The organism is Vibrio sp. ABH4_348 (assembly GCF_056159765.1).
Genome location: NZ_JBSWVW010000001.1, coordinates 690,699 through 748,369 on the forward strand (window position 1 = coordinate 690,699; position 57,671 = coordinate 748,369).

Consider the following 57,671-nt stretch of genomic DNA (forward strand, 5'->3'; position numbering starts at 1 on the left):
TGTGCTTTACCATTTTCTGCACTGGTTACTGCTTTACTCAACGAATCGGAAGCCGAGTTTGCGCTGTCTTTTACGGTGGTAACAGACAATTTGGATTCCTCACCAAATGAGACAGCTTGTTTTATCTCGACTCTCTGAGTGTCGACTTTGTGATTCAATGACTCGCTATAACCTTGCAGTAGATTGGCCACGTTGTTGACAGACTTGGCACTGGCTTGAATTGGAGTCAGTGTATTATCCAATTTCTCTATAAAGGCATTGATGTGCTGTACCAATTCCCCAAGCTCATTTTTGGACCTAAATTCCAATCGCGTCTTAAGGTCACATTCTCCTGAGCCCAAGTCGTAACAGAGTTTTTTTACATAAACTAAAGGCTTGAATAAAACCTTGTTTAGAATTAGCCAAAGCAAAAATCCCGATACGACTACTGCTGTCAGTACCAATAGTATGGCTTTGTATGCTAACTGGCTGCTGAGCTTAACAAGGTCTAGGTAAGCCCAATGGAAAACGGCATAACCAACCAGAGTCTGCTTTTTTCCTGCCAGTAGAGGAGCGATGGTGGTGACACCATTAATAGTATCATCTTGGACTAATACCTCAGATTCACTTGGCATTGAGGGTAGTGGAGCGGGCGAATTATCAGAACTAAACAGAACCTTCTTATCTGGCGTGTAAATTGCGACAGACTTTAAATTGCCACCGTTACTCTCGATTGATGCTGTAACGTCTTCGGTAATGTTATCGACTTTTTTGAAACGCGTCGCGGTTGCAACTTCGGATGCCAATTGTTGACTGGTTTGGACAAATGCATTTCGACTTAGGTCATGGAGGGCGGTGGTACTGCTGAACCAAGATAACCACGAGCTTAAAATTACTGCTGCTACCGTTATCGCTGATGATACTAAAATGACAAGTAATCTAAGTGATATGTTCATTCGCCCTCCAGGAGTGATCGTTTATAAACCGTCTACATTGACACCCACCGTAATCGCACCAATGGCTTTACCGCTTTCATCAACCACGGTATAACTCACTTGGGACTGAAACATCTGCGTTGATTCGTCTTCTTCAATTTCACTAATGTGCACAGCATTAGCACCCATTGAATAGGTCTTCTGCCATTTGGCTTCATCACCTTGCCAGTAATCTGACGTTACCGCGCTTTGTCCAACATTCAGGCCTTTATTGTCCATAACGAAAATTTCAGTAATGGTGCCTTCATGCATCGCCTGCTTTTCTGCAAGCATCTGTGAAAGCTCATTGGATGTGACTTTGTTGATCAGTGGTGCGGAGTTTTGGCCCACCTCGCTTCGCCATTGCATATCTAGCGCTTTGATTTGATCGAGGCTCAAACCATCGTGCATGGTATTTTGCTTTTTGACGGCAGAAATAACAGCTGGAAGAGATGCAATTTCTTTGACTTGAGTGTCAGCAAACTCTTGCAGTTCAGCTTCGAACTCATTTGCCAGTGTAGGGAACGCTACAGTAACAAGCGCCGCGAGGATTAAAACGAGTGGTGTTTTCATTTTATTACCTTTGATATGTCGTTGTACTTAGTGCATGTCTCTTAAGATCTTAGTAGAGCTATAATCTTATGCAAATGTGTGCTTATTTAAATCCTAAATCGGTTTCTCAGACCAAGGCCAATTAAAAACAAAGCTCCAAAAGCCATAACACTAAATAGAAAACTGACCGCGCCAAAGTGGGCGGGCAATTGCTCTGAGATCGCAATATAGGCCTCTCTTCCTTCTTCTCTCACACCGCCAATGAAAGGAAGGGTACGGCTAACTGCGAGCTCAAAACTGGCAATCCACTGTGGGTCAAGGTCTTGCCACCATTGAGCAACGGCTGTTGCGTTTGCTGCAGGAAAAGGTGCGCCAACAGCGTATAGCGTCAATAGAAATATGGCGGAAAACAACAAGGCAAAAGGTCTAACGATGCTTTGTCCATAATCACTGGTGATGTCGAAGGCGAGGTCAAGAATACTGGCGAGAGTAGGTGTGGAATGCCAACGTCGGGCTCGCATTTCTTCGGCATGAAATCTAAGCGCTGATTGATGGTCTTTGTTGTACTCGGAAAGCTCCATTAGTCTTCCAAGTCGTTCCGCATCGTTTGGATCTAAGCACCGTTTGATTAAAAATCCACTGGTTCGTTTTGTCGTGCAGTAAAGGCGATTGAGTGAAACATGGTGGCTGGTTTTGGTACCGACTAAGTCAGGCACAAAATTGACCATCTCCGGAAAGTACAAGGTGAGTGGTCCGTTAAAGCTGGAGTGTTTGAATGAAAAGCTCTGGCAGGTTTCGGATAAGTGAATGTTCTCAAAATATGCACCGCGGAAGGTGGCGTTGGAAAAATTAACGTTTTCCCCTGAAAAAACGCAGTCATCAAAGTAAAGAGTGCTGTCTCCAAACCACGCAAATGAAAAATCGACATCCCCCGAGCCAAATTGAACGGTTGAGAAAGTGACTTCGCCTTCACCAAATACCGCACCAGTAAACTCGATGTCACCTTCACCAAATTCTGCTCGGGAAAAGTTAACGTCACCTTCGGAGAACTGGGTTTTGGCGAAGCTCGCTTGTCCATCGCCAAATTTGGTCCCGGAAAAATAGACGTAGCCTTTGCCAAACTCACAGCTAGAAAACTCGATTTTTCCTTCACCAAATTCTGAGAGTGAAAAATCCACATAGCCATCACCAAACTTAGTTCCGGAGAAATCAACACCACCGTCACCAAGCTTAGCGCCAAAAAAGTCAATACTACCTGAGCCAAACTCGCACAGTGAAAAGTCGATCAGCCCATGGCCAAACTGAGACTCAGAAAAATCAACATTGCCCTCGCCAAATTGCGTATTAGAAAAATCGACATCGCCATTGCCAAAGTTGGCCGCGACAAAATCAATATTTCCCCGTCCAAACTGACAGTTGGAAAAATCAACGCCGTTGCCTGAAAACAAAGCGCCAAAAAAACTGATGTTGCCATTTGGAAATTGATATTCTTCAAATGATATGGGCTGCCCATTACTCGCGTGAAATTCGATACCTTCAAAACTAACGTGAGCTTCAGGGTTCAGCTGCACCCATTGATTCCACGCCGTCTTTCCTTTGGACCATAAAGTCAGGGCTTGCTCTCCTTCTAGTACTGTCTCGTTACTTGTGTCATGGGAACTTCGGTCAGTCAGTGCTGGGTTTTCAGTAAACGCAATTGTCGTGTCAATTTGATCCATACGGTGTGTGGCTCTCTGTAATCGAAACCCATGGTTTCTCGTGGATTAATTTCAAATACAAATGAGGATTTACCTTTTCTGAATGTAGGAAAAAAAGAGTAGGTGTGATGTTGTATATGTGAGATCTCGAGAATAACGCTGAATTATGTTTCAGAGGTGATTGAGGTCTAGCCCGCAAACAGGCAAACTATCGCCAAAACGTACTCAAGTGATTTCGTAAATACTTGGGACAATATAATGAGATTGTTATTGCGTAAGTGTATGCTTTCGCCAAGTTTTAAGGTTAGGTATGTCGAATCAACAAATCCCTTCTGTCTTAGTAGTCTGCATGGGCAATATTTGTCGCTCACCAACGGGAGAGGCAGTTTTGAAAGCGCGTGCGAAGGCGTTAGGAATCGATGTTGATATTGATTCAGCAGGTACGATTAACTATCACCAAGGCAAAGGTCCTGATTCCCGTTCGGTTTCTGCCGGCGAGAAGCGTGGCTATTCATTTTCAGGGATTAAATCTCGCCAGATTACGGAACAAGATTTCGTAAAATTTGACTATGTACTTGCTGCCGATCGCGCCAATATGGCAGATATGCTAGACATTTGCCCGCGCGAACATGCTCACAAAATCAGCCTGTTTCTTTCTCACTCCGATAGCGACTATCAAGAAATTCCCGACCCTTATTACGGGGGCAGCAAAGGTTTTGAATTGGTGTTGGATCTCATAGAAGAAGCAAGCGACCAGTTTTTACAAAAGATCTCTGCTTAAGGACAAAAAGCTGGCGAGCCAGCTTTTTTAGTGAAATAGCTAGGACAATTTGCCGTCACTATGCGGCCATGACTCGTCCACTAAAATAATCGTTCGATACTATATATTCGGTATTTCGGATCAACTCGTCTTGCAGTTCAGACCAGCTCGGTGAATCGTCGTCATCGGTAGATGGAATTACCGCACCGACTCGTATTCTAAAAGGTGTGAGTTCTTTGGCCCAAGATTGCGTCATCCCTGTGATGACGGAGGCCGTATTTTCAAAGCCTTTCGTGGTTCGTCTGCCTTCTTGCCAAACTACATTAACAATTACCCCTTGTTTATTTTCTTCTTTTAAACGGCATGCAGTCGCATGACAAAAGCTAAATAGGCTAGCGGTAAAGTCAGATAAACTGGCGCTGAATGAATCGGCTCCGGTGCTATCTAGTAGGGAAGGCATTGATACCGGAACTAGTGCGTTGATCAGCACATCAGGATACTGGCCCAATTCGCTTTTTATATAAGTAAACAAGCTTTCTACTGAATCATTACTGTAATCCTGAATTGGATATTGGTGAACTGATTGTGTCACCTTCTGGCAGCAAAGATAGGTTTGGTTTAGTTGATCATTGTTTTTATCACACAACACGACGATGGCACCGAGTTGAGCAAAATGCATTGCGAGCGTATTACCCAAATGTGTGCCTGCAGAAGTGACCAATACAACTGCGTTTTTTACTTCCATTTCGAAGCTCCGTCTCTGTGTGTTTTAGCGGTCTCGAAAGAATGGTTGATGACTTGTGATTTAGGTGTGAATAAGATCAAACTGTACTGGCTGAGCAAAGGTCAAGATCGATTATTTTGCACTTGTTCACACTTCTTTAACACATACGCTGAAATCTATGAAAACACTAAGCGAGTGCTTGAATTTTCTGGCCAGTTTGTAGCTCGATTTGATCGAGTCTTCTTGAGCTAACTAGTTGCTGTAAAAGGTGATTATAGTGAATGGGCTCAAGATCTTTGTCTTGCAATTGTCGACGCGTGTGGCCAGATAAATTGTGATAAAGATCTTCTGGTAAGTTGTGGGTATCCTGAGGGCGATAAGTGAGTGAGTCTTGTATAAGTTGTTGAGCAAATCTCACACTAGTCATGCCGCTCTTGTGGAAAAGATCATTGTGCATTTTGGCGACATCGTAGCTTTGAAAATCCGAGTTGAGTGCTTGAGGTTGTGGTACACCCAATTGAGTTCGCAGCTGTTGGTCATTGATATCACTGTTGGGCACTAATTCGGTGGGAGCAGATTCACGCATGTCATCGGAGAAAAAGGACACAAGAAAAGCAAAGTCGGCCCGCCTGCCATCTTGAACAGCATGGGAAAGACTCTGTCCAACGTTCAGTTCATTGACTAAGTGCGCTTTGTCTAATGCATGAATTTCCACGTATAGCCCTTGGTAATTTATTTCTGCTAACCAATAAATGAAACAACCCAGTAGTTATTCGATTTCTGTTCGAATAGAACGGTTCTGTTCAATGTTTATAGCGGCAAACGTTTGAAATTCTTTAGAGTTAGATGCTGATATGAAAAAGGCCCGCCATTGGCGAGCCTTGAAAATAGTAGGTAGTTCTTACTTAGCTAGGTTTTCAGCTACGAAGTCCCAGTTTACTAGTGCCCAGAAACCGTTCATGTAGTCTGGACGCACGTTGCGGTAATCGATGTAGTAAGCGTGTTCCCACAAGTCAACAGTAAGTAGAGGCGTTACACCTTCATCTGTTAGTGGTGTTGCAGCGTTTGAAGTATTTACGATTTCTACTGAACCGTCTGCTTTTTTCACCAACCAAGTCCAAGAAGCACCGAAGTTGTTGATTGCTGATTCAGTGAACTTAGCTTTGAATTCTTCGAATGAACCAAATGCTGCATTGATTGCGTCTGCAACAGCGCCTGTTGGCTCACCACCACCGTTTGGTGATAGACAGTGCCAGTAGAACGTGTGGTTCCAAATTTGAGCCGCGTTGTTGAAGATGCCGCCAGTTGAAGTCTTGATTACTTCTTCTAGAGACTTACCTTCAAACTCAGTACCAGGTACAAGACCATTTAGCTTAACAACGTAAGTGTTATGGTGTTTGCCGTGGTGAAAATCTAGTGTTTCCGCTGAGATATGTGGTTCTAGCGCATCTTTCGCGTACGGTAGAGCTGGTAGTTCAAATGCCATTGCTCAATTCTCCATTGTATTTGAAAAAGGTTTCCCTTTTTCCATTGCTTCCAGTGTTTATAATTTTTGTAATAACGTTGAGTTACCCAACGCAATCATAGTGCATCGCTGAGCGATTGTTCACTATTAGGTCATTACAGCTGACTTGAACGATATTCTAAAGTGATTTTCCCTAAAGAAAAAGGCACAATTTTTGTGGCTAAACCCTTTAAAAACCGATTGTTGACGACAAATTGACGTGCTACTAAGACTTAGCTTGCTCTAAAGCCTAAAACGTTTAGCAGTCTTTTTAAGCCGCGATATGCGATAGCACATAGCTTATGCCAGTAAGATATAAAACATCCCGAATGTCCCTAGCGTTTCTACGCTGTTATTTTTGAAACGATCGTTTAGAATGTCGGCATGATATCGAAACCTCCATCAAGAGGATGCAATGGAAACTATCGAAAAAATCAAACAGCAGATTGCTGAAAACTCAATCCTTTTATACATGAAGGGTTCTCCAAAACTGCCTAGCTGTGGTTTCTCATCTCAAGCTTCTCAAGCTCTTATGGCTTGTGGCGAAAAGTTTGCTTATGTGGATATTCTGCAAAACCCAGACATTCGCGCTGAGCTTCCAATATACGCACAATGGCCTACTTTCCCACAACTTTGGGTAGAGGGTGAATTGATTGGCGGTTGTGACATCATTTTGGAAATGTTCCAAAAGGGTGAGCTTCAGCCTCTGGTTAAAGAAGCGGCTGCAAAAGTTCAAGACAGCAGCGAAGACGCAGAATAAGTTATTAACTGTTTATCTATACAGTGATATGCTAAAGCCACCTTTTGGTGGCTTTTTTGTTTTATGTCTCGTCTAATCATTGCTGAAAAACCCAGTCTGGCCCGTGCTATTGCAGCGGTATTACCCAAACCGCACAAAAAAGGTGATGGATTTATCCAGTGTGCCAACGGCGATACGGTTACTTGGTGCATTGGTCACTTACTCGAGCAAGTCGAGCCTGATGCCTATGACGAAAAGTACAAAAAATGGCATTTAGACCATCTCCCCATCGTACCCGAATCGTGGCAACTTAGACCCAGAAAATCCGCCAGTAAACAGCTAACTGTGGTACGAAAACTATTAAAGTCTAGTAACCAGATCGTTCATGCCGGAGACCCAGATCGAGAGGGACAATTACTGGTTGATGAAGTCATTGATTACTGCAAAGTTAGCAAGAGTAAAAAAGACCAAGCGCAGCGTTTATTAGTCAGCGATTTGAACCCGAGCGCGGTGAAAAAAGCCCTGTCGAGATTACGCAGCAATCGAGATTTCATTCCACTTTCTGTATCCGCTTTAGCTCGTTCTCGCGCGGATTGGCTTTATGGAATGAATATGTCTCGCGCTTATACTTTGTTGGGCCAGAAAGCGGGATATCAGGGTGTACTTTCAGTTGGGCGCGTCCAAACTCCTGTTCTCGGGTTGGTAGTTAGGCGCGATGAAGAAATAGAGAACTTTGTCCCTAAAGACTATTTTACCCTGCACGCGCTTATTCCGTATTCCGATGGCACCTCCCAACCTTTTGATATTCGCGCAAAGTGGCAGCCGAGTGAGGCCTGCAAACCTTGGCAGGATGAAGAGGGAAGAGTATTAAATCGCGCTTTGGTAGAAAATGTCGCGGCGCGGATTAAAAACCAACCAGCAACGGTCACCAACTCTGAACACAAGCAATCCAAACAAGCACCACCGCTACCTTACTCTTTGTCGGCGCTGCAGATTGATGCGGCTAAACGATTCAACCTTAGCGCTCAGAAGGTGCTGGATATTTGTCAAAGCCTTTATGAAAAGCACACTTTAATCACTTATCCGAGGTCCGATTCTCGGCACTTGCCATTGGAGCACTTTAAGCAAGCAAAACAAGTGTTAGGGGCAATCCAAAGCAACGCTTTATCACTGCATGATGCAGTGAATAACGCGGATCCCAGTTTGAAGTCCAAAGCTTGGAATGACAGTAAGGTTGATGCTCACCATGCGATTATTCCAACGCCAAAAAACGCGAACGGCAAGGTTCTCTCCGGTGACGAAGAGAAAATCTACACCCTCATCGCTCGCCAATACGTTATGCAGTTTTATCCAGCCGCGATTTATGCCGATGCCAAATTAGTGTTTGATATTGCTGGTGGCACTTTCGTTGCAAAAGGTCGCCAGCTAATTTCATCGGGGTGGCGTGAATTGCTAGGCAAATCTGTCCAACAGAGCAAGGGTGATGAAGAGGCAGACAAAGTCCCTCCTCTCGCTAAAGGCACACAATTAACCTGTCGCGAAGGTGAAATTAATCAAAGAAAAACTGAGCCTCCCAAAGCGTTTACTGAGGCTACTTTATTACAGGCAATGACGGGTATTGCTCGTTTTGTCGAAGATAAAGAGCTGAAAAAGATCCTACGTGACACTGACGGTATTGGCACCGAAGCGACCCGAGCCGGAATTTTAGATACCTTGTTCAAACGCCATCTGTTAAAACGGCTAGGTAAAAGCATCCATGCAACCCCAGCAGGTAGAGGCTTAATTCACGCACTGCCAAAGGAGTCCACCTACCCAGATATGACCGCGCATTGGGAGCACCAACTGCAAGGTATGGCCGAGAAAGGACAGGCATATCAGCCGTTTATGTTAAGCCTACAGCAGCAGTTGGATAAATTGATGAATAAGGTGAAAACTGGGCCGATTCCAGACTCACTCCGTTCACTACCAGCCGTTGAACGACCGGCATATAAAAAACGGCGATTCAGTAAAAAGGCCAGCACGAGCAAGACTAAAAGTAACAAAACTGGTTCTACAAGCCGAAAAAACAGCAGGACGAAAAAGCCTCAGTAATCCACTACCAAGGTATGTGTGAACCGTCGTAGTTAATAAATGAGCCGGATTGACTAACGTCTGCGCTCTCTATCACTTGATATAACCCTGACGCTGAAGTTTGTGTCGAAATTAGCGCGTTAGGCCCGCCCATTTCAGTTTGTACCCAACCCGGGTGCAGCGCGAGTACCGCAAACCCTTGAGCCGTGAGATCGTTCGAAAGGCTTTTCACAACAGAGTTTAACGCCGCTTTAGAAGAACGATATAGATAGCCACCACCCGAGGTGTTCTCGGTTATGCTGCCGACTTTAGAGGACAAACACGCTATTTTACGCAACTTACCTTTTTCCAAGTTGGGTAGCAGCGCCTCAACCAATTTGAGCGGAGCTATAGTGTTTATTTCAAATACACGTCGCCACTCGTCAACATCCACGTTACCTAAACCGTAACCTTTTGGGCCATAGTATCCTGCGTTGTTAATTAGCAAGTCTAAAGCTGGTAACCAGTTAGAGACAGTCGCGAGCTTTGAATAATCAACCACGTCTAGCTGAATCACCTGCAGGTGTTGATTGTCTTGCGCCAGCTGAAGAAGTTCTTCAGAACCGTCTTTGTTTCGGTAACTTGCATAAACTAGCCAGTTTTGCTTGAGGTAATGCTTGGTGAGTTGAAGTCCAATACCTCGGTTGGCACCGGTGATAAAAACGCTGGGTTGTTGCATGGGAATTCTCGTTAGTTTTTTCTGACTTTATCAGACCCTAACCAAGTACGGTAATGTTTAACACAAACCAGCTGGACACTAACATGGCAGAGAACAACCCAACTGCGCCAAGCGCTCCGGTTAATACTCCTAGACTGATAAAAATAATTCGGCTCATAGTTATTATTTAAAAATGATAATTATTATCATTAAAGTGGAATTGCTGTTCAATTGCAAGCTGTTAGAATCAAGCCCAGTAAGCGAGCACAGTTAAGTTTTTAGATACTAAGAAGCCAATCATTATGATTCCTTTGATCTACCATGCCATTTATTCCGACTTTCCTTTGCCTGAAGGGCATCGCTACCCCAAAAATAAGTATCGTTACTTATATGAGCTTGTCGTTCAGCAGCAAGCGTTGAGCGAGACATGGAAAGAGAGGTTTCAGATATTTGAGCCTGTGCCGGTGACTCGAGCAGAAGTAGTCCAAAGTCATGACGAAACCTACGTTGATCATCTGTTGGAAGGCACTATGCCGGCAGCCAAAATGCGCCGAATAGGTTTCCCATGGAGTGAGCGCTTAATGGAAAGGACGTTAACCAGCTCAGGTGGTACCTGCTTAACTGCCGAGCTGGCAGTCAAACACGGTGTGGCGATACATTTGAGTGGTGGTTATCACCATGCACACAAAGACTTTGGTAGCGGTTTTTGTATGTTTAATGATTTGTTTCTCGCCGCTCAGCGTGCCATAAGCCAATTACCCAATATTGAGAAAGTCCTAATTGTCGATGCGGATGTTCATCATGGTGATGGCACGGCGACCATGGCGAACAACCGCGATGACATCATTACTCTGTCGTTCCACTGCGATAAAAATTTCCCCGCTCGCAAACCTGATTCTCACCTCGATGTCCCGCTTGCCAGAGAAACCGGTGACGAAGAGTTTTTACAAAGCTTCCGAGAGGTTGTGGATTTGGCGATAAACCTGCACCAACCCGATATGGTTATTTACGATGCGGGAGTCGATATTCATATTGACGATGAACTTGGTTATTTCAATGTAACAACGCAAGGTATTTATCAGCGTGACGAGTATCTGCTTACCCAATGTCGTGATTTTCAAATCCCCGTCGCATGTGTAGTGGGTGGGGGATATCGTTCTGAGCATCGAGACCTCGTGCCGATTCACCGCCAATTACTAGAATCAGCATTGCACGTTTTTGAGTCAAATAGGGAGGCGGTTTAAATGGAGCATCGAATTCGCGCCGCAGGGATTTTGTTGGAACAGAACAAACTTTTGCTGTTAAAAGTGAAGGATAAATTTGGGGAGTATTACATTCCACCAGGTGGAGGACTTGAAACGGGCGATATTAGTACGGTTGATTGTTTGCAACGTGAGTTCTACGAAGAGACCAACTTGAAAGTAGACATAGGGCCACTGATTTGTGTGCGAGAGTTTGTGGAGCAAGAGCCCAATCGATATCACGCCGAGTTCTTTTATCAGATTGTTGCGCATCAAGGTGAAACCTCTACGTCGAATCTAGACGGATTAAATGACCAAGACTACATCCAGCAAATTTGTTGGGTGCCGATTGAGCAATTGTCTAAACTGAAAACTTTTCCGGCGGATCTACATCAAACGGTTATCCCACTTATTCAAAAGCAGTGTTTTTCGCATCACCTTGGTAGTTATTTACAAGGCGAGAATGATCACGTGAACCAACTGCGTAAAGCCCGCGAAAGGGGCATTGTCAAAAATATACAATCTAACCTTTGTTAGCTGGATATAAAGTAGAGATGGAAAAACTGTTTTATTGAAGAAGGGTAAGGAATGAAAACAATTGGCATTATTGGTGGTATGAGTTGGGAATCCACAGAAAGCTATTATCGACTACTCAATGAGGGCGTAAAGCAAAGACTTGGTGGACTGCATTCAGCGAAAGTCCTATTACATAGCGTTGATTTTGCTGAAATAGAACAGCTACAACATCGCGGCGAATGGCTGGAAATGGCGACTCAGTTAGCTTCGGCAGCGGCAGGACTTGAGAAAGCGGGCGCTGATTTCGTCTTGATTGCTACTAACACCATGCATAAAGTCGCCCCTGAAGTTGAGCAGGCTTTAACGGTTCCGCTACTTCACATTGTTGATGCCACAGCCAAGCAACTTAAACAAGACGGCGTGACCACAGTGGGGTTGCTGGGTACGGCTTTTACGATGGAGCAAGAGTTTTATCGACAGCGTTTAGAGCAGAATCACGGCATTCAGGTGTTGATACCCAATCAAACGCAGCGAGAAGAAATACATCGAGTCATTTACCAAGAGCTTTGCAAGGGTCAAATCATTGATGAATCCCGACAATACTATCTAAACGTTATTAACGACTTGGCAGGTCAGGGTGCACAGGGCGTGATTCTAGGTTGTACTGAAATTGGATTGTTAGTCAAACCGAAGGATACAGAGCCCCGCCTCTATGACACGACAGAATTACATGCGAACTATGCGTTAGATCATGCGCTAAGTGACTCAAAGAATGATGCATAAAGCGATGCAAACGTTTGCGTCTTGTAACACAAAAAACTGGAATCGTTCTCAAAAAACGCGACCTTATCGTCATAAAGTGGTATAACCGTGTTCGAATGTAAGGCTTATTGATATTTGTATAGGTTAAATCCTTGGTTGGATGACCTCATCAAAGGCTAAGGTTACACCAGTAATTAGGACGCGCTTGGGATGAGCTCAGGACCTGCAGAGTTAAGAATCCAACTGTATAAGGCAATTGCCCAAAAAGAACATTGGCACGATGTTTTGCGATCTCTGACTGAGTATACGGGCTGCTCCCGAAGTTTGATTCTGCTTAGAGAGCGTAAAACCGCAGAATTAGCGGTGCCGGAATGGCTTAATAGTCTGAAGTCGCCTCTGATTTATGGTTTTAGCTGTGAGGAAATTCATGACTATGTCAAGCAGTACCAGTCTGATGATCCATGGAGAGAAGTAGAAAAACGATTCCATCCTAATTTGCCTTATGCCATGTCTTCTTATCTCCCCGTCCATCTTCTTCAACAAACCCATTTTTGGAATTGGTTAGAGCCCATGCAGGTCAGTGATGGCGTTGTGTTGGATATAGGCTCCGGAGATGATTATTGGGTATCACTGAACTTGTTCTTTAGAGCTGAAGACTCAAGCACGCGTAACAAAACCCTACAAGTCTTAACTGAACTGCAAGACTGCATTCAAGAAGCCTGGGCGCTAACACATTCCAATTACAAACAATCCCTGTTGCCTTCGAGCGTTCGCTTTTTCCTTGAGCAACAGCCATATCCAAGCTTTTTAGTAGAGCGCTGCGGAAATGTAGTGTTAATGAATGAGCAAGCAGAGCAGGTAATAGAATCGTCGGACAACCGTTTTTACATAAAACAGGGGCAGATTCGACATTTAGAGCCCAAGACTCACAAACAGGTTCGTAGCGCGATATTAGAGTCGCAAAACGCCACACAAGCGGGTCAAACAACAGCGGAAATGCAGCTTAAGTGCTTTTTTGCCACTGTTACCTTAATCCCCGAAGAGCGCGATTTGGTGGGTAGGGATACGGCCCTGCGATTATTAACCTTAAAGCCTTGCGAACTCGATTTTCAACACCCCGAATTTCCGGTGTGGGAAAACCCTTGTTTAACAAAGCGTGAACAGCAGCTAGTGCAAATACTTGCTGAAGGCGGAAAAGTGGTTGATTTTCAAGAGCAATATGGCGTTGCCAAAAGTACCGCCCATAGCCATTGGGGTAATGTAAAACGCAAATTAGACGTGAAAGACAAAGCCGAACTGTTTGCGGTACACAAATTATTTTTAGAAAAATGCGAAAACCAGTAACTAGTTACTATTTATTCCAACCGTATCACCCATTACGATTAGTTTTGTCAGTATCACTTGCCGATGCTTCTGGGCCTCTTCCCCTATCATAGTCAAAATGGAGAGGACCGTACTGGTCTTTATGGCATGTTAAAGAGCAGTATGCATCGGTCTTGTGTTCACTAACAACGAGTTGGCGAACTCAAATCAGGCTAAAAATTAGGCCAGTGATAGTGATATCACTGGCCTTTTTGATCGCCATCTTAAAATCCATATTTCTCCTCAATAAAACGCCAAAAAGCGTGAGCAAATCAGACGACATCACCCGGTGCATTCTGTACCTTAGGGTTAAATTAGTTGCATAAATGATTAAAATAGTTAATGGGTTTCGACTAAGGAATAGCCTATTAGTAACTAAATTCAAATAAATAAGGACATAGTCTTATTGACGAGGGAGTTTTGATGACTAAACAGGTTAAAAAAATTACTGATGTCATACAGAAAACACTCGATGATCCGACTAAATGGGGCGTGGTTTTAGACCTCTTAATTGAAGCGACTCAATGTTCGAAAGGCACTATATTACAGCGGGAAATCAAATCCGGTTTAGTCCATCTCCCGAAGCACATTCCCCCTTATTTAAGTCAGCCGCTATTGAGAGGGTTTACTGAAGACCAGTTGATCGATTATGAAGACAACTATGCTGAGAACGACCCTTGGACGGAAATAGAATTCAGGTATCCATCTGTTGAACCTTATGCCCTGTCTAGCTACCTCCCTTACGATGAATTGAAACAGCACGATTTTTATCATTGGTTAGCGCCCACGGGTGTAACCGATACTGTAGTAATGGATATCTACCGAGACAGTGATTACCTTATCGCCATCAACCTCTTTTTTGATATCGGTGATACTGAGACTCGCGATAAGTGCATAGACGTCTTGCAAGCGTGTAAAAACGCAATTCGCATAACCTGGCGCGCGATTCAAAAGCGTTATTTGGACACCAGTATCTATCAGCCGATGGCGATGCTAATGAACCGCAACAAACACGCGGAACTGCTGATCAATGCAAATGGAACAGTATTTGTTGCCAATGAAGAGGCCAAAAAAGCGTTTGATGACAGCAACTTTCCTATTGTGATCAAGTCTGAGCGATTGTTTATTCGCAACCAAGTTCTGCGTAACGCGTTTTGGCAAGGTTTACAGCTTGCGTTTGACCAACCTGAGAAACAAAGCTCGTTTCGTTTTAACAACTGTTTGTATAAGGTGACGCCGTTAGATGAAACTTACGATTTAGTGGGGATTGATCGCGGAATCAAATTACTGAGTTTTGACAGACAGCAAAGTGAGTTAAGCACTGAGCGCCCTATCTGGACGAGTGATATTTTGACTCGTCGAGAAAGAGATTTGGTCAAGGTTCTCAGCCACGGTGGGCGAGTTGTAGACTTCCAACGAGAACACGATTTAGCAAAAAGCACCGCTCATAATTGTTGGTCTAACGTCAAAAAGAAACTGAATATCAGTGACCGAAGTGAACTGGTGGCGCTGTACTCTATTCGTAGTACTAATCCTAAAAATGAGCTCAACGAGTAACTAGTTACTGTATTCATGTCTCGCCTTGTTCTTGTACTCTTTAGTTTGGTTAGAGGGAATACTCGCTAAATTAGCCTGTATGGTTGAAAGAAGTGCAGTGATCCGTTGTCCAATTGAAGCGGCCGCATTATCCGATTTTTTAAACATCAATTCAGGTGCTTATGTTGTTTAGAATTGAAACCGAAGTTTAAGCCTTTGCTAATTTTTATATTGGCTCACCACTTCCAGCAGATTAACGGAAGTGGTGTTTTATTTTGGGTTACAAAATATCGTCTAATTAGACATAAATAGTTACATTCGCCGTTCAAAGCCAAAGCATTAGACAAAAGTCTAATCGATCTACCTCTAGTTATTGGTGCAACAAAACCTCTTTGCACTGCAATTTGTTACTCTTTGTCGCGATAAAAAATAATTAACATATTTATAACGTGACCAAAACGTCTACACGGAGAGTAACATGAAAATAAAAAAACTCGCGTCAGCCCTCGCTATTGCAGCGGCTACTTTTTCTTTTAGCGCTCAGACTGTTGCCGAAGACCGTAGCTACATCCTAGCTACCGCGTCAACGGGTGGTACCTATTACCCTGTAGGTGTTGCGCTAGCAACACTTAGCAAGGTAAAACTCACGCCTAAGCACAAATTCTCATTGTCCGCGATTAGCTCAGCTGGATCGGGTGAAAACGTCAAGCTTCTGAATGAAAATGAAGCACAGTTTGCGATTCTACAAGGTCTTTATGGGGCATGGGCAGCAACCGGTGACGGCCCGTATAAAGGTGAGAAGCAAGAGAAACTGCGTGCTGTTTCTATGTTGTGGCAAAACGTAGAGCACATGGTTATTCGCTCAGATTACGCGAAAACGGGAACGGTTGAAGATTTAACCAATCTGTACGGCAAAAAGTTTTCAATAGGCAAGAAAAACTCAGGTACGGAAAACTCGGGCAAGCAAATCTTATCTGGTGTCGGTATCGATGTTGATAAGTTCAGCCTAGCGCACATGGGGTACGGCGGTAGCGCGAGCGCGTTGCAAAACGGTACGATTGACGGTATGAACACGCCAGCTGGTGTACCGGTTGGTGCGGTAACTCAAGCCTTTGCTGCAATGGGTAAAGATCTACAGCTACTGTCGTTTACTGATGAGCAAATTAAACAAGCGAATGGTGATTACAACCTTTGGACGAAATACGAGATTCCAGCGAACACGTATCCAAACCAAGACAAAGCGGTGACGACGATTGCTCAGCCAAACTTCTTAGCCGTTCGTTATGATGTCACGGAAGACGATGTGTACCAGTTAACTAAAGCGATTTATGAAAACCTACCTTTCTTGCAAGGTATTCATAAAGCAACTAAAGCAATGGCATTAGAAAAAGCGATTGCCGGTCTACCAGTTCCATTGCATCCAGGTGCGGCGAAATTCTACAAAGAGCAGGGCATAAATATCCCAGCCGAGTTAATCGCAAACTAACCACTTAGAGAGCCACCTCGAGTGGCTCTTTTTCTTTTTGCCCAATCTCAAACCCCTCTAAGACGTAATGGAGTAGTTCATGAGTGACTCTATACAACAAGAATTACAAAAATTTGAGTTGCCAACTCGCACGGATTTTCCTTGGCTTAATACCTTAATTACTGCGGTATGTGTCGTGCTTGCGGTTGCCCACATCTGGTTCAATACCCTATCTACGTGGAATGAGTTGTGGATTTCCGCCGTTCACTTCGCGGGCTTTTCCGTTATTTGTGCTCTCTGGTATCCACCCCATATTTCACTAAAAAACAGTAAGGCAGCGCTGTATATCGATATTGCGCTCGCGGCGGCGGCCATTGCTTGTTTAATTTATATCCCTCTTGCCGAAGATGCGCTTTACGAACGCGGCGTAAAGTTTGTCACTTCTGACTGGATTTTCGCGATCATGGCGATAGTGGTCGTGATTGAAATGATTCGCCGAACCATGGGATGGTTTATCCCGATTTTAATCATCATATGTTTGAGCTACGTAGTGCTGTGGGGGAAATGGGCGACCGGAATTTTCCACTTTCCCGGTTTGAGTATGGAAACGCTTCTGTATCGCAGCTTTTATTCATCTGAAGGTATGTTTGGTCCAATTGCACGCATCAGTTGGAGCTTCGTCTTTATGTTTATCCTTTTTGGGGCATTTTTGGTTCGTTCTGGTGTTGGGGATTACATCATCAATGTATCGCGCGCAGCGGCAGGAAAAATCATCGGCGGCCCGGGGTTTATTGCGGTTCTGGGCTCTGGCTTGATGGGGTCGGTATCGGGTTCAAGTGTCGCCAATACGGTTTCGACCGGTGTCATTAGTATTCCGCTGATGAAAAAAGCGGGCTTTCCACCTCGTTTTGCTGCGGGTGTTGAAGCGGCTTCTTCTACTGGTGGGCAGCTAATGCCACCGGTGATGGGGGCGGGCGCTTTTATTATGGCGTCTTACACGCAAATTCCTTATGTGGAAATCATCGCAGTATCGTTTGTTCCTGCCTTGGTTTATTTCTTGTCTGTGGCGTTTTTTGTCCGAATTGAAGCAAAGCGCAGTGGCGTGCAAAAAATCACTACTAGTGAAGTCTCTCTATTGAAAGTGGTCATATCTGGTTGGCACAACCTGATTCCTTTGGTGGTGTTGGTTAGCTTACTGATTAGTGGTTTTACACCGACTTATGCCGCTGGGCTTTCAATATTGTCGGTGATTGCGGCAAGCTGGCTATCCAAAGATTACAAAATGGGGCCAAAAGCCATTTTTGAAGCCATGACTCAAGGCGCTAAAAATATGGCGACAACCGCGGTATTGCTGGTAGGTATTGGCTTAGTAGTCAACGTGATCAGTACTACGGGTATCGGCAACACCTTCTCGCTTATGATTGACGGCTGGGCAAATGGTGACCTGCTGATCATGATTCTGCTGATTGCACTTGCCTCACTCATTTTGGGTATGGGACTACCGGTAACCGCTGCGTATATCGTGTTAGGTACTTTGTCGGCTCCGGCTTTATACAAGCTACTGGCTGAAAGCCAATTGGTCGACCTGTTAGTGAACGGCCAATTACCTGAGCAGGCTAAAGCAATCTTTATGTTGGCAGCACCTGAGCGCTTAGATTTACTGAATGCACCGATGAGCCTGCAAACTGCACAAGAGTTACTTGCCTTAGTGCCCGGTGATTTTATGGGGACGTTACTTGAGCAAAGTTTGGGCTTAGAAACCATCACTCTTGCTTTGCTGAGTGCGCATTTGATTATCTTTTGGCTTTCCCAAGATAGTAACGTTACACCACCGGTTTGTTTGACGGCATTTGCGGCGGCGACAATTGCCAAAACACCGCCGATGAGAACCGGTTTTATGGCATGGAAAATTGCCAAGGGCTTGTACTTAGTACCACTGTTAATTGCGTATTCTGGCTTGGTGAGTTGGAACGTGGTGGATGTGCTAATCGTTGGCGGCTTTGCCATTATTGGCACCTACGCACTGATTGCGGCCATTGAGGGCTATTTGGAAGGGCCACTGAATTGGGCATTAAGAGTCGTGATGGCGATCGTCGGTGTCGCCCTGGTATGGCAAGACATCGATATTTGGATTCGTCTAATTGCAACCGGTGTATTCTTTGCGGTCTTTGTGTATAGCTTAAAGCTATATCAAGTGAATCAAAGCAAAACATCGACGGTGGAGGCTACCGGTGGTTAAAAATAATAGTTTTGATTATGTAGTCATTGGCGGTGGTATCGTTGGGGTGTCCACTGCTTGGCAACTGCAACAGAAGTTTCCCGAGCAAAAAGTATTGCTGATAGACAAAGAATCTCAGTTAGCTAAACACCAAACCGGGCATAACAGCGGGGTGATTCACGCGGGAGTGTATTACGCTCCCGGCAGTTTAAAAGCCGATTTTTGTCGGCGTGGTGTGGATGCCACCATTGAGCTTTGTGAAAAACACGGCGTTCCCTATGAGAACTGCGGAAAGTTAATTGTGGCGACCAGCAAGTTGGAATACGACCGCATGTTATCGCTGTACGACAGATGCCACACCAATGGACTCGATGTTGAGTTACTCGACCAAGATGCTCTTAAGCTGCGCGAACCTAATATTGTTGGATTAGGAGCGATATACGTTTCGACTACCAGCATTGTCAATTATCAGCAAGTGACTGAAGTTGTGGTGAAAGAGTTCGCCATTTCAGGAGGGGAGCTTCGCTTAAACACCCAGCTCAAAACGATTGATGAAACTGGAGAGGGCGTCTCGCTCCATTGTGTCGATAGCAAAACTCAACGAGCTCTTGAATTTGAAGCTGACTATGTGGTGGCTTGCACAGGATTAATGGCAGATCGAGTGGCTGGATTATTTGGTATTGATGTGGACTTTCAAATCGTTCCTTACCGCGGCGAATACTATCGATTGAGCGCTAAGCACAATCAAGTGGTGAACCACTTGATCTATCCCGTTCCTGATCCTGAACTTCCGTTTCTTGGGGTACACCTTACTCGAATGATCGATGGTACGGTAACGGTTGGTCCGAATGCGGTGCAAGGTTTCAAACGCGAAGGTTATGGGCGTTGGAATGTGAATTTCCAAGATATCTGGGAAATGGTGACTTTCCCCGGTTTTTGGAAGGTCAGCGCCAAACATTGGCGGACCGGGCTAGTGGAGCTGAAAAACTCCAAATTCCGCTCGGGGTATTTGAAGTTGGTTAATAAGTACTGTCCTAGCATTGAGCTAGAGGATTTAGAACCATACCCAGCAGGAATTCGAGCTCAAGCGGTATTAAAAGACGGCACCTTAGTTCACGATTTCTTGTTCAAACAAACCGCTCGCAGTCTGCACGTTTGCAATGCTCCCTCACCAGCAGCAACCTCAGCCATTCCAATTGGTGAGTATATCTGCCAGCAAGTGGAGCAGGCGAGGAGCGTGAGTTAGAAGTACTTACCAAGGGCCATTAAACTGACTTTGCATGGCCCGACTGACCGGCAAGCTGTGCCCATGACTTTTCACCAACATCTTGCCCGTTAGCTCCTTTTTGACACCTTGAATGTGCTGCACATTCACGACTGTTGAGCGGTGAATTTGCCAGAACTTTTCGGGATCGAGTTGTGATAATAATTCCTTGATGGAAGTACGCAGCAAAAACTCTTCTAATCTACCGTTGTCCACTTTGTAGAGTGAGACGTATTTGTCTTCCGCCTTAAAGTAAGCAATATCAGCAACCGATATCAGTTGAATCTCTTCACCTTTCGGTGCCTTTATCCAGTTAAGAAATGAAGGCTTTTGCACGGGTGCGGTATCCAGTGCTGAGACAAGTTTTGCTAGCATGTCTGGGCTGACTTGAGGCTCAATATTTGAGGGCTTGAGCTTAGCGATACACTTATCTAACCTTTCCTCTGAAATGGGCTTAAGCAAGTAATCACAGGCTTGGTGCTCGAAAGCCTCAATGGCGTATTGATCATAGGCTGTGATAAACACAACTTTTGGCGCCTGCTCGCGTTTGCTGAGCTCTTTGGCGACTTGCATACCATTCATCACTGGCATTTGAATATCTAGGAATACGATATCTGGGTTGTGTTGCTCTATCGCCTCTAGCGCCTGTTTGCCATTTTCACACTGCGCCAAGATTTCTAGTTCAGGCCATGCATCTGCTAAGACCTTATCTAGGTGAAATCGCAATAAAGGTTCGTCGTCGACAAGAATTGCAGTACGTTTAGACATGAGATACTTCCTGATTCTCCATGTTAGTTTTTATGGCCTCTAAACTGCTTAATGGTAGTGTTATCTGGGCTTTGACCCCGCCAGAAACCAGTTCAACAATTTTTAATCCACCGTCATTATCAGTCAATTTGGCCAAGCGCTCTCTGATGTTGCTCAAGGCAATACCATTACCTTTGGTGCTGATACCAGAGTGTTCAGTTTCAGCGGATAATCCTACTCCATTATCCACCACACTTAAGTGCAGTTGGTCATTGTTGATTTCAGCGGTTACTTTTATCTGTCCCTGTTCCCCTTTCGGCTCAATGCCATGTTTCACCGCGTTTTCAACTAAGGGTTGCAATAACATAGGCGGAATAAGATGCTGCGCAATGTCTTGGTCATAGTCCAGCTGAAATTCAAGGCGATCACCCAATCGTATTTTCTGGATGGACAAAAAAGCATCTATTAGGCTTAATTCCTGCTCTATTGTAGCGACTTGCTGACGGCTGATATTAAGAGAACTGCGTAGCAATTGGGTCAGTTTGGCCAACATTTGCTGAGCACGTTTTGGGTCGTGTTCGATCAGTACATTGAGGTTAGCGAGCGTGTTGAACAAAAAGTGTGGTTCGATTTGGCTTTGTAGACGGTTTAACTGGCTGAGCACTAGAGCTTTTTCTTTTTCCGACTTCTCTCGGCGCTCGCGCTCTATTTTGGCCGTCATAATCAATTTTTGTTCGTGAGCATAGAAGTACAAAAACGCACCTGCGGTAAACATGATCCCAAGGCCCAATGTCGGGAGTATGCTCGGTCCCATGACCTCCTCAAAAATGGCATTGTTAATAAGAGCCGCGTTAATAATTCCGATCGAAACTCCTGAGATCATGCTGATAATGTTGATTTTGACTCGTCCCAACGAACGAGCAAAACGGTGAAGAATGTATTCTGTTGCCACTGAGCCATAGCCAAAACCAAGGCTTACCAATACATGTAAGTAAAAAGGTCCGCTCCAAATTAAAAACGTGACGGCACTGACGCCTAAACAGATAGCTGTTGTGTGGATAATTGTTCTTAAGGTTTGAAACTCAAGTTTTTCGGAACCACTAACCATTAAAACTTCCCTTTAAGATTGAGCACCCATTGCTGCTGATTGGTCAACTGATCGTAGATAGATTCATTTTTTCCACCTGAATAGCGGCCTGCTAGTTCTAGGTAAACGGCGCTCTCACCTGAATCAAATAGGGTGTACTCTAGCCATTGCGTCGCGATCACACCAGCATCGACTGGTGAAACCATTAGGTCTGTCCGAATTTCAGTATCATTTACCCAGTTCGGGCAAGAAAAATCTTTGCTTTGACACCAATGGCTTAGGTTAAGGTTCCAATGCACCATAACGTTGTGTTCGGTTCGATTTGGATTGAGGAAGCCCAACTGGTAGCTGGCTGCCAAGGGGGCAGTTTGAGGAGTTAGGCTTGCTTGTTTCGCAAATTCAATGGCTTGATTCCACTGCGATTTTGACCAAGCGCGAGAGTCATAACCGTATTCGACAATCCATTGATGGCCAGAGTACGAGGTATAATTGAAACCCAACATTGCGAATACGGCCTTGCGGTCTTCTTTTAGCTCGGGAGCAGCGAGTGTATTTGGCGCTTGGTAGTGCCAATATTTTGCTTGATAACGAGCGGAGGTATGCAGAGATAACACATCATTTACTTGATACAGAGCGCCAGCGGCTAAGATTGTCTCTCTTTGTTGGTCGTAATAGCTTGTCCACTGCCACTCGATTTGGTCTGAAAAAACGAAACGTCTAATACCAACGCCTTTTGCTTGTTCTTTTTCGACCAAGGCGTTGGAGTCTTGCACTTGCCAATCGGTGTCGGCGGCAATCAGAGTCCAGTCGCCAACGTCATCAAATACAGAGAATGATAACGCCCCCACACCCTCTTCAAGAGATACGCCTACTGGATTAGGTGAGCGAGAATCCAAAATATCTAAAGGGCGAAATCCGTATCCAAGACCCCAATCCACTCTGAGTTTTCCAATCGAGTAGTCGATGTCGTTGTCTGCTATTGTCATTGTGTCTTGCCAAACCCATTCTCTGGCTAACCATTGATGATGGTCATCGTCTTGAGTTTCCGAACTAGCAAGGTTTTGTCCGTAGTAGGTCAACAATGCTGAAAAGTTTCCGGCATTGATCGATGCATCTAAGTAGCCGTGCAAACGGGTCTGTGTGTCTTGGTTACCACTGTCAAAGACCGTGTTTGATGGGCGAACTTGTTCGCTAGTGAGTGCCCAATCCCAATCCGGTGCGATTCGATAAACTGACGCATTGGCAACCGTCGCTGATAGAGATATTGCTAAAAACAGCGTCAATTTTGCAGCTGTGAGGCTAGCTTTGGATGACAACCCTATACGTGATTTATCCTTGATTGAAACTCTTGAGAACATAACGACTCCTAAACAATGTTCGCCAAATTTATTAAAGTGACAGTTCGCTATTTCGAACCAAGAACGATGGGTTGTAATACTTGTCAGCAATGGATTTTTCGATACTTTCTACATACTCGATATGAGTTTCTTTCCATGGTTGTAGACTGTCTTTAAGTTTCATCGTGCCTACCACAGTCTTTCCATCTCGCTGGTCGGCGACAAATTCTGCCTGTTTAGCAAGTTTGCCTGAACGCAAATACATGTCTGCTTTGATTGGGAATTGGTCTTCGGTAGACAGCCACAGGGTAATGTTTTGGTAGCTTGCCCCTTTGGTTTTAGCTGTAAGTAACAACTTAGCCGTTTCAATGTTTTGCCCGTCGACTGTTACGTCTTGGTATTCTGACCAGGTAATAGCGTAATCTTGGCTCCAAGTTAGGCTTGAGATATCGCCGATAGAAGCATCTCCCATGAGCTTTTGCACGGGTGTAATGCGAATTGGACGGCGGCTTTTTGGCATCACCAACCAGTAGTTATCACCGAGCATTAGCATTTTTTGTCCCGCTTCAACTTTAGATTTGAATAAGACCAGAGACTCGCGATTGGTTCGAGTAAACACATGGTACAAACGGGTTTGGTCTAGCTCACCATTTTTAAAGCTGCTGACTTTTGAAACAACTCTCATGTCCTTTTCTTGAACTCGGTAACTGTCGGCGGTTTTTACCCATTCAACGGCGAGTTGGTCGTTATCAGCCCACGCGGTAGGGGCTGAGAGCCCCAAAGCAACAGTAAACAAAGTGCCAAGAAACGATTTTTTAGATAGATAATTAAACATGTGCCAAAGCCTCGGTAATAGGTTGATTAACGCCTTTGCGCGCAGCAAGCCAAGCACTGAATACGCAGATGGATAGAACAATAAAACTCGTGGTTAGCCAAAGCAGCGGTGAAAAGTACACGTACAATGGGTAGCCTTCTGTACCGCCTGGAGGTGGTGGCATTTGCACTTCGGCAAAGAACAGCACCAGGCTAGTGGTGACTGTCAATAATCCGGAAAGCAAACCGCCAATGATGCCAATCAGTGATGCTTCAAGTAAGAAACCGCGAACAATCTCATGGCTGTATGCGCCAATCGCAGACAAGGTGCCAATTTCTCGGGTACGTTCGGTAACCGACATGGTTAAAGTGCTAAAGATAGATACAAAAATCACCAGCCCAAGGACGATACCTAACATTCCAAAAATTCGGTCGTAGAGGTTTTTCACATTCTCAAAGTAGAATGCGCGCTCTTGCCATGGGGTGTAGTCCAAGTCTTGATCTTGTGAGTACTTGGCTAAGTTGTCGTTGAGCCATTGTTCAATTGCCGGTTGGCCTTTGTGATCGTTCAAGTAAATTGAAACTAAGCTTACTTTTTCTGACACTAAGAGATTTTTCGCTTCAGAAATGTGCACAAATAATTGGCGTTTATCGACCTCAGGGACACCAGTTTCGAAAATGCCGCGAACTCGGTAATCCAGAGCATTGAGTACGCCATCGGTCGTGGTGGACAAAATCGTTAACCAATCTCCAGTTCTAACATTAAGGTTTTGCGCTAAGCCTTTGCCGAGCATCACTTCCGGTGTAGTAGCGTCGTATCGAGGTGAATTGATATCGGAAAGCGAACGACCATCAACGATTTTCAAAAATGGACCTTTAACATCAAATTCTTGATGGGATACGCCGATTCCCATAAAAATGGTTGAAGTTTGGCCATTAGATAGGAGGCCTGTAAATTCAATTCTTGGAAGTGCTGCGCGTACTTCTGATTTGGCATTAAGTTTGTTGATGACTTGCTCTGGCCATTCAATACCGTTCGCGAGCGGTACTTCCTCTGATAGGTCAAAATATCCGGGTTTAGTGAGAGTGAAATGCCCAACATCCCTGGCAGATGATTCTTCAAGTGACTCGTAGGTATACAAACCAAAGCCACCTGCACTATTTACGGCGTAAAGTGCAATCGCCACTATTGCCACGGACATAATAGTACGTCGACGGTTTCTCAGAAGATTGAGATATGCCATCTTGAGGTTAGATAAGATTAGCTGGCCCATGCTAGTGTCTCCTGCTGTGTGTATCCGTCTTTCATCCAAATTGTGCGTTGGCAACTGTTGGCCATTACGGGGTCGTGGGTTGCGACGATGAATGATGTGCCCATCTCTTTGCCAAGTTTTTTCATTAACTCAATCACTTGCAGGGAAGTTTCACTATCCAAACTTGCGGTCGGCTCATCAGCAATGACGATTTTTGGCTTGTGTACCAAAGCCCGCGCTATGGCAACGCGCTGCTGCTGCCCACCGGATAGCCGATCAGGACGATGGTTTTCAAATCCTTTCAGCCCAACAGCGGCCAACATTTCGGTTGCCATCGAGATTCTTTGCTTGGTTGGGAGACCCTGTAACATCAGTGGATAGGCAACGTTTTCTAACGCTGTCATAACAGGGACTAGATTGAATTTCTGAAAGACAAAGCCAAACTCAAATCGACGTAACTTAGCCGCTTGATGTCGATCACCTGGGTAATTGACATCGTTCAATAGAATTTCACCGCTGTATTGGGTATCAAGCAAGCCAAGCATGTTGAGCAAGGTGCTTTTTCCTGAGCCAGACGGCCCACAAAGGGCAACCATTTCGCCTTGTTCAATCTCTCCGCTAGCTTGTTGAACGGCTTTCACGTTTTGCTCACCAATCGTGAAGGTGCGCTGTAAGTTTGAGAAACGCAACATGCTTACACTCCTTGAATCGTTTTGGGCTTATAACTATTTGGCTTCAGCAATTAACTGAGAGGCTGCTAGTGTCAGTGGGTGGTTTTGCTCTTGAGCTTGCATTATTTGCAGCCACTCATTGGCACGGGTGTCGTCTTCGGCGCGAATTGCAGCTTGGATACCGTAGAAGTAAACCCAAGAGCTTGCTTCAAATGATGAAACGGCTAATTGCTCGTTAGACATGATTTCAATAAACAAGTCGTAGCCGCGATCGAAGTGGTTGAACATGTCTGGAAGTGATGTGTAAGTGCTAGCTGCAATGGATTGGCTGAGTAAGTTTACCGGCAAGCCTTGGCGAACTTCTGTCTCATTTGGGTCAATGAGCGATAAGCCTTTAGCAATGGTCGCTAAGCCTTGCTCGGCGTGCTTCATTTTGTTCCACGGCATCCACGCTGCATCTGCTTTCAATGTCTCAGTACTACCAAGGTAAACCAGAGACAGAGCGTTAGCGCCGTGTTGATCGATGTGCAAAGTTAACGCATCAAAAACTGGCTCGACCATATCTGCGTTACCGGATGCTGCTTGATTGTATTGCTCGATCAAGGCTTCACTCGGTGGATTTGCCAATGCGCTAGAAGCCCATAGAGTGCTGGCTGCAATCAATGTTGCTAGAGTCGTTTTTCCGCTTTTGATTAGGTTTAGCGTTTTCATCAGTTCTTCCCTCAAATTTTTCTTCAATCTAGTCGCAAGTTCTTTACTTCTTAGCGACGTTGTGTGTTTCGATGAGGAAAGATTAACGGTATTTGTGCTTGCGAAAATGCCGATGCGATAAACGGTAAAATTCCGGTGTGAGTGGAAAATTGGTGGGATGAATGGTGAGAAATTGGCGCGAATTGCCAAATACCGGATTAGTTGAATTTAAATCCGGTATTTGATTTTGGGCGAATAACGTGGTGGTTAAAGCTGGTAGGGATTAAGTAGTTGAGCTTCGGTTGCACTTTGGATGGTTTCAAAGTCAAAGCCACTGGCGATTTCCTTAACAACAATGCCCTCGGGAACAATTTCAAACACACCCATTTCGGTCACGATGAAATTGACTTGTTTGACAGCGGTTAACGGCAGGGAACATTGCTTTAGAATTTTAGGCATGCCTTTGGCCGTATGCTCCATCGCTATGATGACTTTTTTTGCACCTACAACGAGATCCATCGCGCCGCCCATACCGGGAACCATCTTCCCGGGTATAATCCAGTTGGCAAGGTTTCCTTGCTCATCGACCTGTAAAGCGCCCAACACTGTCACATCAACATGACCACCGCGAATGATAGCGAAGGAATCGGCACTATTGAAATAACTCGCACCTGTCACTGCGGTAATAGGTTGTGCCCCAGCATTAATAAGGTCTGGATCTTGGTTGGATTCGTCCGCTAATCCGTCAATTCCCATTAAGCCATTCTCTGCGTGCAACCAGATCTCAAAATCCTTATCGACGTAATCGGCAACTAACGTCGGTAAACCGATGCCCAAATTAACCACGTCACCATCTTGCAACTCTTGTGCGACTCGTTTTGCGATTCTCTCCCGAATTTGTTGTTTTGTTAATTGTGTCATTGGCTTACCTCGGCAGAATAAACATGGTCAATATAAAGACCCGGAGTGTGGATAGACTCAGCCGATATCTGCCCAGCTTCGACAAATTGCTCTGCTTCGACGATGACGGTTTCGGCGGCAGTGGCCATCAATGAGTTAAAGTTCTGCGTAGTTTTGCTATAGAAAACATTACCTTTGGTATCGACAACGGATCCTCGGATCAAGGCTAAATCGGCTTTCAATGGAGTTTCGAGCAAAAATGGCTGACCGTTAACTTCAATTACTTGTTTGCCTTCAGCCACCAAAGTTCCAAGACCTGTCGGTGTAAGTACGCCTCCGAGGCCAGCACCAGCAGACCGAATTCGCTCGGCAAGCGTACCTTGTGGGACAAGCTCAACGTCGAGTGACCCTGAGTTCATCTGCTTGCCTGTTTCTGGGTTTAAACCGATGTGAGAGGCGTACAGCTTAGTTACTTGTTTGTTGGCTATCAGTTTACTGCTGCCGTTTCCCGGAGAGCCCGTGTCGGTGCTGATTAAGGTAATATCTTTAATGTTGTGCTTTACCAACGCATCAATAAGAGACTCAGGCGCACCGTTTGCCATAAAGCCACCAATCATAATGGTCATGCCATCATAAAAGTGATCGGCGAGCTGCTCTTGTGAAATCAGCTTTTTAGATTTAGGTAGTAGAGGTGATGACGACATGTGTTCCTCACGTGAAATTATCAAGTTTTTACAAGGTAAAAGCGGACTAAGTACAACGACGTAAGATCACTGCGGTTCCCATACCACCACCAATACACAATGAGGCCAGACCAAAATTCGAGTCGGTTCTGTGCAGCTGATGAACCAGGGTTGTGATAATCCGGTTACCCGAAGCACCAATCGGGTGACCTAAGGCGATCGCCCCTCCCGATAGGTTACTTGCCGACAACAGCCAACTTGAGGAAACTTCGTGTTTGTTGGCTAGCTCTTTAATCACACCCAGAGATTGCGCGGCAAACGCTTCATTGAGTTCAAATATGTCTATGTTAGTTAGCTTTTTATTGGCTCTTTTGAGTGCTTGTTCAATCGCTGGGACAGGGCCTAAGCCCATGTAATTAGGGTCTAGACCACCTTGGCCATAGCTGACTATTTCTGCGAGCGGCTTGAGTTGGTATTTTTTCACGGCTTCGGATGAGGCAAGCAAAATTGCAGAGCCGCCGTCATTGATGCCTGACGCATTGCCTGCTGTTACGGTTCCCTCTTTTTTGAAGGCGGGACGAAGCTTGGCAAGTTTTACCGAGGAAGAATCAAAACTAGGATGTTCGTCGGTATCAACGGTATGGTCGCCCTTTCGATTTGTATAGGTTACAGGGACAATTTCTTCAGAGAAATGGCCGTGTTCAATTGCGAATTGAGCTTTGGTTTGACTGGCTAATGCATAGTCATCTTGTTCTTGACGAGAAATAGCAAACCGTTCGGCAATGTTTTCTGCTGTGATACCCATTGGCTCGTTTGAAAACGCATCGGTTAGGCCATCACAAAGTACCGTATCTTGCAAAGCTTGGTGTCCGAGTTTGACGCCAAATCGGGCTTGGCTGTTCATCACCCAACCGGCATTACTCATGCTTTCCATGCCAGCCGCGACGACTAATTCGGCATCTCCTGCTTTGATATGGGCTGCCGCTTCCATCACCGACTTCATCCCACTACCACAAATCATGTTGAGAGTGTGTGCAGGCACCGTGTTGGGAATACCTGCTTCGATGGCAGCTTGTCGGCCAGTACCCATTCCGAGCCCGGCAGTTAGAACATGTCCAACAATGACTTCATCCAGCAGTTCAGGTTTTACTTTGGATTCTTCTAGTACTGCTTTGATTGCAGTCGCGCCTAAATCAACCGCACTGACATTGGCAAGGGAGCCATTAAATTTGCCAATTGGAGTTCGTTTGGCAGCAACAATAAACACAGATTCCATGTCGACGATCTCATACAACAATTTTAGATTTAGTCTAAATCAGCCGTACGAGGTGGTGTTACAAGCAATAAATCAAAGCGACTTTGCGAATTTGCAAAGTCGCCATTTAAAACTTAATCAAGACAATCTTGGGTGAGAAGAAATTCTTTAAATTTAATTGCGGCAGGGCTGGCTTTTTGCGCAGGGTGGTAATAGAGGTTGAGACTCCATGTACTGGTTTCGTACTCATCCAGAAGCGTTGTCAATCTGCCTTGTTTGATGTCCTCGCGAACTACAAATTCAGGAAGGTAAGCGACACCCGCTCCTGATAGCGCCAACTTAAGCAATAGATCACTGTCGTTGACCTCCAACGTTTTGGGGACCTTCATCAATAGGGTTTCTGACCCATTTTTAAACACCCAATCATTGCTTCCTGTGAGGGTGCTTGCAAATAAGCATTGGTGATCTTTTAGCGCCTGCGGATCTGCCGGGTTGCCATGTTTAGTTAAGTAATTGGGGGAAGCAACCACAACAAACGGACAGTGCATCAATTCACGTTTAACTAGGAGCAAATCTTTTTCGCGATAGCCTTGAAAGGAAGCATTGGCCGAAATCATTAGATCGGCTTCGTTTGCATAATCTAATGCCCAAGGATCAATACGTAGATGATAGGTCACATTGGGATTGTTATTCATGTAGTCGACTAACGCTGACATTAAAAAGTGGTTGGCGTAAACCGGAGTGGCAACGATGTTGATGTGTCCGCGTTCATGTTGCTGAAAATCAGCCAATTTACGTGTAACTCGCTCAGCATCGTCAACAACAGATGAAAATTCATCGAATAGAGTTTGTCCGGCAGGTGTTGCCGTTAACAATCGGTTTGAGCGTCTGCAAAGAGGCGTGTCAAAATGCTGCTCTAATTCTTGCAGCCATCGACTGCCAGCTGAAACAGACAAATTGAAATGGCGTGCGGCCGCAGAAATCGAGCCGGTGCGAATCACATAAACAAAAAATGCCATTTTATCGAACATAACCAATCCCTTTATTCAGCGTTGGGCTCAGTCTAATGGCGTGATTGAAAAACGGTATGGAGTTAGGTTAGATGTGTGACAACGGAAGAAAAAGGCTTGTCCCGCAAAGCTTCAACAATAGATTAATTCGTGAAGTGGGGGGAAGGGGAACTAACAAGTAGTTTCCCCGGGACAAGCTCATGGCAAGACGTTAAAAAATAAGTAAGCCAGTGCAGATGATGGCGCCAGATACGAGCATGGTAATAATGCAGAAGCCCATTATGTCTCTTGCATTTAAGCCAGCGATGCTGAGGGCAGGTAAAGCCCAAAATGGCTGAATCATATTCGTCCAAGCATCACCCCAAGCGATGGCCATCGCAGTTTTAGCTGGTGGTACACCAAGTGCTTCTCCAGCAGGCATCATAATAGGCGCTTGTACCACCCATTGACCGCCACCAGATGGTACGAAAAAGTTAACAATTCCAGCACTGATAAAGGTTAAGACGGGAAAGGTAACACTATTCGAAACATCAACAAACCAGCTAGACATCGCACCAGCAACTGAAATTCCCTCTGGCCCTTTTGCAACCATCATACCCATGATGCCTGCATAAAATGGGAACTGAAGTAAGATGCCCGCCGTGTTTTTGGTGCCGTTCGTTACTGCTTTCAAAAAGCTCTTCGGCGATTTATGCAGAAGAATAGCTGTGAATAGGAAGGTGAAGTTAACGATGTTTAGGTTGAGGGCAAAGCCTTTTTCGACAAAGTAACTGATGATGTAAGTAAAACCTAAAGCAGCAAGGATGATGTTTACCCAGCGGCTATTTTCTAGTTTTTCCGCAGGTGTTTTTGCTGATACCTCTTCTTCTTTTTGTTGTGTTTCCGCCAGTAGCTTTGGATCAATTGCCACGACATTGGCACCTGTTGGATGCATTGCTTTGTTCACAAATGGAATCACAACAAGCATCGCGCCAATAATGAACAAGTTCATAGTAGAGAAGATGGTTTGGTCAACGGGAATGGCGCTAGTTAACGCACCCGAAGTTACACTTTCAATGTTTGAACCACTGGCTATTGCTAGAGGAATCGAACCTGAAAGACCGGCATGCCAGAAAAGGAAACCTGTGTAAGCAGAGGCAATAAGAAGTCGATAATCAACACCTTTGACTCTTGCGGCAAGTTCTCGAGCAAAGATTGCACTTACGACTAGGCCAAAGCCCCAGTTGATCCAGCAGGTAACGGCACCCACTAAAGTCACAATGATGATGGCATGGCCAGGAGTCTTAGCTGCCATTGCAATGTAAGCGAGACCTCTTTGAAAAACTGGCGCGGTTGCCATTGCATGACCTGTGACGACGACTAATGCCATCTGCATAGCAAACTTGAGCAAATTCCAGAAGCTCCCCGCGAATGCATCAACCATTTGAACCGGACTTTGGTTGGTAACGGGCATCGCTATTAAGAACACGACGAAGGTCAGAATAGCGGCAAAAAGAAACGGGTCAGGTAAATAGCGCTGTACAACAGAAGTACATGCGTTAGATGCTCGAGAAAGTAGTCCTGAATTAGGGCTAATTAGAACCTGTTCAGACATAAATACTCCTAACGGGGATAATTGTTAGCAGTATGTTGCAACATTGAAAGGGAATTTAATGTGAACCTAGAATTGTTTTGTTTTGCAAAATCAGCAACGTAACTTGCAAAAAAACAAAAGACGCACTGTAAGTTATGCGTCTTGTTAAGAATAATCAGGTCGAGTTAAGCTTAGTGAGAGTAATCGTTTCGTTGAGAAAAATCGTTAGAAAAGTACTCGACAAATTCAAATTGCAGATTGTGCTTGTCCACATAGTAGGCACTTCTACGGGCTGGGTGCTCTCCGCCCCAATGATCCAACTCATAGCCTGCGAGAGACAAGGTTTCGACAAGTTGTCCTAGATTAGGGACAACAAATCCAAGGTGTTTAACACCGGTAAATACTGTTCGCCATTCAGGTAAAATATCAGAACTTCCTCCTTGAATAGTGATGTAGCTTTCTTCATCTCCGATGTGATACCAAGTAACCTTATCGCCGTTTGAGTTGGTCATGTCGCCTTGGCCACGCACTCGCCAAGAGGGAATGGCAGTGAGTAAAAAATCAATCGTGTGTTTCGCATTGACAACAGTGATGTTTGCGTGTTCTAGATAAACTTTTGCGTCAGTCATCACTTTCTCCTTGTAATTATTGGGTCAAAGAGACTGTAATTCCTTAACTTAAGTTAAGGTCAATGCAAGAGTTTTAAAATATTAGAAATTTTGACCGATGCCATTGAGTATTCGCTAGCTCTTTTTGACAACCCCGCCGCTGATTAGCTTCGCGGTATATTGCTTGGGGTAGAACTCGGAAAGCTCCTTAGATAAAACTTGGTTTACGATTTCTTTTTCATTTGTCTTTAATGAGTCAAAAATAAAACCGACAACTGAGCCACTGTGAGCGATGGTGATGCCAATATTGATACCTTGAGAGCTAAACTGCTTTTGTATCTCTTTCAATTGTCTCCAAGCTGGAGTCTTTACCCGGTCTTGGTTTAGTTCTGCATTTGCCGTAGAAGCCCGACATAAAAGATCAAAACGACTCTGCTCAAAAGCGTGGTCGAGCTGATTAAACACCATTTGATATTGTTGGTAAGTGTTTCTAGGGAGTAAGCTAGAAGTAAATCTATCTTGAGTTGAGACCTGCTTTTCGCCTTCCAGAATTAGAATTTTGGCATCAGGGAAGTAGGCGTTTGGATAACTTTTTAATACCTCGCCCGTTACTCTATCGAGTACCGCATAATGTGGATACGGCGTAGAATCGGTGGGTTCGACATGCCGGCACAAAGCAACGAGCTCAGAGTCAGTTAATGAATAGTCACTGATACCTGCCATGGCGCATATCAGGGCAGCAATATCGGCCGTGCTGCTCGCCATTCCTTTGCCAACTGAGAGCTCCGAATTTAAAGAGAATTCTAAGTCAGCGAGTTTTTGTTGGGATGCTAAAAACGTTCTGGCCGCGAGCTCAAATGCACGAGCGAGTTTAGGTTTGTCGCTAAAAGCTTCGCTAAGCGGTTCCCAGTCACGGATCTCTTGAAGCTCCTCTTCAAAGCATATCGCTCCTCGATAACGAACAGATACACGGCTGAACAAATTAATTGGGCAACTGACGATGACGGGTTTTTGATTCCAGAAGCCTTGATAAAGCTCACCACAAGACCCCGGGCAACTTACACTGATCATGACTCAAAAATATTGGTTAAGGCTTGAATGAGCTTGCGATTGTCATCCGCAGATTTTACTGCAACCCGGTAAAATGAGTGGTCTAATCCTGAATAGTTACCGCAAGAGCGAATCAAAATACTGTGCTTTAGCAGTTCGTTTTGCAGATCCAAACTCGGGACTAGCAACTTAAAAAATACGTAGTTTACCAAGCTTGGGTAAACGTCTAGCTGTGAGAATTGAGTCAGAGAGTCTTTCAGATATCGATTTTGCTCAACTAACCATTGATGGCTGGCGTTTTGATATTGGGTGTCTTGTAACAAAGCCCGTGGAGCCAATGCGGCAAAGGTATTGATGGTCCAAGGCTCTCTTGCTTGGTGCATGGCTTGCAATAACGGTACGTTGCTAGAGAGCAGATAACCCAATCTCAGCCCCGGTATGGCAAAGAACTTGGTCATTGAACGCAGGACAAAAACATTGTGAAGCTGAGCGAGTTGCGAAACCAGACTGGGTTGGTTGGGCAAAAAGTCCATAAATGACTCGTCAACAAACAGGGCTACTTGTTTCTCGCGACATCTTGTTATTAGTCGCTGCAGAAAATCTTGGTTTGGTAGCAATCCTGTTGGGTTGTTTGGCGTGCAAATAAACACACAATCAAGATCATCAGAAATGTGTTCTAGGTGGCTGAGTTGGGGGGTAAATTTCTCTGCCTCAGTTAATTGAACGGTGGTAATGTCGCAATTGGCTCGTTTCAATGCCTGACGGTACTCGCCAAACGTGGGTTCAAATATCAGAGCCTTTTGCGGTTTGAAGATTTGCGCCCATAGAAAAATAAGTTCGGTAGCGCCATTACCGGCAAGTACACAGCCGGAATCGATTTGATGATGATTTGCTAATTCTTGGTGCAGTTCGGTGTAATCAATATCTGGATAGTGGGCCAGTTGGTCTAGGTTTTCACTTATCAATGTTTTTAAAGAATCAGGCACACCTAGCGGGTTAATATTGGCGCTAAAATCGACGATCTGCTCAGGATCTAGTCCTACCTGTTGCGCCATTTGCAGCCGATTGCCACCGTGTGTTCCCGCTTTTGCCATGAATTGTTACTACCTGTTTGAAAAACTCACCAATCTTGCCTGCATCTTAAGTCGACTTGGGTATAATCCACAACACTTGCTCAGCAATAGATTAAGGCTCAATACACATGAAGGGATTTCTGATTTCCGGAACCGGAAGCGGCAGTGGCAAAACTACCATCACACTAGGCTTGCTTAAAGCACTTGCCAATCGCGGATTGAAAGTTCAGCCATTCAAAGTTGGGCCTGACTACATCGACACCGCTTGGCATGCAAAAGTCTCAGGTACGCCTTCTCATAACTTAGATGCCTTTATGTTGCCCGCGAACGTATTAAACGAAGTGTTTTCACGCCACGCCAACGCAGCGGACATTGCGGTTATCGAAGGGGCAATGGGCCTATTTGATGGTTACGGAACCGATCCTCATTATTGTAGCAGTGCAGGAATGTCACGAGACATCGGTTTTCCTGTCATTTTGGTAGTCGATGGTGGCGGGGCATCTACCTCTGTTGCCGCAACGGTTATGGGTTTTCAGCAATTTGATCCTGAATTGAACTTGGCCGGTGTTATTTTTAACAAGGTGACCACAGACACCCATTTTGCTCTCGTTAAGCACGCCGTAGAAAAATACTGTGGTATTCCGGTTTTGGGCAGATTACCAAGATTAAAAGGTATAGAGTTACCAGAACGACACTTGGGATTGCTGACCGCGGAGGAGTCGGAAAAATACGATCCACACTGGGATGTATTGGCGCAAACCGTCGAAAAATACATCGATTTAGATAGCCTACTAGCGCTGTGTGACATCCCTGAGCCAGAGTCCGACACATCGACCTTCTACGATTCGTTAGGTGATGCCGGTAAAGGCTTAGTAATGGCGGTCGCAAAAGATGCTGCGTTCAACTTCTATTACCAAGATAACCTTGAAATGCTTGAACGCAGCGGCCTCGAGTTACGTTACTTCAGCCCATTGAATGATGAGTCTCTACCCGAATGCGATCTAGTCTACATTGGTGGCGGTTATCCAGAAGAACATGCACCGACACTGAGCAACAATCAGTCAATGCTCGATTCTCTCAAACTTGCGCATCAGCAAGGCAAACCGATTTACGCCGAATGCGGTGGACTGATGTATCTTGGCCAATCTGTGGAAGACAGAGAGGGCAAGGCGTATCCCTTAGTCGGAGTGCTCGACGGTTACAGCACTATGGCGCAGCGTCTACAGCGCTTTGGCTATTGTGACGCAACGGCGAATGAAGACAATTTGATTGCAACCAAAGGTCAAGTGTTAAAAGGTCATGAGTTTCATTATTCGGAGTTTCACTCTGAACTAGAGCCAGCATTTTCCCTTAAGAAAGAGAAAGATGGCATCGTCGCCTCCGAATGGGCAGGTGGGTATCAAGTCGAGAACACTTTTGCCAGCTACCTACATTTGCATTTTGGTCAAGCGCCGCAAAGCCTAGTCCGACTCTTAAACAAAGCCCGAAGCAACAAACAATGAACCTCGTTGCGTTAGCTTTTATCGCTTTGGTATTGGATGCGCTAATTGGTGATCCACCAACTTGGCCACATCCTATCCGCTGGATTGGTAAACTGATTTCGACCACCGAGAAGCGGCTGCGACGTGTTGCTAAAACAGCGACTCACTTGTATCTGAGTGGTGCGATTTTATGGGCAGTTGTAGTTGGTACTACATTTGCGATTACGTGGTCATTGATTTGGCTTGCTTATAGCGTGGCCGACGAACTGGGTTACGTTGTTGAAACTTGGTTGGCGTTAACTGTATTGGCTGGCAAGTGCTTAAAAGATTGCGCTAAAGCGGTGTTAACCCCCCTTTCTAAAGGTGACATTCAAGAAGCGCGAACGCAGCTGTCCTATATTGTTGGCAGAGATACCACTCAACTTGAAAATGATGCCATTACTCGTGGAACTGTAGAGACGGTGGCCGAAAATACCGTTGATGGTGTCATCGCACCCTTGATGTTTTTGTTCATCGGCGGCGTCCCGCTAGCGATGGCTTACAAGGCGGTGAATACGCTAGATTCGATGGTCGGGTACAAAAATGATAAATACCGTGAGTTGGGATTTGTCTCTGCCAAACTTGATGATGTGGCGAACTGGATACCTGCGAGATTAACTTGGTTACTGATGAGTGCGGCTGCGGTCTTACTCAATTTAAATTGGCGCAATGCATTAGCCATAGGCTGGCGTGATCGACATAATCATAAAAGCCCAAATAGTGGTTGGTCTGAATCGACGGTAGCCGGCGCACTGGGTATTCGATTAGGTGGACCCAATATTTACTTCGGTGAAAAGGTTGATAAGCCTTGGATTGGAGATGAAGTTAAACCTGTTGATTGCACTCACATACTAGATGCCAACCGAATCTTAACCGTGTCATCGTGGTTAGCATTTGTCGTTTTTTCAATAGTCTATACGGTGGTGAGTTGAATCATTAACACCCTGAAGTGGTTTTATGGAACTCCAGTTTGTCATTGATATTGGATTGTTCGACTAATAAGCCGCAACCTTCTTGCTGTAAATCTTCTGAAAATGCAATCCATATTGAATTCAAAACTTCATTGCCGCGACGTGTCACGTTGCCGAGCTTACAAGCAAATTGTCTCTGCTGAATATTGATATAGCTTTCTGATTGTAAATCGATCAGCCTGCATAGATCTCGAACTTGCGGATAAAAATTGTCAGTAACACGATATTGCTTGCCTTCAAATTCAAAGGAATGATTTTTATGACTTACAATTGCCTGAGCTTGAAACAGGTTAATTACGGCCTTTAACTGTGATTCGATTTCCAGAATTGAAGCAGACTTAGAGCCTTGATTCAGGACAAGAAATCTGGGAATTGCAAAAAATACCAATAGAGCAATAAGAGTGACAACCGCAGTTTTTTCTACAATTGTTAGCTTCTCACCTAGCATAGTTTTTAACCTAGCTTTTTTATTCTTTTACTCCAAAGTGTAGTTAATAAAGTTGCTGATATGAGCGGCGGAAAATAAAAAAAGGAGGTAATTGGTTACCCAACTACCTCCCGCGTCAAAGGGACGCTTAGGATGGATCTTTGCCTAGAGGTTTATACCTCTGAGGTCTTAATTCTGAAGATGATGGCGTAAAGTGCTGGCAAAATAATTAACGTAAGTAAAGTTGCAAAGGCCAAACCAAAGGCAATAACCACTGCCATGGAAGCAAAGAACACGTCCCAGATTAGCGGTACTATGCCTAGCACTGTAGTAAGGGCGCCCATCATTACCGGCCTTACACGGCTAGCGGCGGAATCTATGACGGCGGTGTACCTTGGAACACCTTCCTCAATTTCTTTATCCATTTGATCTACGAGAACAATTGCATTTTTGATCAACAAGCCGGATAAAGAGAGCAGTCCCAAGATACCCATGAACTCCATTGGAGTACCGGTGACAACTAAGCCTAATGTCACTCCAATTACAGACATGGGGACGATTAGCCAAATCACAATTGCTTGACGAATTGCATTGAATAAGACAATGACTACTAACACCATCGCGAGAAGGCCGAGAGGTAAGGTTGTCGCTAGCTCTCCATTGGCTTCCGCACTATCGCCATGTTCACCATCCCAACGCAATTGATAGCCAGGTGGAAGTTCAATGGCTTCGATTTTGTCTTGAACCGCAAGCTGTAGTTGTGCAGGTGTCACACCTTGGATTGGATCCGCTTGCACTCGCAGTGTCCAAATACGATTTTCACGTTTTATCTGTCCGTTATGCCATTCCATTTCAACGCCGTGCATCAGCTCAGACATAGGCACGGTTCTTCCATGCAAAGAGCTAGGTACTTGAATTTGGGCCAAGGTAGACAGATCTTGCCTTTCTTCGGCTGGTGGACGGAATACTATCGGAACTTGCTGATCTCGGTCTTGTAAAATTCCGACAATTGAACCGCTATAGTTGGCGTTCAGCGCAGTGACAAAATCTTCACGCGATATACCAGCGCGTGCACCTCGTAATTCATCATACTGAGGAACGACAACAGGTACCGCTTCTCGCCAGTCCGTTTTGATGGCAGTAGCTTCAGGCGTATTAGCAAATATGGCTTGTGCTTCTTGCGCTAGATTACGAAGCACGTCTGGATTAGGGCCTTGGAAGGTTGCCTCTACACGAGGGCCTTGGCTTGGTCCCATTTTAAATCGCCACACTCGGGTTTGAGCCGCTGGGAAGTTTTCATCTACATGGTTTTGTATCTGGGTAACTAAACGCTCAATGGATTCCAAACTCTCAACATTAATGATGATTTGGCCATAGGCGCTATTTGGCAGTTCTGGGGCGTAAAGCAACATGTAACGCAGCGCACCACCACCGACCACTGATTGAGCATTGACCACCTCATCGTAAGATAAAACGTGTTCTTCAATTTTCTCAATATCCGCAAGAGTTCGAGAAATATCCGTACCTAGAGGTAGGTTGTAGTCAACGGCGATCTGCGGGGTAGTTGACGTCGGGAAGAAGCCTTGTTCCACAAACTTGAAACCCCAAAGTGATGCCATAAATAAACCAAATGCCGCCAAAACTGTAAGCCACCGCAGTCTTAGGGCCCAATCGAGAAAGGCTTTGTAAGCTCGCATTGCCCAGCCTTCTTTATTGGTGGTCTTATCTGAGGTTTTGGACTCTCTAAACATAAGAGTGGCCAGCATAGGCACAAAACCAATGGCAAATATCCAGCTGTACAAGAGCGAAATACAAATAACCCAGAAAAGGTGGTTGGTGTACTCGGCTGTATCACCGGGAGCAAACCCTATTGGTGCAAAGGCAATAATACCAACGATAGTTCCACCTAATAGTGCCCATTGCGTGCGTTTTACTACGGTTCTTGCTGAAGACAGCGCACCTTTACCAGATCGAACGCCGGTCAATACTCCTTCCGTTATTACAATGGCATTATCGACCAGCATACCCAACGCGATAATAAGCGCACCCAGCGACACCCTATGCATAGGAATGCCAACCAAATTAATCGTCGCCAAGGTTGCGGCAATAATAATGGTAAGAATAAAACCGATAATCAGCGCCGAGCGAAAACCCATGAATAGGACAAGAGTGATTAATACAATGGCCAATGCGATTAGAACGTTTAATGCAAAGCTTTCGACCGCTTCGTTAACCACGTCACCTTGATGATAGAACTCATTGACTTCAACACCTAATGGGCGCTCATCGATAGTGCTATTGAGTTTAGCGCGGATAGAATCACCCAATTCAGCGACGTTCGCCCCACTGATATTGGATACACCCAATGCTATGGCCGGCTGACCGTTAAATCGAACGTGGTCTTGTGCTGGGTCAAACGCTTTTCTAGTGATAGTCGCAATGTCGCCTAATCGAACCAGTTCATTACTTTGCGGCACAGAGATTTGCACATTGGCGACATCCTCAACCGAATCCAATGTGCCTGTTGGGTAAATATGTACTCGTTGGTCGCCTAGTAAGACTCTGCCTGCAGATGCAACGCTGTTCTGTTTGTTAAGATCGGAGAACACATCAGCAATTGATACACCAAATGCCGCAACGCGATCACGTGGCATTTCGATTTCTATCATTTCGATCTGCTCGCCAAGTAACTCGACCTTTGCGACGCCTTTAACGGTCAACAAATCTTTGCGCAGCGCTTTTGCGTAGTTCTCAAGTTCATAAATGGAATAATCATCACCCGTAATTAGGTAATACAGTCCAAAAACATCCCCATAGTCGTCATTAATCTCGGGTTCACTGGCACCACGTGGCAGGTTTGGTACCGCATTATCGATTTTGCCTCTTAACCGGGTCCATACCAGATTCAGCTCGTCACGAGTTTTGGAAAACTGGTGATTGATTTCAACGGTGATAATGGAATAGCCGTAGTAGGCGGTAGAGGTGATTTTCTTCACCTCTTGCATACCTTGGATTTCCGTTTCAATCACATCAACAACAGAGTCAGTGATTTCTTCCGGTGAGGCGCCAGGGTAGTGAGTCACAATTTGTGCCTGACGAATTAGGAATTCAGGGTCTTCCAAGCGAGGCATAGAAAAATAAGAGGAGCCACCCGCTACAAAGAAGATGAGAATGATGATCCAGCTCAGCAGCTTACGATCATTAAAAAAGCTAGCCATAAAAAAAATTGCCTATAATCGAATCTTAGAAAGAAAGCGGACGAACTTGAGCACCTTCAAATAAATATTGGGCTCCAACGCTGACGATGGTGTCTCCGTTGTTCAATCCTTCAACAGAAACTAGGTCGCCCTGGCTCGGTTTAACCGAAACCGGTCTCTGAGTCACTGTCTCTGTGGCGTTATCAAAAACCCAAACCCAAGTTTCACCGTTGTTACCCACAACTGAGCCCATAGGGATGTGATGTTTGTGGTTATTGGTCAGTTCCGACTGGGGTAAGGTGCTGATAATGTTGCCAGTCATGCCCGGCAATACACGCCAGTCTGCGGGTGCTTCAAATTCGAAGCTTACTTGGTAAGTTTGTGTGGCTGGATCAGCAGTAGCAGAGGCTTCCAAAAATTGTGCTTGGATTTTTGTATCTGGCGCTGCATCGAGCGTTAAGGTTGCAGATTCACTGAAATCAAATCCAGATTTTAAGACCACACTCGCCGGTACTTGAACAACCGCCTTTGATTTTTCTCGTTGGATTAAGGTGACAACGCCCTGTTGCGGAGACACATTTTCATGCTTTTTGAGGTGAACTTTGGCGATTGTGGCGTCATAAGGCGCAATCAAAACGCTGTCACTAAGCTGTTTTTCAGCGCTATCCAGTGCAACACGGGCAAGTTCTTTTTGAGTGACATGTTTTTCGTACACACTCTGAGATACAGCGTTTTTCTCAAGCAAAGATTGAATGCGTTTTAAATCGGATGAAGCTTGTTGGAACTGAGCTTTGGCGCTAGCAACGGCATTTTTGAAATTGCGCTGGTCTAAACGCGCTATTTGCTGACCTTTTTGTACTGTTTGCCCTTCTTTTAAATCTAGTTCAGTAACTAGCCCGGGAACCTGAAACGTCATGATGGCTTGTTCAGACGCTTCCACTAAAGCGGGAAGAGTGAGCACTTTGCTGTTGAGATTTTCTTCTACCACAAATAATTTCGCAGGTCGGATAGAAGTTTCTGCCGGCTTGCCTTCTGTTTGCCCGCAACCTGTCAGTATAATGGTTGTCATCAAGGCAGATAAGGTTGATTTGCTAGGAAACATACGATTCACCACTTTTGACATGTAGTCTTTAAAAAATTACACTGTGTCTAAATTTAATGACATTGTGTATGAAATTTGAAGGCTGTCAACTTTTTTTTATAGGTTTCAACTGTGAAGAGAGAATTTAGAATCGACAGTATTTTTACTGTTAAGTCGCAGAAGGGATATCGAGCAATAGTTTCGCTGCTGGAAGCGGGGCAAAAATTGATCGCTGAAAAGGGTCTCGCTGGAATGGCAGTTAGCGATCTTTGTAAGCTGGCTGGTGTCAATCGGACATCGTTTTATGCCTATTTTGAATCGCCAGAACATTTCATTGATGTTTTTGCTCAGCTAGAACATGAGCAGTTTGAAGAAGAATACTACGATTTGTATGGCGTAAGGTCTGAAGAGGCTGACCCGGGTGTTGAACGCTTGATTCGTTGTTTGGCGCTCTACGCGCATCGAGCAACTAGCAGCTTTGAATGGAGCCAATCCATGAAGGAGTTGTGCCAAAGCCATGAGCAAACAGCGTGTCAGATAACCGTCAATTTGGAGGAAGACATGCTTGCAGGTATTGAAGCGGGCGATGTCAACATGCCAAAAGAAGATGTTGAAACCTTTACCAAGCTGCTTCTAACGGCTAGCACCATACCTTCTCGTTATTTGATTCAAAGTGACGATCCGCTTGGTAGGGCTAAGGTTCTGATATTCATGCTGGTTTCAGCAGGTCAATTAGTGGATTTGGAGCAAGCAAAACGATACATAGATGACTCTTTTGAGTATATCGCAGAAGCCAAAATCAAAGCTCAAAACGACTAAATTGCATACCCTTAACGCTCGGAAGATCCGAGCGTTTTTCATATTTCAGTTCACAATTTCATTTCCAACCAAACCGCTTAATTGGCTATTTCGCCGCTCACTAATAAATACAACCACTCACCTCATAGGTCGATGCTAGCTTGCTAAGAGTTAGATACATTGAGCACAGTAATAAAACTCTTAAGAGGGAATAGTGATGCTTTGGTTTTTAACCTGTGTGGCAGCGTTGATTGGTGGGTATTTTATTTACGGCGCATTCGTCGAAAAAGTATTTGGCATTAATTCAGCCAGAAAAACACCTGCTCACGCGCAGCGTGATGGCGTTGACTTTGTTCCAATGTCGACACCAAAAGTGTACTTAGTACAGCTACTAAATATTGCCGGCGTTGGCCCAATATTTGGTCCTATCATGGGTGCACTTTATGGTCCTGCCGCAATGCTTTGGATTGTATTGGGTTGTATCTTTGCTGGCGCGGTACACGATTACTTCTCTGGTATGCTCTCCGTCCGAAATGGCGGCGCTTCGGTTCCAACTCTAGCGGGGCGTTACTTAGGCAATGGCGCAAAACACTTTATGAACATTTTTGCCATTGTGTTGTTACTGCTGGTTGGTGTGGTATTCGTATCTGCTCCTGCAGGCATGATTACTAAGCTGATTAACGACCAGACTAGCTTGACGATTTCGATGAGCGCGATGGTGGCTATCATTTTTGCCTACTACCTGATCGCAACGATTGTTCCTGTTGATAAAATCATTGGCCGATTCTATCCATTCTTTGGTGCCTTGCTTATCTTCATGTCTGTGGGTTTGATGACGGCAATTGCGGTTTCACCTGAGCATACCGTAATGGGTGAGTTCCAAGTCAGCGATATGCTGGCAAATCTAAACCCGAATGACATGCCACTTTGGCCTGCACTGTTCATTACCATAGCATGTGGTGCGGTATCTGGTTTCCATGCAACGCAATCTCCGTTAATGGCGCGTTGTATGCAAAACGAGAAGAACGGTCGTTTTGTTTTCTACGGAGCGATGATTGGTGAAGGTGTGATTGCCTTGATTTGGTGTGCAATTGCGCTGTCGTTCTTCGGTACACTAGATGGCTTAAATGAAGCTATTTCTAATGGTGGCCCAGGTAATGTGGTTTACTCGTCATCGTTTGGTTTGTTGGGTGTGTTTGGCGGTATTCTAGCGTTCTTGGGTGTAGTTATTTTGCCAATTACCTCTGGTGATACAGCGTTCCGTTCAAGCCGTTTGATTCTTGCTGAATACTTCAATATTGAACAAAAAACACTGCGTAACCGTTTGATGATGGCGCTACCGCTATTTGTTCTTGGTGCAGTGTTAACTCAAGTAGATTTTGGTGTGATTTGGCGTTACTTCGGTTTTGCCAACCAATCAACGGCGGCCATGATGCTTTGGACGGCTTCGGCTTACTTGCTTCGTCATAACAAACTTCACTGGATTACTACTGTACCAGCGATGTTTATGACGACAGTATGTGCTTCTTTTATCTTGAGCAGCACCAAGCTAGGCTTTGGCTTACCGATTCAAATTTCAACAGTATCCGGTTTGGCATTTGCAATTGCGATTGCACTGTTTGTTATCAAAACTGCGAAAGGTAAGGGTGAAACCGAGCTAGCGGATGAGGAAAAACCTGCAGGCTCAACGAAAACTGCATAATTCGTTTTAATCTTGCAACCCAAGGCCTAACTAGGCCTTGGGTTGTTTGCGTTTGGTCAGCTAAATCATTTGTTGATGCTGTACAATCACTCCCTGTGTTGAGCATCTGCACTTGCTCGAAAGCTAACTCAATAAAAACTGTGCTCAAGGCTTACTATGGATCTAGTCATCTCTCTCCTTCAGCAAATGTGTGTTTACTTGGTATTGGCGTATTTGCTGAGTAAAACACCCGTTGTATTGCCTTTGCTCAACATGTCGCCTCGTCCATCACACCGGTTCATTTGTTATGTGCTTTTTTCAGGTTTTTGCGTTTTAGGTACCTATTTCGGCTTGCACATCAATGATGCCATTGCCAACACCAGAGCCATTGGTGCAGTGATGGGCGGTTTGTTTGGTGGTCCTGTTGTCGGATTTTTTGTCGGTTTAACGGGTGGTCTGCATCGCTATAGCTTAGGCGGATTTACTGATGTGGCTTGTACCATATCGACAACAGCGGAAGGGCTGATTGGTGGTTTATTGCATGTGTATTTTGTTAAACGTAATCGGGTAAGTAGCTTGTTTAATCCAGCGGTGGTGTTTTCAGTCACTTTCGTCGCAGAAATTATTCAAATGCTGATCATCCTGATCGTCGCTAAACCTTTTGCTCAAGCGTACGATCTCGTCTCAGCCATTGCTGCACCGATGATTATTGCCAACTCGGTCGGCGCGGCGCTATTTATGAGTATTCTGTACGATAGAAAAACCATTTTTGAGAAGTATTCGACTACCTATTCCAGAAGAGCTTTAACCATTGCTGAGCGCTGTGTCGGAATTTTGCATAGTGGGTTTAATCACGACAACGCACAAAAAATTGCGCGGATAGTCTATGAAGAAACGCAAGTTGGTGCGGTAGCTATTACGGATAAAGACAAGATTCTCGCGTTTGTGGGGATTGGCGATGATCATCATTTACCCAATACGCCGATTTCGTCACAGTGCACAATGGACTCATTAGAAAACAATACGATTATCTATTTAGATGGAGCACAGAAACCCTACCAATGCTCTTTATCGGAAAACTGCAAGCTTGGTTCTGCGCTGATAATTCCGCTGCGTTCTGGGGAAGAAGTAGTCGGCACCATCAAACTGTATGAACGCAAACACAAACTGTTTTCCACTATTAATATGTCGATGGCAGAGGGGATAGCACAACTGTTATCGAGCCAAATATTGTTTAGCGGCTATTTGCAGCAAAAGTCGTTATTGACGCAGTCTGAGATTAAATTACTGCAAGCGCAGGTTAATCCACATTTTCTGTTCAATGCATTAAACACTATCAGTGCGGTAATTCGTCGCAATCCAGATAAAGCTAGAGAATTGGTGCTTAACTTGTCTCGTTTCTTCAGAAGTAACCTGAAACAAAACATTGAAACGGTAACAGTGAAAGAAGAACTGGACCACGTTGATGCCTATTTAAGTATTGAAAAAGCGCGCTTCAGCGACAGGTTGCATGTCGACATTGATATTGCCGATGAATTGCTCTCACAAAAAATCCCCAGTTTTACTTTGCAGCCGTTAGTAGAAAATGCCATTAAACACGGTGTTTCCCAAATGCTTGAAGGTGGATTGGTCAGAGTATTTAGCGAGTCAGTTGAGAATGGCTTTGTGATTACGGTAGAAGACAATGCAGGGCTCTACGAAAACCCGGATAACTATCATTCTGGCTTAGGGCTAGACATAGTCACGAAGCGATTAGAAAACCGGTTTGGTAGTGAATCATCGTTGCAAGTTCAATGTAAACGGCGAGTATTTACACGGATGAGCTTTTTGTTACCCGTCGCCCACGTGGCGAAGCAGGTTGAGGGTTGTGCATGAGATTAACGGCGTTAGTTATTGACGATGAATTGTTGGCTCGAGAAGAGCTGAGAGAGTTATTGGACTCGACCAATTTGATAGACGTGGTTGGAGAAGCCAGCAATGCAATAGAGGGTTTAAAACGCATTAACGAATACAAACCCGATGTGGTGTTTTTGGATATTCAAATGCCGCAGATCACGGGTTTAGAGCTTTTGGCTATGTTGGATCCGGACACCATGCCGCAAGTGGTATTTGTCACGGCTTATGATGAGTTTGCAATTCAGGCGTTCGAAGATAATGCGTTTGACTACTTACTCAAGCCAGTTGAGCCAGCTCGTCTTGAAAAAACAATGGGCAAGTTGAAGCGGCGTTTTGCTCAATCAACCGTAACCAATCAGATTCAGAACCTCCCACAAGACCTCGTACCCGAAACACTGAAACACATTCCATGCCACGGATTAAACCGTATTTTATTGGTGCCGACTATGGAGGTTGAAAGTGTGTTTTCCGATGTGTCTGGGGTTCAAGTGAATTCTGCGTTGCAAAAAGCCACCACGCAACTGACGTTAAAAGTCATTGAAGAAAAAACGGAATTGATACGTTGTCATCGACAGTACTTGGTGAGTCTGGCTCATATCAGAGAAATTAAACTGTTGGAGAACGGATTGGCTGAAATCGTGACCACCAGTGATTACCGAGTTCCGGTAAGCCGTCGGTATCTGAAAACGCTGAAAGAGTCGATCGGGTTTTGAGTTTTGACAATCTTAGTGTTTCTTGAACTAAGCTTACTAGAGAGTTAAGTGATGATTAATCTGGCTTATGATAAGCAAACATCTCCGGTATCAACATCTTTACCATACCAATAGATTACTGACACTCATTCTCGTTCTGATAACCTTATTCTTTACACAGGGCGTGTTGGCTTGTGAGTTGAAAATGGGTTATCGGACCAGTGCTCGGCCGCCTTTAATTGAGGCCCATCCTTCTAATCAAGGTCTGTACTTTGACCTATTTGAAGAAGCAGCTTCGCGAATTGGATGTCAGTTGAAAGTTGTTCGCGCACCCAAAGCTCGATTATTGAAAGATCTGCAGTACGGTGCCATCGACTTTTATCCTGGATTTACCTTTACGGTGCAGAGGGCAGGTTATATCTATTACATTGCAAACGGCTTAGCGGGTGGAGATATTGGTGTGTCTCGCCAGGATTTACCCAATATTACTGAATTAACACAGCTTTCTGGATTGAGAGTGATCCAAGCAATTGGTGCACCTAGGTTGGTCGATCATTTATCTGATGTCAGTTTGCAAAGGGTACCAGAAATGACGGTCGCTGATGCCTTTGAGCTAATTCAACGAAAACGAGCAGATTTTTACATTTACAACCGAGAATCGGTTCGTTACTTCTTTTCTACCCAGAATCCAGAGAATATACGTCTTCATTATGATTGCTGCGGAGGAGACAGAACCCTGTATTTGGGTTTTTCAAAACAATCTCCCCACATCAAACTGCAAAAAAATATCAAATATGATCGTTCAAAAGCGTTATCTGCAGACAATTACCCTTTGTCTCCGATTTCCTCATCAATAGCCGGCAAATTGGCTCAGACACTTGAAGTTATGGCGCAAGATGGGACTACCGAGAAACTTGTGAACCGCCATTACGGGCGGCAGTGATTCTAGTTTGACTGCAATATCGTTCAATAAAGTGCATCGGCTCTTATTTATCCTCTTTTCTTGAACTAAGAGGAGAGAGTTTAATGGACAACATGCTAACGGCAATGACCGTTTTTGCTTTGGTAGGAGCGATTTCACCGGGCCCGGTTAACATTATCGCCACCTCGACCGCAATGCATAAAGGAATTGGCGTGGCTGCAAGGCATGTCGCTGGTGCATCGGTATCCTATGCGGTGGTTGTACTTTTGTGTGGGTTGTTTCTAACGACGGTCGCAAATTGGACACCAGCGATCACTCAGGTATTGACATACGCAGGCAGTGTTTTCTTATTGTATCTTTCGTACAAGATTTTTACCGCTCCGGTACAAGGGGAAATTGACGAATCAATTGATGAGAAAACGAGCCGCTACGGCTGGTGGACAGGATACTTTGCGCAAAGCTTAAACCCTAAAGCCTGGTTGGTCGCGATGTCTGGGGTGAGCTTGTTTGTTGTCGGACAAGACGAGAAATGGTTAACTATTTATGTGCTGGTGTCTCTAGTTGTCTGTCTTTTCAGTATTGGTGCATGGGCGGCGTTAGGTAGGATACTAGTTCGTCTGCTAGCCAACCCAACACACCAAAAGCGTTTTAATCAAGTCATGGGGATACTGCTGGCATTGTCTGTTGTCGCGATCTGGAAATAGCAACCAAACGAAATTGGAATTATGAAGAAGGACAAAACAGCCAGTTTTAAACGATCGACATCACTACCTTGGGTAGAGATGCGAGTGGCAAGTCATAGCAGCGCTTGCTACCAGTCGCATTCTCATGATGAATTCTCGTTTGGTTTGATCACTCAAGGTCGAGCGTTATACAAAAATCGAGACAAAACCCACCAAATTTCACAAGGTGATTTAGTCTCAATCAACCCGGGAGATGTGCACTCTTGTAATCCTGAAGCGGGTGACTGGTCATACAGTATGTTGTTTGTCGATGCCAATCGACTTGGTGAGTTACAAACTGATATTTCAGGGAAAAGTGAATCGATAGATTATTTGGCGTTTGAATCAGATTTAATGACAAACGACAAAATAAAAACTATGTACGAGTCGCTGTTTTGCTCATTGGCGACAGACAGTCATCCATTAACAGTGCAAGAACAATTGACCAATTTTGTCGCACTTGTATTTGGTGAGGGAGTAGCTGACAAGAAACGTCCAACCTTGCAAATAGACCAAGTGAGACAAAGATTACTAGACGATATTTCTGATACGCCAAGTTTGGAGGTATTAGCTAAAGATGTGGGACTAAGTCGATATCAGTTGTTACGAGCATTCCAAAGTAATTATGGACTGCCACCATACGCTTACGTTATCGATGAAAAAATCAAACGCTCTAAATCCCTACTAAAGAGCGGCATGAGCATATCTCAAATAGCATTAGAGCTGGGTTTTTCCGACCAAGCCCATTTCCAACGACATTTTCGCAAAAAACTCGCCGTTACCCCTGCTTATTACCAATCTCACTTTATTGAGTGAATTGATAAGTCTCAAATTGGCACAGACCAAGGTAGTTGTTATCGATTAGACTGAAAATCGGCGGCAAAAGAAGGGAATCTATACTATGCCTAAAACGACTCAGACGTATTGGAATACGTTAGCAGAGTTAAACAAAGCGCTATGGGAGCCAGTGCCGGGTCTTGAAAACATCGCAGAGCAGCTTACTTTGAGTTCTGATCCCTTAACCGGTGAATATACTCGTTTAACTCGTTTTTACCCCAACACGGATACATATCAATTTTCAGGGAAAAGTCACGAATACCCAGAAGAGGTATTTATTGTTGACGGTCGGCTGTTTGACGATGCATTTGGTAGTTGGCTAGAGAAAGGTCACTATGCAAGTCGTCCGCCAGGGGAAGTACATGGTCCATTTAAAACAGATATCGGTTGCCTTGTTTTGGAAGTGTCGTTTCCCAATAAATCAGAGTGAATTAACAAATCGGTATGCTTACAGAATATGGCGACCAAAGGTCATTGGCCGCCACAGGATATTAGATTAACGCTCTTCTTTTGCAATCTCATCAATGATCACTGCACACGCTGCATCACCAGTGATGTTGAGAGCCGTACGAATCATGTCAAAAATACGGTCCAAAGCGAATAGTAGTGGTAGACCTTCAATTGGAATCCCTGCTGCTAGAAGTACCGCGACCACGAGGAAAGACGGGCCAGGAACACCTGCTTGACCGACCGCACCTAAGGTTGAGGTGACGATGATTGCGATATACGCACCCATTGAAAGATCAATGTTGAACAGTTGAGCAAAGAAAATAGCCACTAAGCCGTAGTAAATTGCGTTACCGCTCATATTGATGGTCGCACCCAACGGCAGTACGAAAGAAGCGGTTGAATTCTTAACACCCAGTTCATGCTCGACTGTATTCATGGTAACCGGCAAGGTAGCCATTGATGACGCAGTAGACAGTGCGACGGCTTGCGGCTTTTTCATCGTCACAAGAAACTTCTTCGCCGAAGTTTTAGTAAAGAACTGCACCATCAGTGGGTAAACCACAAAACCGAAAATTAAAATAGCTGCGATGTACACCAAGAATAGTTTAAACACGACCATCAAGGCGCCAAAACCAAACGTACCCACGGCTTCTGCCATCAAACCGAATACGCCAATTGGTGCAATGATCATTACGCAATTGATCATGTAAACCATGCTATCAACGATAGTGTTTACGCCTTTGATAACAGGATCGCGTCGGTCTGCTGGCTGCTTAGAAAGTGCAACGCCAAAGAACAAACAGAAAACCAAGATTTGTAGAATATTCGCGTCATTCAGTGATTGAAAAATGTTGGTTGGGATCATACCTGTGATGGTAGCCCAGAAAGTAGGTAGCTCACCTTTTGATGCGTATTCTGCAGAGAACATGCCTTCAACTCCTGACATATCGATACCGATCCCTGGCTTAAACACTTCACCCATTAACAGAGCAAGAGCCACAGCCAAAGCAGATGTCGCACCGAAGAACATCAAGGTTGAAATTCCAACTTTTCCAGCGTTGGTGCTATTGCCGAGGCCAGCAGCTCCTGAAATAAGTGCGACGGCAACGAGTGGGATTACCAACATCTTGATTAGGTTTATGAATATTGTTCCTAGAGGAGCAAACATCGCGGCGTCTTCACCCATGATGGCACCAACTAGGGTACCTAAGATCATTGCAATAACGACTTGAAAGCCGATATTACTCATTAAGCTTTTACTTGGAGTCAATTTCTTACCCTCAATTTTAAAACGAAAAAATAAGCAAACGTTTGTTTTTTGGTTTTATGGGCTGGGTATTTTATTTATTGAGGGAGGTATGTCTACATTTTGTTTGTTTATTGGTTATTTATAAAATGTCATGAGCGTGTGAGTTGCTAGTGCGCTTAGTAGCAACTTAATAAGAAGTATCATGGCGTCGTTATTAGCCTTGACTCGCAGTTGGGTTCCGATCCATGACCCCAAAATCGATCCCAGTATCATGGTGAAAATGACAGGTAGATGGTCGAGTAGCTCTACCCCAATAAACGCAAAAACAGGGATTTTAGCCAGGTGACTGACAGTCATAAACAGGGCACTAGTAGCAACTATCGCATCTTTTGAACTCAGCTGTTTGGCTAGGACCGTTAACGATAGTGGCCCCGTTGCACCAACAATCAACCCTAGCCCAGTTTGCAAAAAACCGATTAAGTAGTAATTTTCGAATCGACTTATGAATTTTTGAAAAGGCGTACACCATAAATTTAATAGGATGTAAGCCCCAATAAATAACGGAATAAAAGTTAACGATATTTGCGTTATTAACAATCCGAAAATTAGCGTCCCAATAGTTGAACCTAGCAAAAAAGGCCAAAGCAGCTCCCATCTCACGTGTTGCCACGAGAACAACATTCTAGATGAGTTGCTGGCTAATTGAGTCAGCCCATGAATGGGAATGACGATGCTGCTGCTTAAATAGCTAGGTAAAATGGCAATGAGTAACATGCCACCGCCAAAACCTATCACTGCAGCAACAAATGAGGTTATAAAGGAAATCAGTCCTAGCTCAATCGCTTCTATCACTAATCCTCCTTTGGTTTGGCAAACGTTACACTGTTAAATGGGAATATTTAGTCCCAGCTTTACATTACTCATGGCAACATTTGACCTAAAAATGTGAATACTTTCATCATTTAAAAGCCATTCATGACAGAAAGCCTCGTACTGCTCCATATTTTTGGTATTCACAATTAATATGAAATCATTATTGCCTGCCACGTAATAACACTGTTGAACCTGCGAGAACGACAACGCCTTTTTTTTAAACGCGTTGACGATGTCAGTCCCACCTCGCTTCAATACGATTTCGACAATGATGGTGACAAATTCATCGAAGTGGTCGGAATCAAGAATGGCCACTTCTCGACTGATCATACCGGACGTTCTTAACTTTTTAAGACGGCGTTGTACTGAAGTAGGAGACAAACCCAACTTGTCGCCCATCTCTTCCGATGTTCGACGCAAATTATCTTGCATTAACTTAAGTATCTGTCGGTCAAATTCGTCCATGCAGCTTTTCTTCATTTCATAAGTAAAGTTGCAGTATAGCGACGTTTTAAAGTCAAAATAAGCCGAAATGAAGCAGTGGGATGCCCCTATCATCACAAATAAGATGTTTAGACGGGATGATTACTTTGAAAAGCTCTTCTTCAGACATGACACGTGGAATCGTGTTTGGATCGCTCGCGGCGGCGATTTGGGGCAGTTGGCCGATTGTCTCTGAATTGGCAAAACTAAATGCGTTATCAACGGGCGACATAATTGTTCTTCGCTGCGTAATCTCGGGAATTATTTTACTGCCAGTTCTGTTTTACTTTTCGATTCCGGTCAAAGAAGTCCTCACAAAAGGGGTTGCACTGGCGACGTTTGCAGGTGCGCCTTACATGTTTTTTGCTTTAGAGGGGATAAGTCTTTCATCAGGGGCACACTTTGGAGTGATCGCACCGAGTTCTATGTTGGTTTTTGTTCAGCTGGGGAGCATTTTTCTTTTCCGGGAGCAGATGAGCAAGCCAAGGTTAGTCGGAACGTTATTGATTGTATCTGGAGTCATTGCGGTAGGCTGGAGCGGGTTACAGGATATGGGAGCTCAAACCATCAAGGGTGATCTCATGTTTGTAATGAGTGGATTGCTTTGGTCTGGCTTCACACTGATGTCAAAATACTGGAAGCTTAATCCTTGGGTTGCGACGGCCATGGTGTCTACCGTATCGACAGTATGGTGCTTACCTTACTTATTGCTCAACGTTGCAGAGATGATCAGCAGGGCTTCAACTTCGACTCTGTTGGGGCAAGGGCTGTTCCAAGGCGTGGTAACAGCGGTATTGGCGTTGGTTTTCTACTCGAAATCGGTCACGTATTTAGGTTCAGCGAAGGGATCCATTTTTGCTGCTTTGGTTCCTCCTATTGCACTGTTACTGAGTGTGCTGATTCTAAATAAAGCATTAACAGGACTGGAAGCGATTGGTGTACTAACGATTCTATTTGGAATGACGCTTTCTCTGGGTGTAACCAATATGTTGATAAAATATTTGGCCAAATTTCGATTTGGCTATGCCGTGAAGCAGGGTAACTCGACGGCCAAAACCATTTGAAGCACTTTTAACTTGAAGCACTTTTAACAACGGAGAGGAGTGTAGCCTCTCCGTTCGCTTTGTTAATCAATGAAGTCCATGGTTAGTAATAAGCGAGGTGCGCTATTTTCTCCCTCGGGAGCGGCAGGTGAGCGGTGTACTAATCCATTTCCTAGATTTTCGGGCCAGTTTTCTCCCTTAAGCAATGCAACATCTCCTGCTAGCAGTTGCTGTATTTGTTCAGACCGTGAGTAAATACCTGACTCTGCGTCGGTTAATCCGATACTTCCCGCGCCAAGCTTAGTTCGGTCAACGTGGTCATTTGCAAGCCATTCTGTTGCAATACCGCTGTAAGTGGTTACCAGTCGGCATGGGACTTTATCAACGTGAAACTTAGGACACATTGGACTAGACAATGTTGCAAGGCGTAATCCCACTCGTTTCGCATCAAATAAACAGCAAAACATATCGACGAGCTGAGCAATGTCCTCGCAAAGTTGAGTCTTACCCTCGTTCATATCGATCGCTTTTTCTAAGTCAGCTAACGCTTCAACTGCCGTGGTGTTGATATTGGCTTTTATCACCATGCCGGAATCAATTTGTCTGTTAATGACCTCAGTAAATTCCGAAGGTAAGCGTCTTTGCCAAATACAGATGTTGGTTTTAGGTTGGTAGATGTTGGTTAACACTTGCGGGGTATTTGACTGTGAGACACCAGTAATAGAGGTCGTTGACAACAAATCATTGGATTCAGTGATAGGCATTGAAGGTTCGGTTAATGCGTTCATTTTGATTACAGTAAGTGAGCTATTTGGAGATGTTATAACATAACAATTGTGACAAGAGCCACTTCAAGCGTTGGTAGTTCAAAACTATTTGTTGACGCCCTTTTGTTAGCAACCGATCGTTCGCCAGAATAACAATCGTGGAACTAGCGAGTACGTGACTACGTTCTCGCTAGTAGATTATTGGTTGTAAGGTTAACACGCCCTAGTTTCTACTGGATTATCAGCGGAGTTTTCCTGCAAATCTTCACCGGCTTGCTCAATGGTTTCAGGCTTTTCCGATTCAAGCAGTGCAAGCTTTTCTCTTTCGGCTTTCGAGATGTATTTAGGCTTGTTGCTCTTGTGGAGCTTCGCGTTTTTCTTTTTCTGCTTTTGTTTAAGGATAGTATTTATCTTTTTTTTGCGGTTCATTGCTCTGGTACTGCTCAAGTTCGTTAAAGCAATTATACCAATCAATTCGGTGTTTAGGCTGAATCATTTAACTCTTAATCATCGGCTTGTTCGTCACCTTATTACATTGACTGCCTAATTATTCTATAACCGGAGGCAACGCATGGTTGAATATGCTAATGATAATTAATATCATTCATACCCAAATGAGAGTGGATCGTGTTAAGGAATGAGCAGTGGCCGATTTAACCAGTGATATCGATAGCTTCGACCCAACCGAAAATAATTGGCAGGGCGTGACTTTGTCTGACACCGCCGTAAGACAAATCTTGAAATTGAGCGAGTCTGAAGGTGTATTCGGACTGCGACTCGGTGTAAGGCCATCCGGCTGCGCTGGTTTTGCTTATGACCTCAAAGTGGCAAAGGAACTTGACCCTACTGATTTAGAGTTTGGTCGTGAGGGAGCAAAGCTATTTGTGCCAATTAGCGCGATGCCATACCTAGACGGTACGGAAGTCGATTTTGTTCGCCAAGGTCTAAACCAAACATTCCAATATAACAATCCAAAAGTACAAAACGCCTGTGGGTGTGGAGAAAGTTTTAATGTGTCGTAACCACTGTTACATAACGTCAGGTGGGGTCAGCTATGAGTGAAGCACCATTTGAAATTCAAGAAGACGTTCAAGAATGGATGGCGAAAGAGGCGTATCCAGAAGGTTTCTTTAGTGAACTAGATGTTGACCAGTTTTCAAAAGGTATTAACGAAGACGTTGTTCGAGCTATATCTGCAAAAAGAAACGAGCCCGATTGGATGTTGGAGTTTCGACTGAAGGCATTTGAGATCTGGAAAGGCATGGAAGAACCACATTGGTTGAAAGCCGAGTATCCAGAACTCAACTACCAAGATTACAGCTATTATTCAGCGCCGAGTTGTGGCAATTGTGACAACTCTTGTGATTCGAATACCGAGCAAAGTGCCTCAGATGACTACTTAACGGAAGAAGTAAAAGAAGCGTTTGATAAATTAGGTGTTCCTGTCGACGAACAAAGTAATGTGGCAGTAGATGCTATCTTTGACTCTGTTTCAGTGAAGACAACTTTCAGCGACAAATTGGCTGAACAAGGCATTATTTTTTGCTCGTTTAGTGAAGCTATTCACGAGCACCCAGAGTTGGTGAAAAAATACTTAGGTACGGTTGTTCCTCCTGAAGATAATTTCTTTGCTGCGTTGAATGCGGCAGTCGCATCTGACGGAACATTTGTTTACATTCCAAAAGGCGTTACTTGCCCGATGGAGCTTTCGACTTATTTCCGAATCAACGCTTCTAAAACTGGCCAGTTTGAACGTACCATTTTGGTTGCTGATGAAAATAGTTACGTTAGCTACATTGAAGGATGTTCAGCGCCCGCTCATGGCAGTTATCAACTACATGCTGCAGTCGTTGAAGTCATTATTCATCGCGATGCACAGGTTAAGTATTCAACGGTTCAGAACTGGTTCTCAGGTAAAGATACTGACGGCGGAATTTTAAACTTCGTCACCAAGCGAGCGTTGTGTGAAGGCAATGGCTCAAAAATGTCTTGGACTCAATCTGAAACAGGTTCTGCAATTACTTGGAAGTATCCGAGTGTCATTTTACAAGGCGATAACTCAATCGGTGAGTTCTACTCTGTGGCTTTGACCTCTGGTAAACAGATGGCAGACACGGGGACCAAAATGATTCACATTGGTAAAAACACCAAGTCGACCATTATCTCTAAAGGCATTTCAGCTGGACAAAGCGAGAACAGCTATCGCGGTCTAGTTAAGATCTTGCCGGGTGCCCAAAACGCCCGAAACTTCACACAATGCGATTCCATGTTGATTGGCGCAGAGTGTGGCGCCCATACCTTCCCGTACGTTGAAGTTCGCAACAACTCAGCTCAAGTTGAACACGAAGCAACGACGACCAAAATTGGTGAAGACCAACTGTTTTACTGTAGCCAACGCGGTATTGCCGAAGAAGATGCTATCTCGATGATAGTCAATGGTTTCTGTAAAGACGTGTTTTCAGAATTGCCACTAGAATTTGCCGTTGAGGCCCAAAAACTGCTCTCTATCAGCCTTGAGCACAGCGTAGGATAAATCATGCTAACTATAAATAATCTAAGTGCCGAAATTGAAGGTAAAGAAATCCTGAAAGGAATTGACCTTGATATTAAACCGGGTGAAATTCACGCCATTATGGGCCCAAATGGTTCAGGAAAAAGTACGCTCGCTAGCGTGTTGGCTGGTCGCGAAGAGTACGAAGTGACCGGGGGCGAAGTCGAGTTTAAAGGTAAAGACCTACTAGATATGGACCCAGACGAGCGAGCTGGAGAAGGCGTCTTCTTGGCATTTCAATATCCAGTTGAGATTCCAGGCGTGTCGAATCACCTGTTTTTAGAAGCCGCAGTCAACTCAGTGCGTGAATATCGCGGGCTTCCTGAATTAGAAAAGTTTGAGCTAGCGGACAAGATTGAAGAGAAAATCGAGCTTCTTAACATGCCGAAGGATCTACTCAAACGCTCGGTTAACGTTGGCTTTTCTGGTGGTGAGAAAAAGCGTAACGATATACTGCAGATGGCGATGTTAGATCCGGATCTTTGTATTCTGGATGAGACCGACTCAGGTTTGGATATTGACGCTTTAAAAGAAGTCTCTAATGGCGTTAATGCGTTGAAAGATGGCAATCGTTCATTTGTGATTGTTACCCACTATCAGCGAATCCTAAACTACATAAAGCCTGACCACGTTCATGTGTTGTATAAAGGCAAAATCATCAAGTCTGGTGATTTTTCTATGGTGGCGGAGCTAGAGGAGAA

Annotated in this window: 55 protein-coding genes (2 of these 55 cut by a window edge); 25 read left to right on the forward strand and 30 right to left on the reverse strand. The window is 44.6% G+C overall.

The window, feature by feature from the left end; genetic code table 11:
- The 3 genes from ACXAFJ_RS03195 to ACXAFJ_RS03205 form a co-directional block, all read right to left on the reverse strand.
- Positions 1-935 carry the 5' portion of a methyl-accepting chemotaxis protein gene (locus ACXAFJ_RS03195; RefSeq protein WP_475321369.1) on the reverse strand. Its footprint begins 613 nt before the window's first position, so 935 of the gene's 1,548 nt are visible here — the first part of the coding sequence; it begins with the start codon at positions 933-935; the stop codon falls past the left edge of the window.
- A gap of 21 nt (positions 936-956) precedes the next feature.
- On the reverse strand, positions 957-1,526 hold the full coding sequence (locus ACXAFJ_RS03200; protein ID WP_475321370.1) for a hypothetical protein: 570 nt from the start codon (positions 1,524-1,526) through the stop codon (positions 957-959).
- An 86-nt stretch (positions 1,527-1,612) separates the two neighbouring features.
- Complete coding sequence (locus ACXAFJ_RS03205) at positions 1,613-3,223, reverse strand: pentapeptide repeat-containing protein (protein WP_475321372.1); 1,611 nt, start codon at positions 3,221-3,223, stop codon at positions 1,613-1,615.
- A 304-nt stretch (positions 3,224-3,527) separates the two neighbouring features.
- Between ACXAFJ_RS03205 and ACXAFJ_RS03210 the strand changes: the two genes are divergently transcribed.
- A complete protein-coding gene (locus tag ACXAFJ_RS03210) occupies positions 3,528-3,983 on the forward strand; it encodes a low molecular weight protein-tyrosine-phosphatase (protein WP_475324049.1) in 456 nt (151 codons plus the stop codon).
- Between the two features lie 58 nt (positions 3,984-4,041).
- On the opposite strand, the gene ACXAFJ_RS03215 is transcribed toward ACXAFJ_RS03210, so the two are convergent.
- From ACXAFJ_RS03215 to sodB, 3 genes are all read right to left on the reverse strand, one after another.
- On the reverse strand, positions 4,042-4,707 hold the full coding sequence (locus ACXAFJ_RS03215; protein WP_475321373.1) for an SDR family oxidoreductase: 666 nt from the start codon (positions 4,705-4,707) through the stop codon (positions 4,042-4,044).
- Between the two features lie 166 nt (positions 4,708-4,873).
- A complete protein-coding gene (locus ACXAFJ_RS03220; RefSeq protein ID WP_475321374.1) occupies positions 4,874-5,401 on the reverse strand; it encodes a VC2046/SO_2500 family protein in 528 nt (175 codons plus the stop codon).
- Between the two features lie 186 nt (positions 5,402-5,587).
- Positions 5,588-6,172, reverse strand: a complete 585-nt coding sequence (gene sodB, locus ACXAFJ_RS03225) for a superoxide dismutase [Fe] (RefSeq protein ID WP_475321376.1) — start codon at positions 6,170-6,172, stop codon at positions 5,588-5,590.
- A 433-nt stretch (positions 6,173-6,605) separates the two neighbouring features.
- On the opposite strand from sodB, the gene ACXAFJ_RS03230 reads away from it, so the two are divergent.
- Positions 6,606-6,950 (forward strand): Grx4 family monothiol glutaredoxin, encoded by a 345-nt coding sequence (locus tag ACXAFJ_RS03230; protein ID WP_475321377.1) that lies wholly within the window; start codon positions 6,606-6,608, stop codon positions 6,948-6,950.
- A 63-nt stretch (positions 6,951-7,013) separates the two neighbouring features.
- The gene (locus ACXAFJ_RS03235; RefSeq protein WP_475321378.1) at positions 7,014-9,020 is read left to right on the forward strand and encodes a DNA topoisomerase III; all 2,007 of its coding nucleotides are present in this window, start codon (positions 7,014-7,016) and stop codon (positions 9,018-9,020) included.
- A gap of 4 nt (positions 9,021-9,024) precedes the next feature.
- Here ACXAFJ_RS03235 and ACXAFJ_RS03240 read toward each other — a convergent pair whose 3' ends face one another.
- Positions 9,025-9,717 carry an SDR family oxidoreductase gene (locus ACXAFJ_RS03240; RefSeq protein WP_475321380.1) on the reverse strand — a complete coding sequence of 231 codons (693 nt, stop codon included), beginning with the start codon at positions 9,715-9,717 and terminating at the stop codon, positions 9,025-9,027.
- Positions 9,718-9,998: 281 nt separating this feature from the next.
- Between ACXAFJ_RS03240 and ACXAFJ_RS03245 the strand changes: the two genes are divergently transcribed.
- The 8 genes from ACXAFJ_RS03245 (at position 9,999) to lhgO (ending at position 20,042) form a co-directional block, all read left to right on the forward strand.
- Positions 9,999-10,940 carry a histone deacetylase family protein gene (locus ACXAFJ_RS03245; RefSeq protein WP_475321381.1) on the forward strand — a complete coding sequence of 314 codons (942 nt, stop codon included), beginning with the start codon at positions 9,999-10,001 and terminating at the stop codon, positions 10,938-10,940.
- Entirely contained in the window at positions 10,941-11,474 is a 534-nt protein-coding gene (locus ACXAFJ_RS03250) for an NUDIX domain-containing protein (protein WP_475321383.1), read from the forward strand.
- Between the two features lie 51 nt (positions 11,475-11,525).
- On the forward strand, positions 11,526-12,236 hold the full coding sequence (locus ACXAFJ_RS03255) for an aspartate/glutamate racemase family protein (protein ID WP_475321384.1): 711 nt from the start codon (positions 11,526-11,528) through the stop codon (positions 12,234-12,236).
- 189 nt (positions 12,237-12,425) lie between these two features.
- Positions 12,426-13,559: a helix-turn-helix transcriptional regulator gene (locus tag ACXAFJ_RS03260; protein ID WP_475321385.1), complete on the forward strand. Its 1,134-nt coding sequence runs from the start codon at positions 12,426-12,428 to the stop codon at positions 13,557-13,559.
- 441 nt (positions 13,560-14,000) lie between these two features.
- The gene (locus ACXAFJ_RS03265) at positions 14,001-15,134 is read left to right on the forward strand and encodes a helix-turn-helix transcriptional regulator (RefSeq protein ID WP_475321387.1); all 1,134 of its coding nucleotides are present in this window, start codon (positions 14,001-14,003) and stop codon (positions 15,132-15,134) included.
- A 457-nt stretch (positions 15,135-15,591) separates the two neighbouring features.
- A complete protein-coding gene (locus tag ACXAFJ_RS03270) occupies positions 15,592-16,599 on the forward strand; it encodes a TAXI family TRAP transporter solute-binding subunit (RefSeq protein ID WP_475321388.1) in 1,008 nt (335 codons plus the stop codon).
- Positions 16,600-16,678: 79 nt separating this feature from the next.
- Entirely contained in the window at positions 16,679-18,817 is a 2,139-nt protein-coding gene (locus tag ACXAFJ_RS03275; RefSeq protein ID WP_475321389.1) for a TRAP transporter permease, read from the forward strand.
- On the forward strand, positions 18,810-20,042 hold the full coding sequence (lhgO, locus tag ACXAFJ_RS03280) for an L-2-hydroxyglutarate oxidase (protein ID WP_475321391.1): 1,233 nt from the start codon (positions 18,810-18,812) through the stop codon (positions 20,040-20,042). Before ACXAFJ_RS03275 ends, lhgO begins: the two co-directional genes overlap by 8 nt.
- A gap of 6 nt (positions 20,043-20,048) precedes the next feature.
- On the opposite strand, the gene ACXAFJ_RS03285 is transcribed toward lhgO, so the two are convergent.
- From ACXAFJ_RS03285 to cobD, 15 genes are all read right to left on the reverse strand, one after another.
- On the reverse strand, positions 20,049-20,828 hold the full coding sequence (locus tag ACXAFJ_RS03285; RefSeq protein WP_475321392.1) for a LytR/AlgR family response regulator transcription factor: 780 nt from the start codon (positions 20,826-20,828) through the stop codon (positions 20,049-20,051).
- Positions 20,821-21,915 (reverse strand): sensor histidine kinase, encoded by a 1,095-nt coding sequence (locus ACXAFJ_RS03290; protein WP_475321393.1) that lies wholly within the window; start codon positions 21,913-21,915, stop codon positions 20,821-20,823. Before ACXAFJ_RS03290 ends, ACXAFJ_RS03285 begins: the two co-directional genes overlap by 8 nt.
- Positions 21,915-23,252, reverse strand: coding sequence for a hypothetical protein (locus tag ACXAFJ_RS03295; protein WP_475321394.1), 1,338 nt, complete (start codon positions 23,250-23,252; stop codon positions 21,915-21,917). The genes ACXAFJ_RS03290 and ACXAFJ_RS03295 overlap by 1 nt, the downstream gene beginning before the upstream one ends.
- Positions 23,253-23,283: 31 nt before the next feature.
- On the reverse strand, positions 23,284-24,066 hold the full coding sequence (locus ACXAFJ_RS03300) for an outer membrane lipoprotein-sorting protein (protein WP_475321396.1): 783 nt from the start codon (positions 24,064-24,066) through the stop codon (positions 23,284-23,286).
- Positions 24,059-25,318 (reverse strand): ABC transporter permease, encoded by a 1,260-nt coding sequence (locus ACXAFJ_RS03305; protein WP_475321397.1) that lies wholly within the window; start codon positions 25,316-25,318, stop codon positions 24,059-24,061. Before ACXAFJ_RS03305 ends, ACXAFJ_RS03300 begins: the two co-directional genes overlap by 8 nt.
- Positions 25,306-25,989 carry an ABC transporter ATP-binding protein gene (locus tag ACXAFJ_RS03310; protein ID WP_475321398.1) on the reverse strand — a complete coding sequence of 228 codons (684 nt, stop codon included), beginning with the start codon at positions 25,987-25,989 and terminating at the stop codon, positions 25,306-25,308. The genes ACXAFJ_RS03305 and ACXAFJ_RS03310 overlap by 13 nt, the downstream gene beginning before the upstream one ends.
- 33 nt (positions 25,990-26,022) lie before the next feature.
- Positions 26,023-26,679 carry a hypothetical protein gene (locus ACXAFJ_RS03315; RefSeq protein WP_475321400.1) on the reverse strand — a complete coding sequence of 219 codons (657 nt, stop codon included), beginning with the start codon at positions 26,677-26,679 and terminating at the stop codon, positions 26,023-26,025.
- Positions 26,680-26,925: 246 nt separating this feature from the next.
- Complete coding sequence (locus ACXAFJ_RS03320) at positions 26,926-27,579, reverse strand: 3-oxoacid CoA-transferase subunit B (RefSeq protein ID WP_475321401.1); 654 nt, start codon at positions 27,577-27,579, stop codon at positions 26,926-26,928.
- Positions 27,576-28,262: a CoA transferase subunit A gene (locus ACXAFJ_RS03325; RefSeq protein ID WP_475321402.1), complete on the reverse strand. Its 687-nt coding sequence runs from the start codon at positions 28,260-28,262 to the stop codon at positions 27,576-27,578. Before ACXAFJ_RS03325 ends, ACXAFJ_RS03320 begins: the two co-directional genes overlap by 4 nt.
- Before the next feature lie 46 nt (positions 28,263-28,308).
- Positions 28,309-29,517, reverse strand: coding sequence for an acetyl-CoA C-acetyltransferase (locus ACXAFJ_RS03330; RefSeq protein ID WP_475321404.1), 1,209 nt, complete (start codon positions 29,515-29,517; stop codon positions 28,309-28,311).
- Between the two features lie 113 nt (positions 29,518-29,630).
- A complete protein-coding gene (locus ACXAFJ_RS03335; protein ID WP_475321405.1) occupies positions 29,631-30,527 on the reverse strand; it encodes a LysR family transcriptional regulator in 897 nt (298 codons plus the stop codon).
- A 190-nt stretch (positions 30,528-30,717) separates the two neighbouring features.
- On the reverse strand, positions 30,718-32,100 hold the full coding sequence (locus ACXAFJ_RS03340) for a short-chain fatty acid transporter (RefSeq protein WP_475321407.1): 1,383 nt from the start codon (positions 32,098-32,100) through the stop codon (positions 30,718-30,720).
- 170 nt (positions 32,101-32,270) lie between these two features.
- Entirely contained in the window at positions 32,271-32,708 is a 438-nt protein-coding gene (locus ACXAFJ_RS03345; protein ID WP_475321408.1) for a VOC family protein, read from the reverse strand.
- 114 nt (positions 32,709-32,822) lie between these two features.
- A complete protein-coding gene (locus ACXAFJ_RS03350) occupies positions 32,823-33,758 on the reverse strand; it encodes a GHMP family kinase ATP-binding protein (RefSeq protein WP_475321410.1) in 936 nt (311 codons plus the stop codon).
- Positions 33,755-34,831, reverse strand: coding sequence for a threonine-phosphate decarboxylase CobD (gene cobD, locus ACXAFJ_RS03355; RefSeq protein WP_475321412.1), 1,077 nt, complete (start codon positions 34,829-34,831; stop codon positions 33,755-33,757). The genes ACXAFJ_RS03350 and cobD overlap by 4 nt, the downstream gene beginning before the upstream one ends.
- Positions 34,832-34,938: 107 nt before the next feature.
- On the opposite strand from cobD, the gene ACXAFJ_RS03360 reads away from it, so the two are divergent.
- Together ACXAFJ_RS03360 and cbiB are read left to right on the forward strand one after the other, a co-directional pair.
- Positions 34,939-36,312 (forward strand): cobyrinate a,c-diamide synthase, encoded by a 1,374-nt coding sequence (locus ACXAFJ_RS03360; protein WP_475321413.1) that lies wholly within the window; start codon positions 34,939-34,941, stop codon positions 36,310-36,312.
- Entirely contained in the window at positions 36,309-37,262 is a 954-nt protein-coding gene (gene cbiB / locus ACXAFJ_RS03365; protein WP_475321414.1) for an adenosylcobinamide-phosphate synthase CbiB, read from the forward strand. The genes ACXAFJ_RS03360 and cbiB overlap by 4 nt, the downstream gene beginning before the upstream one ends.
- Before the next feature lie 4 nt (positions 37,263-37,266).
- Here the strand turns inward: cbiB and ACXAFJ_RS03370 are convergent, their stop codons facing one another.
- The 3 genes from ACXAFJ_RS03370 to ACXAFJ_RS03380 all read right to left on the reverse strand — a co-directional run bounded on the left by ACXAFJ_RS03370 (position 37,267) and on the right by ACXAFJ_RS03380 (position 42,027).
- Entirely contained in the window at positions 37,267-37,749 is a 483-nt protein-coding gene (locus tag ACXAFJ_RS03370) for a pilus assembly FimT family protein (protein ID WP_475321416.1), read from the reverse strand.
- 152 nt (positions 37,750-37,901) lie between these two features.
- Positions 37,902-40,946 (reverse strand): efflux RND transporter permease subunit, encoded by a 3,045-nt coding sequence (locus ACXAFJ_RS03375; protein WP_475321417.1) that lies wholly within the window; start codon positions 40,944-40,946, stop codon positions 37,902-37,904.
- A gap of 25 nt (positions 40,947-40,971) precedes the next feature.
- Positions 40,972-42,027: an efflux RND transporter periplasmic adaptor subunit gene (locus tag ACXAFJ_RS03380; RefSeq protein ID WP_475321419.1), complete on the reverse strand. Its 1,056-nt coding sequence runs from the start codon at positions 42,025-42,027 to the stop codon at positions 40,972-40,974.
- Positions 42,028-42,138: 111 nt separating this feature from the next.
- Here ACXAFJ_RS03380 and ACXAFJ_RS03385 point away from each other — a divergent pair, with 111 nt between their 5' ends.
- From ACXAFJ_RS03385 to ACXAFJ_RS03420, 8 genes are all read left to right on the forward strand, one after another.
- Entirely contained in the window at positions 42,139-42,825 is a 687-nt protein-coding gene (locus tag ACXAFJ_RS03385; RefSeq protein WP_475321420.1) for a TetR/AcrR family transcriptional regulator, read from the forward strand.
- 196 nt (positions 42,826-43,021) lie between these two features.
- Complete coding sequence (locus tag ACXAFJ_RS03390; protein ID WP_475321421.1) at positions 43,022-44,506, forward strand: carbon starvation CstA family protein; 1,485 nt, start codon at positions 43,022-43,024, stop codon at positions 44,504-44,506.
- 156 nt (positions 44,507-44,662) lie between these two features.
- Entirely contained in the window at positions 44,663-46,360 is a 1,698-nt protein-coding gene (locus ACXAFJ_RS03395) for a LytS/YhcK type 5TM receptor domain-containing protein (protein ID WP_475321423.1), read from the forward strand.
- Positions 46,357-47,094 (forward strand): two-component system response regulator BtsR, encoded by a 738-nt coding sequence (btsR, locus tag ACXAFJ_RS03400; RefSeq protein ID WP_475321424.1) that lies wholly within the window; start codon positions 46,357-46,359, stop codon positions 47,092-47,094. Before ACXAFJ_RS03395 ends, btsR begins: the two co-directional genes overlap by 4 nt.
- A gap of 184 nt (positions 47,095-47,278) precedes the next feature.
- Positions 47,279-48,016, forward strand: a complete 738-nt coding sequence (locus ACXAFJ_RS03405; protein WP_475321425.1) for a substrate-binding periplasmic protein — start codon at positions 47,279-47,281, stop codon at positions 48,014-48,016.
- A gap of 83 nt (positions 48,017-48,099) precedes the next feature.
- Positions 48,100-48,699 carry a LysE family translocator gene (locus ACXAFJ_RS03410; protein ID WP_475321427.1) on the forward strand — a complete coding sequence of 200 codons (600 nt, stop codon included), beginning with the start codon at positions 48,100-48,102 and terminating at the stop codon, positions 48,697-48,699.
- Positions 48,700-48,720: 21 nt separating this feature from the next.
- Positions 48,721-49,533 (forward strand): AraC family transcriptional regulator, encoded by an 813-nt coding sequence (locus ACXAFJ_RS03415; protein ID WP_475321428.1) that lies wholly within the window; start codon positions 48,721-48,723, stop codon positions 49,531-49,533.
- A gap of 85 nt (positions 49,534-49,618) precedes the next feature.
- A complete protein-coding gene (locus ACXAFJ_RS03420) occupies positions 49,619-49,984 on the forward strand; it encodes a cupin domain-containing protein (protein ID WP_475321429.1) in 366 nt (121 codons plus the stop codon).
- Between the two features lie 66 nt (positions 49,985-50,050).
- Here ACXAFJ_RS03420 and ACXAFJ_RS03425 read toward each other — a convergent pair whose 3' ends face one another.
- The 3 genes from ACXAFJ_RS03425 to ACXAFJ_RS03435 form a co-directional block, all read right to left on the reverse strand.
- Positions 50,051-51,253 (reverse strand): dicarboxylate/amino acid:cation symporter, encoded by a 1,203-nt coding sequence (locus tag ACXAFJ_RS03425; protein ID WP_475321431.1) that lies wholly within the window; start codon positions 51,251-51,253, stop codon positions 50,051-50,053.
- A gap of 135 nt (positions 51,254-51,388) precedes the next feature.
- Entirely contained in the window at positions 51,389-52,105 is a 717-nt protein-coding gene (locus ACXAFJ_RS03430) for a sulfite exporter TauE/SafE family protein (protein WP_475321433.1), read from the reverse strand.
- Between the two features lie 33 nt (positions 52,106-52,138).
- The gene (locus tag ACXAFJ_RS03435) at positions 52,139-52,591 is read right to left on the reverse strand and encodes an Lrp/AsnC family transcriptional regulator (RefSeq protein WP_475321434.1); all 453 of its coding nucleotides are present in this window, start codon (positions 52,589-52,591) and stop codon (positions 52,139-52,141) included.
- Between the two features lie 125 nt (positions 52,592-52,716).
- Between ACXAFJ_RS03435 and ACXAFJ_RS03440 the strand changes: the two genes are divergently transcribed.
- Positions 52,717-53,673: a DMT family transporter gene (locus ACXAFJ_RS03440; RefSeq protein ID WP_475321436.1), complete on the forward strand. Its 957-nt coding sequence runs from the start codon at positions 52,717-52,719 to the stop codon at positions 53,671-53,673.
- 62 nt (positions 53,674-53,735) lie between these two features.
- Here the strand turns inward: ACXAFJ_RS03440 and ACXAFJ_RS03445 are convergent, their stop codons facing one another.
- Both ACXAFJ_RS03445 and ACXAFJ_RS03450 read right to left on the reverse strand, forming a co-directional pair.
- Positions 53,736-54,440, reverse strand: a complete 705-nt coding sequence (locus ACXAFJ_RS03445) for a DUF1826 domain-containing protein (RefSeq protein ID WP_475321437.1) — start codon at positions 54,438-54,440, stop codon at positions 53,736-53,738.
- A gap of 192 nt (positions 54,441-54,632) precedes the next feature.
- Complete coding sequence (locus tag ACXAFJ_RS03450; RefSeq protein ID WP_475321438.1) at positions 54,633-54,848, reverse strand: DUF2986 domain-containing protein; 216 nt, start codon at positions 54,846-54,848, stop codon at positions 54,633-54,635.
- Positions 54,849-55,063: 215 nt separating this feature from the next.
- Between ACXAFJ_RS03450 and sufA the strand changes: the two genes are divergently transcribed.
- The 3 genes in view from sufA to sufC are tightly spaced (at most 32 nt apart) and all read left to right on the forward strand, a layout consistent with a single transcriptional unit that may run on beyond the window.
- A complete protein-coding gene (sufA, locus tag ACXAFJ_RS03455) occupies positions 55,064-55,441 on the forward strand; it encodes a Fe-S cluster assembly scaffold SufA (RefSeq protein WP_475321440.1) in 378 nt (125 codons plus the stop codon).
- Between the two features lie 32 nt (positions 55,442-55,473).
- The gene (gene sufB, locus ACXAFJ_RS03460) at positions 55,474-56,952 is read left to right on the forward strand and encodes a Fe-S cluster assembly protein SufB (RefSeq protein ID WP_475321441.1); all 1,479 of its coding nucleotides are present in this window, start codon (positions 55,474-55,476) and stop codon (positions 56,950-56,952) included.
- 3 nt (positions 56,953-56,955) lie between these two features.
- Positions 56,956-57,671: the 5' portion of a Fe-S cluster assembly ATPase SufC gene (sufC, locus tag ACXAFJ_RS03465; protein ID WP_475321442.1), read on the forward strand. Its footprint extends 31 nt past the window's final position; 716 of the gene's 747 nt are visible here — the first part of the coding sequence; it begins with the start codon at positions 56,956-56,958; its stop codon lies off the right edge, out of view.

What these genes read in the sequence shown, in the direction of transcription:
- ACXAFJ_RS03215 (WP_475321373.1), bottom strand. Translation starts at nt 4,707, where the DNA reads ATGGAAGTAAAAAACGCAGTTGTATTGGTCACTTCTGCAGGCACACAT.
- ACXAFJ_RS03360 (WP_475321413.1), top strand. Translation starts at nt 34,939, where the DNA reads ATGAAGGGATTTCTGATTTCCGGAACCGGAAGCGGCAGTGGCAAAACT.
- cbiB (WP_475321414.1), top strand. Translation starts at nt 36,309, where the DNA reads ATGAACCTCGTTGCGTTAGCTTTTATCGCTTTGGTATTGGATGCGCTA.
- ACXAFJ_RS03305 (WP_475321397.1), bottom strand. Translation starts at nt 25,318, where the DNA reads ATGGGCCAGCTAATCTTATCTAACCTCAAGATGGCATATCTCAATCTT.
- ACXAFJ_RS03205 (WP_475321372.1), bottom strand. Translation starts at nt 3,223, where the DNA reads ATGGATCAAATTGACACGACAATTGCGTTTACTGAAAACCCAGCACTG.
- sufB (WP_475321441.1), top strand. Translation starts at nt 55,474, where the DNA reads ATGAGTGAAGCACCATTTGAAATTCAAGAAGACGTTCAAGAATGGATG.
- ACXAFJ_RS03200 (WP_475321370.1), bottom strand. Translation starts at nt 1,526, where the DNA reads ATGAAAACACCACTCGTTTTAATCCTCGCGGCGCTTGTTACTGTAGCG.
- ACXAFJ_RS03390 (WP_475321421.1), top strand. Translation starts at nt 43,022, where the DNA reads ATGCTTTGGTTTTTAACCTGTGTGGCAGCGTTGATTGGTGGGTATTTT.
- cobD (WP_475321412.1), bottom strand. Translation starts at nt 34,831, where the DNA reads ATGGCAAAAGCGGGAACACACGGTGGCAATCGGCTGCAAATGGCGCAA.
- ACXAFJ_RS03260 (WP_475321385.1), top strand. Translation starts at nt 12,426, where the DNA reads ATGAGCTCAGGACCTGCAGAGTTAAGAATCCAACTGTATAAGGCAATT.
- ACXAFJ_RS03335 (WP_475321405.1), bottom strand. Translation starts at nt 30,527, where the DNA reads ATGTTCGATAAAATGGCATTTTTTGTTTATGTGATTCGCACCGGCTCG.
- ACXAFJ_RS03350 (WP_475321410.1), bottom strand. Translation starts at nt 33,758, where the DNA reads ATGATCAGTGTAAGTTGCCCGGGGTCTTGTGGTGAGCTTTATCAAGGC.
- ACXAFJ_RS03415 (WP_475321428.1), top strand. Translation starts at nt 48,721, where the DNA reads ATGAAGAAGGACAAAACAGCCAGTTTTAAACGATCGACATCACTACCT.
- ACXAFJ_RS03445 (WP_475321437.1), bottom strand. Translation starts at nt 54,440, where the DNA reads ATGAACGCATTAACCGAACCTTCAATGCCTATCACTGAATCCAATGAT.
- ACXAFJ_RS03270 (WP_475321388.1), top strand. Translation starts at nt 15,592, where the DNA reads ATGAAAATAAAAAAACTCGCGTCAGCCCTCGCTATTGCAGCGGCTACT.
- ACXAFJ_RS03340 (WP_475321407.1), bottom strand. Translation starts at nt 32,100, where the DNA reads ATGTCTGAACAGGTTCTAATTAGCCCTAATTCAGGACTACTTTCTCGA.
- ACXAFJ_RS03405 (WP_475321425.1), top strand. Translation starts at nt 47,279, where the DNA reads ATGGGTTATCGGACCAGTGCTCGGCCGCCTTTAATTGAGGCCCATCCT.
- ACXAFJ_RS03325 (WP_475321402.1), bottom strand. Translation starts at nt 28,262, where the DNA reads ATGTCGTCATCACCTCTACTACCTAAATCTAAAAAGCTGATTTCACAA.
- ACXAFJ_RS03250 (WP_475321383.1), top strand. Translation starts at nt 10,941, where the DNA reads ATGGAGCATCGAATTCGCGCCGCAGGGATTTTGTTGGAACAGAACAAA.
- btsR (WP_475321424.1), top strand. Translation starts at nt 46,357, where the DNA reads ATGAGATTAACGGCGTTAGTTATTGACGATGAATTGTTGGCTCGAGAA.
- ACXAFJ_RS03320 (WP_475321401.1), bottom strand. Translation starts at nt 27,579, where the DNA reads ATGACACAATTAACAAAACAACAAATTCGGGAGAGAATCGCAAAACGA.
- ACXAFJ_RS03255 (WP_475321384.1), top strand. Translation starts at nt 11,526, where the DNA reads ATGAAAACAATTGGCATTATTGGTGGTATGAGTTGGGAATCCACAGAA.
- ACXAFJ_RS03265 (WP_475321387.1), top strand. Translation starts at nt 14,001, where the DNA reads ATGACTAAACAGGTTAAAAAAATTACTGATGTCATACAGAAAACACTC.
- ACXAFJ_RS03395 (WP_475321423.1), top strand. Translation starts at nt 44,663, where the DNA reads ATGGATCTAGTCATCTCTCTCCTTCAGCAAATGTGTGTTTACTTGGTA.
- ACXAFJ_RS03245 (WP_475321381.1), top strand. Translation starts at nt 9,999, where the DNA reads ATGATTCCTTTGATCTACCATGCCATTTATTCCGACTTTCCTTTGCCT.
- ACXAFJ_RS03285 (WP_475321392.1), bottom strand. Translation starts at nt 20,828, where the DNA reads ATGTCTAAACGTACTGCAATTCTTGTCGACGACGAACCTTTATTGCGA.
- ACXAFJ_RS03300 (WP_475321396.1), bottom strand. Translation starts at nt 24,066, where the DNA reads ATGTTTAATTATCTATCTAAAAAATCGTTTCTTGGCACTTTGTTTACT.
- ACXAFJ_RS03330 (WP_475321404.1), bottom strand. Translation starts at nt 29,517, where the DNA reads ATGGAATCTGTGTTTATTGTTGCTGCCAAACGAACTCCAATTGGCAAA.
- ACXAFJ_RS03235 (WP_475321378.1), top strand. Translation starts at nt 7,014, where the DNA reads ATGTCTCGTCTAATCATTGCTGAAAAACCCAGTCTGGCCCGTGCTATT.
- ACXAFJ_RS03275 (WP_475321389.1), top strand. Translation starts at nt 16,679, where the DNA reads ATGAGTGACTCTATACAACAAGAATTACAAAAATTTGAGTTGCCAACT.
- ACXAFJ_RS03370 (WP_475321416.1), bottom strand. Translation starts at nt 37,749, where the DNA reads ATGCTAGGTGAGAAGCTAACAATTGTAGAAAAAACTGCGGTTGTCACT.
- ACXAFJ_RS03410 (WP_475321427.1), top strand. Translation starts at nt 48,100, where the DNA reads ATGGACAACATGCTAACGGCAATGACCGTTTTTGCTTTGGTAGGAGCG.
- ACXAFJ_RS03375 (WP_475321417.1), bottom strand. Translation starts at nt 40,946, where the DNA reads ATGGCTAGCTTTTTTAATGATCGTAAGCTGCTGAGCTGGATCATCATT.
- sodB (WP_475321376.1), bottom strand. Translation starts at nt 6,172, where the DNA reads ATGGCATTTGAACTACCAGCTCTACCGTACGCGAAAGATGCGCTAGAA.
- ACXAFJ_RS03315 (WP_475321400.1), bottom strand. Translation starts at nt 26,679, where the DNA reads ATGAAAACGCTAAACCTAATCAAAAGCGGAAAAACGACTCTAGCAACA.
- ACXAFJ_RS03450 (WP_475321438.1), bottom strand. Translation starts at nt 54,848, where the DNA reads ATGAACCGCAAAAAAAAGATAAATACTATCCTTAAACAAAAGCAGAAA.
- ACXAFJ_RS03310 (WP_475321398.1), bottom strand. Translation starts at nt 25,989, where the DNA reads ATGTTGCGTTTCTCAAACTTACAGCGCACCTTCACGATTGGTGAGCAA.
- ACXAFJ_RS03435 (WP_475321434.1), bottom strand. Translation starts at nt 52,591, where the DNA reads ATGGACGAATTTGACCGACAGATACTTAAGTTAATGCAAGATAATTTG.
- ACXAFJ_RS03420 (WP_475321429.1), top strand. Translation starts at nt 49,619, where the DNA reads ATGCCTAAAACGACTCAGACGTATTGGAATACGTTAGCAGAGTTAAAC.
- ACXAFJ_RS03380 (WP_475321419.1), bottom strand. Translation starts at nt 42,027, where the DNA reads ATGTTTCCTAGCAAATCAACCTTATCTGCCTTGATGACAACCATTATA.
- ACXAFJ_RS03425 (WP_475321431.1), bottom strand. Translation starts at nt 51,253, where the DNA reads ATGAGTAATATCGGCTTTCAAGTCGTTATTGCAATGATCTTAGGTACC.
- ACXAFJ_RS03295 (WP_475321394.1), bottom strand. Translation starts at nt 23,252, where the DNA reads ATGTTCTCAAGAGTTTCAATCAAGGATAAATCACGTATAGGGTTGTCA.
- ACXAFJ_RS03240 (WP_475321380.1), bottom strand. Translation starts at nt 9,717, where the DNA reads ATGCAACAACCCAGCGTTTTTATCACCGGTGCCAACCGAGGTATTGGA.
- ACXAFJ_RS03345 (WP_475321408.1), bottom strand. Translation starts at nt 32,708, where the DNA reads ATGACTGACGCAAAAGTTTATCTAGAACACGCAAACATCACTGTTGTC.
- ACXAFJ_RS03290 (WP_475321393.1), bottom strand. Translation starts at nt 21,915, where the DNA reads ATGGTTAGTGGTTCCGAAAAACTTGAGTTTCAAACCTTAAGAACAATT.
- ACXAFJ_RS03230 (WP_475321377.1), top strand. Translation starts at nt 6,606, where the DNA reads ATGGAAACTATCGAAAAAATCAAACAGCAGATTGCTGAAAACTCAATC.